Raw genomic sequence first — 57,551 nt, forward strand, 5'->3', positions numbered from 1 at the left:
TTGTGGGCGGCGCTTTGTTTGGTGCATATATGTACTATCGCGAGGGAATTGCGCTGGACAAAGAATCCGCCGCCAAGGCCGCTCAGGGATTGCATGCGCAGACACGATGACCAAGGCACCTTCCGGTGCCTTTTTTCATGGAATTCACAGTTTGCAAATGCCGGCCGGGCTGTTGTCAGGGCCACGCGAACCGCTGGCTGCGATCAAGCTGTGTTGTCGGCGCAACGCTGAATGTCGCTCAATCGCCCTGCGCCGACAAGGCATTGGCGCATGCTATCGCAGTCGCATGTCGTTAGACTCTGACCTCAATGCGCCGCCTCGTCCTCATTTTCATGATGTGCCTTCTGCCCCTCCAATGGAGTTGGGCGGCTGCGGCCAGCGTGTGCGAGCATGAGCAGGGGGCCGCCCATTTCGGCCACCACGAGCACCGCCACGGCGATGACGCGTCCGCTGACGATGCCGGCACACCGGTCAATGAGGCACTCCAGCCACATCCCGATTGCCACAGCTGCCACGGCATCGGTGTGGCGTATTTGCCCGCGTCGGATGCTCCGCACCCGCCCTGGGCCGAGGGCTATCTGCACGCGCACCGCAGCGTTGCGTTTCCCGAGCCGCCGCTCGCCAGCCTGCTGCGTCCCCCTTCCTCTTTCGTCGCCTGACGCCGGCGCGGCGCGGCCACGTCCCTGAACCAGGGCGGGCCGTCTGCGTCGACCTTTGGACCCGCGGGCACGCGCCCGCATTCACGACGAACAAAAAATGAAACGCAAACGCTGGGGCTCCCTCGGCATTCTGGCGGCCGCATTGCTGACGGCCGCCATATCGGGCCATGCCCAGACGGGCCGTGCCCAGACGGGCCGTGACCCATCCTCCTCCCCTGCGCCGCTGCGCCAGGGTTTTGAAACCGCCTGGGCCAGGCAGCCCGAGCAGCGCGCCGCCGGCCTGCGGCGCGACGCCGCGGCCGCCGGCCTGCGCGCGGCCGAACGCTGGACGCCCGAGACTGCGGCGCTCGATCTGTCGACGCGCAGCGATCGCTGGCACCGCAACGACGGCGCGCGCGAGTACGAAGCCGCGCTGTCCGTGCCGCTGTGGTCGCCCGGCGAGCGCGCGAAGTCGCAGGCGGCAGCGCAGTCCCAGGCGCAGGCGGTCGACGCGCTGCTGGGCGCGGCGCAGTGGCGCCTGGCCGATGAAGTGCGCGAAGCCTACTGGACGCGGCAGCGCGCGCGCATCGAGCACGAAATCGCGCAGCAGAAGCTCGCCAGCGCCCAGGGCATTGCGCGCGACGTGCAGCGCCGCGTGACGGCCGGCGATCTCGCGCGCGCCGATGCCCATCAGGCCGATTCAGCGGTAGCCGTGGCGCAAAGCGCGGTTGCCGAAGCCGCGGTCGCCGAAGCGCAAAGCGCCCAGGCCTGGGCCATGCTGACCGGCCAGGACCTGCGCGAGGGTCCGCAGGAACCGTTGCCCGCGCCCATGCCGCTCACCGCGCATCCCGCGCTGCGCGAACTCCAGGCCAGGGTCGATCTCGCACGGCGCCAGCAGGATCTGGCCGGCGTGCAGACGCGCGCCAACCCGGAGCTCTCGCTGGGCACGACGCGCGAGCGCGATGCGCGCGGCGAGCGCTCGGCGCAAAGCATCAACGTCGGTCTGCGCATTCCGCTGGGCCGCTTGAGCGCCAGCGATGCCAGGCTTGCGAATGCCAGCGCCGACCTGCTCGAAGCGCAAAGCCAGCTTGACCTGGAAACGCAGCGCATCGATGCCCGGATCGCGCTGGCGCGCACCCGCGTCGAACTGCTGGCGCAGGCCCGCGACTCTGCCCAGCGGCGCGCGGCGCTGGCCGGCGAATCGCGCGGCTTTTTCGACAAGGCCTTCCGCCTGGGCGAGAGCGATCTGCCCACGCGGCTGCGCATCGATCTCGAAGCTTTCGAGGCCGAACGCCAGGCCGCCCGCAGCCGGCTCGAAGTCGGCGCCGCCATTTCTCAACTTCGTCAGGCGCTGGGGCTGCTGCCCGAGTGACCGCAGGAAAAACCATGTTCAATGCATTCATTGCAGGCGCAAGCCTGCTCGCGGGCCTTTACAGCCCGCTGGCCCTGGCCGATGCCGGCCACAGCCACGACGCGCCGTCCAGCACCGCGTCGGCTCCCGCGATTCCGCGTTTTGCCGCGGTCTCCGAGCTGTTTGAAGTCGTGGGCACGGCCAACGGCACGCAGCTCGCGCTTTATCTCGATCGCTTTGCCGACAACGCACCGGTTGCGGGCGCGACGCTCGAAGTGAACGTTGGCGAAGCGACGGTCGCCATGAAGGAAATCGCCGCGGGCGAATTCGAAGGCACGCTGGCCCAGGCCCTGCCGTCCGGCGTGACATCGGTCACGGTGACCGTGGACGCCGCAGGCGAGACCGATCTGCTGGCCGGCGATTTCGATGTGCACGCCGAGGCCGCCGACGAGCACGCGCAGCGCGACTGGCGCGCATTGCTGCCTTGGGGCCTTGCGGCGGTGGGCCTGGCCGGTGGCGGCCTGTGGCTGGCGCGCCGTAGCGGCGCCCGCCGCAGCGCAGGAGGTGCAGCATGATGCGCCCGCTGTTGCTCACACTTTTGCTGGCCGCCGCCATGCCCTCCTGGGCCGATGCCGGCCATGACCATGGCGGCCCCGCGCCCGTGGGCAATGCCAACGGCCCGGGCCGCCAGCCCGACGGCAGCGTGTTCCTGCCCAAGCCCGCGCAGCGCCAGATGGCCTTGCGCACGCTGGTCGTGCAGCCCGCCGAACTGCCGCGCACCCTGGAGCTCGCGGGCCGCGTGGTGATGGACCCGAATGCCGGCGGCAAGGTCCAGCCCATGGCTGCGGGCCGCATAGAAGCCGGCCCCAAGGGCCTGCCCGTGATCGGCCAGCGCGTGCGCAAGGGCGAAGTGCTGGCCTATGTCACGGCCGCCACGGCTGCGATCGAACGCTCCAGCCAGGCCGCGCAGATCGCCGAGCTGCGCGCCGCGAAGGCGCTGGCCGACAAGCGCCTGGCGCGGCTCAAGGAGCTGAGCGACACCGTGCCGCGCAAGGAGATCGAGGCCGTCGAGTCGGAAACCGCAAGCCTGTCGGCGCGCATTGCCGCGCTGTCCACGGCCGTGGGCGCACGCGAGGCGCTGGTCGCGCCCGTGTCGGGCGTGATTGCCGCGGCCTACGCCGTTGCGGGTCAGGTGGTCGATGCGCGTGAACTGGTCTATGAAATCGTCGATCCCGCGCAGCTCAACATCGAGGCCCTGGCGTTCGATACCGCGCTGGCGTCCGATGTCGCCAGCGCGCGCATGGTGGCCGGCGGCGAGCGCGTGGAATTGCGCTTTGTCGGCGCCGCGCGTTCGCTGCGCGAGCAGGCGCTGCCCATGGTGTTCCGTGCCCAGGGCGAAGCGCTGGCAACGCTGGCGCTGGGCCAGCCGGTCAAGGTCTTTGTGCGTAGCCGCTCGACGGTCAAGGGCATTGCCGTGCCCGCGGCGGCGCTGCTGCGCAACCCCGCGAACCAGGACATCGTCTGGGTCAAGACCGGGCCCGAACGACTGGAGCCGCGCGTGGTCACGACGGCGCCGCTGGACGGCGCCCAGGTGGCCGTGACTTCCGGCCTGCAGGCCGGTGACCGGGTCGCCACGCAAGGCGCGACCCTGGTCAATCAGATCCGCTGACAGGAGCCACTCACATGTTCAAATGGCTTCTCGTCAACAGCCTGGCCAACCGGCTGCTGGTCATCATCGCCAGCGTGGTGCTGATGTTCTACGGCGCGTGGACGCTTTCGCGCACGCCCGTCGACGTCTTTCCCGATCTCAACAAGCCAACCGTCACCGTGATGACCGAGGCCGGCGGCATGGCCGCCGAGGAGGTCGAGCAACTGATCACCTTTCCGCTCGAGACCACGATGAACGGCCTGCCCGGCGTGGAGACCGTGCGCTCCGTGTCGTCCGCGGGCCTGTCCTTCGTCTACATCACCTTCGACTGGAGCACGGACATCTTCCGCGCGCGGCAGATGGTGTCGGAGCGGCTCGCTTCCATGGAGGAGGGCATAGCGCCCGGCGTCGTGCCGCGCATGGGGCCGATCAGCTCCATCATGGGCGAGATCATGCAGATCGCGATTCCCGTCGACACCGGCAAGATCTCGCAGATGGCGGTGCGCGAGTACGCCGACTGGGTGCTGCGCCCACGGCTGATGGCCGTGCCGGGCGTGGCCCAGGTGATTCCCATCGGCGGCGAAGTGCGCCAGTTCCAGGTGCAGCCCGACACGCGGCGCATGGCGGACCTGGGCATTTCGCATGAGCAGCTCGAAGCCGCGCTCAAGGGCTACTCGTCCAATACCTCGGGCGGTTTTCTCGAACTCAACGGCCGCGAATACCTGATCCGCCACCTGGGCAGAACCTCGCGCCTCGAAGACCTGAGCAATCTCGCGCTCACCGCGAGGAACGGCCAGCCCATACTGCTGCGGCAGATCGCCGAAGTCACGTTTGCTGCGGCGCTCAAGCGCGGCGACGCGGGCTTCGAAGGCAAGCCCGCGGTGATCCTGGGCATACAGAAGCAGCCCACGGCCGACACCATCGCGCTGACGCGTTCCATCGAGCAGGCGCTGGCGGGAATGAACGCCTCGCTGCCCGCGGGCATGGACGCGCCGCGCGTGACCTTCCGCCAGGCCAGCTTCATCGAGGCGTCGATAGACAACCTCAAGTGGAAGCTGATTGGCGCGTCGGTGTTCGTTGCCGCCATCCTGTTCTTCTTCCTGGGAACGCTGCGTCCGACCATCATCGCGCTCACGGCGATTCCGGTGTCGATCTTTCTCACGGCCCTGGTCTTCAAGTATTTCGGCCTGTCGATCAACACCATGACGCTGGGCGGGCTGGCGATCGCCATCGGCGGCCTGGTCGACGACGCCGTGGTCGACGTGGAGAACATCCTGCGGCGCCTCAAGGAAGACCGCGCGCGCCATCCGGGCCAGCGCAGCAACGTGCTGGCGCTGGTCGCGCGCGCGTCGATGGAAGTGCGCTCGGCGATTCTCTACGCCACGGTGATCATCGTGCTGGTGTTCGTGCCGCTGTTCGCGCTGCCGGGCATAGAGGGCCGGCTGTTCATTCCGCTGGGCATAGCCTTCATCGTCTCGACGCTGGCCAGCCTGATGGTGTCGGTCACGGTCACGCCCGTGCTGTCGTACTACCTGCTGCCGACGATGAAATCGCTGGACCATGGCGACACGCGGCTGCTGGCCTGGCTCAAGCGCCAGTACGCGGTGGGACTCACGAGCGTGCTGAACCGCCCCAAGGCCACGCTCGCGGCCGCGGGCGTGGCGGTGCTGCTGGCCATCGCCTCGGTGCCTTTCTTTCCAACTACCTTCTTGCCGCCGTTCAACGAAGGCACGCTGATGATTGGCATCCGGCTCAACCCGGGCGTGACGCTGTCGGAGACTTCGGCGCTGGCGCGCCAGGCCGAAGTGCTGGTCATGCAGGTGCCCGAAGTGACCCATGTCGGGCGGCGCAGCGGCCGCGCCGAACTCGACGAGCATGCCGAAGGCGTGCACGTGAGCGAGCTGGACGTAGGCCTCAAGCCTGCGGGCGAACTCACGCGCTCGATGGCGGAGATCTCGGCCGACATCCGCGCGCGGCTGGCGAACCTGCCGGCGGCGATTTCAATCGGCCAGCCGATCTCGCACCGCATAGACCACATGCTGTCGGGCGTGCGCTCGCAGATCGCGATCAAGATCTTCGGCGAGGACCTCGACACGCTGCGCGGCCAGGCCGATGCGCTGCGCGCGCGGCTCGCGGCCGTACCCGGCCTGGCCGATCTCGAAGTCGAAAAGCAGGTGCTGGCGCCGCAGATCAAGGTGCGCATCGACTACGCCGCCGCCGCGCAGTACGGCGTGCCCGTGCCGCAGGTGCTGGCGACGCTGCAAAGCCTGGTCGAAGGCGAACGCGTGACGCAGATCGTCGAGGGCGGGCGGCGCTTCGCTCTGGTCGTGAAGCTGCCCGAGGAGACGCGTTCGGCCAACGGCCTCAAGGACATCCTGATCGAGACGCCCACGGGGCGCGTGCCGCTGTCCAAGATCGCGAGCATCGAGGAAGGCGACGGCCCCAACCAGATCAGCCGCGACGATGGCAAGCGCCGCATCGTGCTCTCGGCGAACTCGCAGGGCCGGCCGCTGTCCGACATCGTCGCCGACATGCGCCAGGTGATTGCCGACACGCCGCTGCCCGAAGGCTATTTCGTCACGCTGGGCGGACAGTTCCAGGCCCAGGAAGAGGCGTCCAAGCTCGTGGGCCTGCTGTCGCTGGTGTCGCTGACGCTGATGTTCATCGTGCTCTACAGCCGCTACCAGTCGACGCGGCTGTCGCTGCTGATCATGGCCAACATCCCGCTGGCCCTGGTCGGCGCGGTGCTGGGCCTGTGGCTTTCGGGCCAGCCGCTGTCTATCGCCGCGCTCGTGGGCTTCATCACGCTGGCCGGCATCTCGGTGCGCAACGGCATTCTGAAAGTCAGCCACTACGTGAACCTGATGCGCCTCGAAGGCGAGGACTTCGATCACAAGATGATCGTGCGCGGCTCGCTGGAGCGGCTCGCGCCCGTGCTGATGACCGCGCTGGTGACGGCGTTCGCGCTGGCACCGCTGCTGTTCGAAGCCGAGCAGCCGGGCACCGAAGTGCTGCACCCGGTGGCGGTCGTGATCTTCTCGGGCCTCATCAGCGCCACCTTGCTCGACACCTTCCTGACCCCCGCCATGTTCTGGCTCTTCGGCCGTGCGGACGCCGAGCGTCTCATGCAATCCAAAGACGTAGAAGCCCTGTGATTCAACCAACCGAAAGGACTCCCATGAAAACCGCAATTGCCACGCTTTCTCTCGCCATCCTGGCGGCCGGCGCTCCGGTCTTTGCCGCGGGCAACCATGCCCATGACCCCGCGCACGGCGGCGTCGTCGCCGCGGCCAAGGAGGCGGACTATGAACTCGTGGCCAAGGCCGATGTGCTGCAGCTTTATGTCTCCGACCACGGCAAGGCGCGCGACCTGTCCAGGGCCAGCGCCAAGCTGACGCTGCTCGCGGGCAAGGACAAGCAGGAGGCCCAGCTGCTGCCCGCGGGCGACAGGCTGGAAGCCAGGGGCGCGTTCAAGGTGGCGCCAGGCACCAAGGTGGTGGCCGTGGTCACCGATGGCGGCAAGGCGCTGGGCACGGCGCGCTTCACGCTGAAGTAGGTGCGCAGCGGCGGCGCACGCCGCGGAAATGGCACAGCAGCCCGTGGGCAAAACCTTGGCACGGCAGAATGCGCGCACGGACCAGGCACCGGCGGTGCCGGTCACCCGCGCCGCCGCGCCTGCCATTCCCCGGGTTTCCTGTGTTCCACGTCTACTGCGCCATTGCCTATCTGTTTGTCGTCGCGCGCGTCATCGCGCCCCTGCCCATCCGGGGGCGCTGGCGGCTGCTGGCGGCGGCCGCGCTGCTGCCGGGCGCGCTCTACCAGTTCTGGACGCGCCTGTTCTTCGGCACCATGTTCTCGGCCGAGGTGCCCTACGCCGTTGCCGCGCTGCTGGGCTGGACGTTCTGCAGCTTCGTGCTGCTGCTGGTGTTCACCATCGTCGGCGAAGTGCTGTCCATGCTGTATTGGCTGCTCACGCGCCGCTCTGCCGCTCGCCGCGCTAACCCGCCCAGCGGCACGGCGCGCCGGCTGATCACGCTGGCGCTGGCCTTCGGGCTGGGCGGTTTCGGCTTCATCCAGGCCACGCGCCTGCCCGAAGTGCACCGCGTGGACCTGGCCGTGAAGAACCTGCCCGCCGCGCTCGAAGGCTTCAAGCTGGTGCAGCTCAGCGACCTGCACATCAGCAAACTGTTCCAGCAGGACTGGGTGCGGGGCGTGGTCGAGCGCACCAATGCCATCGATGCCGATCTGATCGTCGTGACCGGCGACTTCATCGACGGCAGCGTGCAGGCGCGCCGCGACGATGTGGCGCCGCTGGCGCAGCTCCAGGCGCGCCACGGCGTGCTCGGCATTCCCGGCAACCACGAGTACTACTTCGACTACGCTGCCTGGAAAGCCCGTTTCGAGGAGCTGGGCGTGCGCATGCTGACCAATCAGCATGCGGTGGTGCAGCACGGCACGGCGCAGCTGACGGTGGCCGGCATCGCCGATGCCGTGGCCACGCTCTATGGCTATGAAGGCCCCGATCTGCCCAAGGCACTTGCCGGCGCGCCCGCGGATGCGCCTGTCGTGCTGCTGTCGCACCGGCCCGCGGGTGCGGCGCGCAACGCCCAGGCCGGCGTCGCGCTGCAGCTGTCGGGCCACACCCATGGCGGCATGGTGCTGGGCATGGAGCCGGTGTTCGGGCCGCCCAACGAAGGCTATCTGACGCGCGGCTACCGCGTGGGCGAAATGCAGCTTTATGTGAGCAACGGCACGGGGCTGTGGATGGGCTTTCCCATACGCCTGGGCATTCCTTCGGAGATCACCGAGTTCGTGCTGACGCGCGCGCAGTAGCGCGGGCCGTGGGGCGCACGGCATGAATGCGGGTGCGAGAATCCAGCCATTCCCGCGGCGACACAACAGGCTCTCGATGGACATGTTTTCCGATCTCGCTTTTTTCTCCCTGGTGATCAGGCATGGCTCGCTCGCGGCCGCGGCGCAGGAGATGGGCCTGACGCCGCCGTCGGCAAGCAAGCGGCTGTCCAACATCGAGGCGCGGCTGGGAGTGCGCCTGCTCAACCGCACCACGCGCCGCATCAGCCTCACGCCCGAAGGCGAAATCTACGTGAGCGAAGGCGCGCGCGTGCTCGCCGAGATGGAGGCACTCGAGCGCCGCGTAGCGGGCGCGAAGGCGCTGCCGCGCGGCCAGATCAAGCTCAGCGCGACGCTGGGCTTCGGGCGGCAGTTCATCGCGCCCGCGCTCTCGAAATTCGCGCGCCAGTTTCCCGACGTCGAAGTCCAGTTGCGCCTGACCGACAAGCCCGTCAATCTCGTCGAGCAGGGCCTGGACGCGGTGATTCGCCTGGGCGAGATGCCCGACGCACAACTGACTGCGCGGCTGCTCGCGCCCAACAGGCGCATCCTGTGCGCCGCGCCTTCCTATCTGCAGCGCGCCGGGGTGCCGCTGCAGCCCGCGGCCTTGCAGCGCCATGCCTGCCTGTTCATCCGCGAAAGCGACGACACCTTCGGCACCTGGCATCTGCGCGCGGGAACGCGCCAGGAAAGCGTCAAGGTGCGCGGACCGCTGAGCAGCAACGACGGCGACTGCGCGCTGACCTGGGCACTCGACGGCCATGGCATCCTGATGCGCTCGCTTTGGGACGCCGCGCCCTACCTGCGATCGGGCCGGCTGCAAGCGGTTCTGACGGAATGGACGCTGCCCGGCGCCGATATCTATCTGGTGTTTCCCAACAGTTCCAATCTGTCGGCGAAAACCCGGGTCTTCGTCGACTTCATGGTCAAGACCTTTGCCCCCCACAGGGCGGCAAAGGACGAGTTCCTGGGCTGGTGAAGCCCACCGGTTGACCTGGATCATTGTGTCGTCCAGCGACCCAAAGAAGTAACTTTCGCGATATTGTGGTGGCCGATTGCATCTATACGATGGCGGTCATGACTCCCAGAACGCTTTATCAAAAACTTGTCGACGCGCATACGGTCGCGCGATTGGACGAACAGAACGTGCTGCTGTTCTGCGATCTGCACCTGATGAACGAGTACACCAGCCCCCAGGCTTTCGCCGGACTGCACGAGAAAGGCCGCGGCGTGCCCATGCCCGGGCAGAACGTCGCGGTGGTGAGCCATGTGATTCCCACCGAGCCGGGCACCATACGCGTGATCCGCGATGCCGCGCCCGCGCTGCAGGCGAGCAATCTGAAGAAGAACTGCGAGCGCCACGCGATCCCGCTGTTCGACACCAACGACATGCTGCAGGGCATAGAGCATGTGGTCGCGCCCGAGCATGGAATGATCCGCCCCGGCATGGTGGTGATCTGCGGCGACTCGCACACCACCACCTACGGCGCGCTGGGCGCGCTGGGCTTTGGCATAGGCACGTCCGAAGTCGAGCATGTGCTCGCCACCCAGACCCTGGTCTACCGGCTGGCCCAGGACATGCGCATCCGCATCGACGGCACGCTGCCCGTGGGCACCACGGCCAAGGACCTGGTGCTGATGGTCATAGGCCAGATCGGTGCGCAGGGCGCGCGCGGCCATGTGATCGAGTTCTGCGGCACGGCGCTCGACGCCTTGTCGATAGAGGCGCGCTTCACGGTCTGCAACATGGCCGTCGAAGCCGGCGCACGCGGCGCATTGATCGCGCCCGACGCCAAGGCCAGGCAATACGTGCTGGAGCGCGCGCCGGACATCGAGGGCAGCGTGCGCGACGCGGCGCTTGCGCATTGGGACACGCTGTTCTCCGACGAAGGCGCGCCATTCCATATCGAGCACCGCTTCGACGCCAGCGACGTCGCGCCGCATGTGACCTGGGGCACCAGCCCCGACCAGGTGGTGCGCATCGACGGCCGCATTCCCGAGCCCGACGACCAGCCCGCGGGCCCGCTGCGCCGCAGCACCGAGCAGGCGCTGCGCTACACCGGCCTGGCCGCGGGCGCGGCGATAGAAGGCACGCCCATCCAGCATGTGTTCATAGGCTCGTGCACCAATGCGCGCATCGAAGACCTGCGCGCCGTGGCGCGCGTGGTCGAAGGCCGGCAGGTGGCCAGCGGCGTGCGCGCCATGGTCGTGCCGGGCTCGGGCGCGGTCAAGCATATGGCCGAGCAGGAAGGCATCGCCAAGATCCTCCAGGATGCGGGCTTTGAGTGGCGCGCGCCCGGCTGTTCCATGTGCCTGGCGATGAACGGCGACATCCTGGAGGCCGGCGTGCGCTGCGCCTCGACCACCAACCGCAATTTCGAAGGCCGCCAGGGACGCGGCGCGATCACCCATCTGATGAGCCCGGCAATGGCCGCGGCCGCCGCGCTCACGGGCGCGATCACCGACGTTCGCCGACTGGAGTCCGCCCATGCGTAAGCAGCATATTCTTTCCGGCAAGGCTGCCGCACTGCCCATCGAGAACCTCGACACCGACCAGATCATGCCCAAGCAGTTCCTGCACGGCATCGACAAGGCCGGGCTGGCCAAGGGCCTGCTGTATGACCTGCGCTTCGACGCGCAGGGCCGCGCGCGTGAAGACTTCGTTCTCAACCGGCCCGAGCGCGCGGGCACCGAGATCCTGGTCGCGGGCGCAAACTTCGGCTGCGGCTCCAGCCGCGAGCACGCGGTCTGGGGCCTGCAGCAGTTCGGCATCCAGGCCGTGATCGCGCCGAGCTTCGGCGAGATCTTCTACTCGAACGCGATGAACAACCAGCTGCTGCTGGTGATGCTGCCCGAAGCCTACATCGCGGCGATGATGGCCGATGCCCAACGGCTGGAGACCGCGGAGATGGCGATCGATATAGAGAACCTGCGCGTGCGCAGCGCGAGCGTCGACGCGGGCTTTGCGCTGTCGGCGCGCCATCAGCGCATGCAGCTCGAAGGCCTGGACGTGATCGGCCTGTCGCTGACCTATGAGCAGCAAATCCAGGCCTTTGCCGCGCGGCATTGGCAGGCCCAGCCCTGGGTCAAGGATGTGGCGGCGCATACCCGGGCGCGGCTGGGCTGAGCCTTGGTGCGCTGTTCGATGGCCTGCACCCGCATCCGGGCGGCATGTTGGCAGGCTTATGGGGCGCCATATGGCGGCGCCACCGATCTTTTCGAACTTGTCGCCCTGGCGTAAGGCAGGGCGACAAGATATGGGTACGATGCAGCGCATGCCGCCGGGCGCAACATGGCCCGGTGCCACCGAAGCAATTCGTGGCAATCAATGATGTATCTGCGGGCGGGGCAACTGCCTGGCAAGCAACCCACCAAATATGGACACCCGTTCCTCCGTGCGCGGCCTGGCCGCGCTGACCTTCGCGCTGACGCTGAGCCAGTTCTTCCGCAGCTGCCTGGCCGTCATGGCGCCCGAAGTGCAGAGCGATCTGCAGCTGTCGCCCGCGGGCTTCGGCCTGCTGTCGTCGTGCTTCTTCCTGTCCTTCGGCATCGCCCAGATTCCCGTGGGCATGGCGTTCGACCGCTACGGCGTCGGCGCGCCCACGCGCTGGCTGCTGTCGCTGGGCGTTGTCTCCGCGGGCCTGTTCGCGCTCGCGCCCAACGGGCCCACGGCAATGCTCGCCCAGGTGGGGCTGGGACTGGCCTGTGCGCCGGTCTTCATGGGGCTGATGCACTTCGCGGCCCAGGTCCTGCCGGCCCATCAGTTCGCGACCTCGGTCAGCCGGGCCAACGCGGCGGGCATGCTCGGCGCGCTGTGCGCGACCGCGCCGCTGGGCTGGGCCATACACGCTTTCGGCTGGCGCGCGCCCATTTTGGCGGCCGGCGTGCTGATGGCCGTGGCCTGCTGGCTGGTTGCCGCCCAGGTCAGGGACAGCGGCAATGTCCACGCGCAGGAAGAGGGTCTGGGCGCGATGCTGGGCGCCAGCGGCCGGCTGCTGTTCATTCCCGCGCTCTGGACGCTGATTCCCATGTGCATGGCCCTGGCCGTGGGCACGACCTTCCGCAATTCCTGGGGTGGCCCCTATCTGGCCGATGTGTTCGGCCTGAGCGCGGGCGCGCGCGGACTGGCGCTGGCCGTGCTGAGCCTGGCGGCCATCTGCGCCGCGGCCGCGCTGCCCTGGTTCGTGCACCGCTTCGCGGTACGGCAAACCGTGCTGGCCTGGGCGCTGGCCGCGTTGACCGCGGGCGGCGCGCTGGTGCTGCTGCCCGGCGCGGGCGTGCTGCTGGACATCCCGCTGCTGGCGATGCTGGCCAGCATAGGCGTGCTCCATCCACTGGTCATGGCCCATGGCCGGCTGCTGCTCGCGCCCGAAGTGCATGGGCGCGGCCTGGGTCTGCTCAATACCTTCGTGTTTCTCGGCTCGGCGGCCGCGGCCTGGATCTTCGGGCTGATCGCCGATGCGAACCTTGCCAGCGGCGCGGCGCCGGTTGCCGCCTATACGCGGATCTTCGGCTTTGCCTGTGCCATGGTGCTGGTCGGGGTGGCGGCCTATATGCTCAGTCCGTCGATGGCGCGCGTTGCGGCGGGCGGCGCCAAGCCCGCGGCCTGAGTTTCTTGAATCGAAGTTATCTAGGAGGACGGACAAGATGAATGGTGCAAAGAGCCTGGTGAAGACATTGCTGGCCGCGGGGGTGGACACCTGCTTTGCCAATCCCGGAACAAGCGAGATGCACTTTGTCGCGGCGCTCGATCAGGTGCCCGGCATGAAATGCGTGCTGGGGCTGCAGGAAAACGTGGTCACGGGCATGGCCGACGGCTACTACCGCATCGCGCGCAAGCCCGCCTGCACGCTGCTGCACTGCGGCCCGGGCCTGGCCAACGGCATGGCCAACCTGCACAACGCGCGCCGCGCGCGCAGCGGCATTGTCAATATCGTGGGCGACCAGGCGATCTATCACCGGCCGTTCGACGCCGCGCTGACCGCGGACACCACGGGCATGGCGCAGACCGTTTCCGCCTGGGTGCGCACCAGCACCCGCAGCGCCGATCTGGGCCGCGACGCGGCCGAGGCGGTGCGCGCCGCCCAGGTCTATCCGGGCCAGGTCGCGACGTTGATCCTGCCGGCCGATGTGTCGTGGGAAGAGGGCGGCGTCGTCGCTGCGCCGTTCGATGTGCCGGCGGCGCCCGCAATCGACGCCGCTGCCATAGAGCAGGCCGCGCGCACGTTGCGCGACCAGCGCGATGTACTCATTCTCCTGGCCGGTCCCGGCGTGCTCGCCGAAGCCCAGGCCCTTGCCTGGCGCGTCGCCAGCGCGACCGGCGCGGCCGTGATGGCCAGCTATTCGTCGTCGCACCTGGCGCGCGGCCGCGGCCGCATGCAGCTCGAGCGCGTGCCTTATGTCATGGACCTGGCCATCAAGGCGCTGGACCGCTTCAAGCACATCATCCTGGTGAACGCCACCGAACCCGTGGGCTTCTTCGGCTATCCCGGCATGCCCTCGACCCAGGCCAATCCCCAGGCGCAGTTTCACGTGCTGTCGCGCCCAGACCAGGACGCGGTCGAAGCGCTGCGCGGCCTGGTCCAGGCGCTGGGTGCGCCCGAGGTCGCCATTCCCCATCCCGGCCCGCGCCCCGAGGCCGCGCGCGGCGCGCCCACGCCCGAAGGCCTGGCGCAGACGCTGGCCGCGCTGATGCCCGACAACGCCATCATTTCGGATGAAAGCGTGTCGTACGGCCGCGGCTTCTACAAGTTCACGCACGCCGCGCCCGCGCACGACTGGCTGCACCTGGCGGGCGGCGCGATCGGCGACGGCATGCCCGTGGCCACGGGCGCGGCGCTCGGGGCGGGCAAGCAGCGCCGCGTCATCAACCTGCAGGCCGACGGCTCGGCCATGTACTCGCTGCAGTCGCTGTGGACCCAGGCGCGCGAGCAGCTGCCCGTGACCACCATCATTCTCAACAACAGCAAGTACAACATCCTCATCGGCGAATACGCCAACGTGGGCGCGACGCCGGGCGCGACCGCGATGAGCATGCTGGACCTGGGCAATCCGTCGATCGAATGGACCAAGCTCGCCAACGGCATGGGCGTGGAAGCCGCGCGCGCGACCACGCTCGACGAACTGGCGGCGCTGATGCAGTCCAGCTTCGCGAAAAGCGGGCCGTTCCTCATCGAGCTGATGATCTGACCGGTTTCAGTCGGTCAGCGTGTCATATGGCGCGCGAAAATCGCACCAGAGCGCCCGGGACGCGAGGTGGGCATGCTTTTGCTTGGGCGGCGTGAAGCGCGAATCCAGCGTGCCCAGCGCAAAGCAGATCCAGTCGCTCCAGTCGCCCCGGGTTCTGGACCAGAAAAGCGATGAACCGCAGTGGCCGCAAAACTGCCGCTGCACGAACTCGGACGAGGCGTAGGACTTGATCTCCAGCGCGCCGCTGACGATGTGCAGGTCGCTGCGCGCGACCGCGCCATAGGTGGCGAACGCCGCGCCATGGCCCTTTTGGCATTGGCTGCAATGGCAATGGGTGACGGCCCGGGGCTGGGCGTGCACTTCGTAGCGCACTCTGGCGCACAGGCAGCTTCCCAGATACGCCTCAGCCATGGTGGGCCGCCGCCGCGAGAAAGGCCTGGGCCTGGGCCGGTCGGGTGAGTTCGGTCCACTGCAGGTGCGCGAATTCGGGCTGCGCGCGCAGCGCTGCGAACTTGCGCTGGTTGTTCGCATAGGTGGTCCAGGACCAGCGCAGTATCGAGTCCTTCGACAGGAATGCCATGCGCAGCGACTCGCGGTTGTCCTGGAACAGCCGGGTGCGCAGCAGGCCGCGGCTCAGCGTGCGCCACAGCACGCGCGAAAACACCGTGAACCGTCCGTAGTTGAGCCAGACCACATGCGTGGCGTGCGGCCAGAGCTCGTCGCGCACGGCGCTGTAGTTGCCGTCGGCGACCCAGCGCTGGCCCCGGGTCGCGGCCACCACCGAGCGTTTGAATTGTTCAGCAGGCACGGCCCGCCAGTCCGGCCCCCAGTAGTGGGCGTCGAGCTCGATATAAGTGGCGTCCGTGGCGATTGCCAGCGCCTGCGCAAACGTCGATTTGCCCGCGCCGCTTGTGCCTATCACCAGATAGCGCATTCCCGTGCTGCGCGCTGGAATCAGACTGCCATGGGCGCCGTGATGTGCGCGTGGTGCTGGTAGCCTTCGAGCGTGAAGTCCGAAGGCTCGACTTTTTCCAGCCATTCGGGCTCGTATTTGCCCGTGACCGCGTAGTCGGGAATGCGGTCGGACAGCACCAGCCGGGGCGCTTCGAACGGTTCGCGCGTCAGCTGCTCCTTGAGCATGTCCACATGGTTCTCGTAGATGTGGGCGTCGCCGATGAAGTAGGTAAACCAGCGCGGCTTGTAGCCGGTGAGGCGCCCGACCAGGTGCAGCAGCGCCGCGCCTTCGGTCAGATTGAAGGGCGTGCCCAGGCCCACGTCATTGCTGCGGATGTAGAGGCACAGCGAAATCTCGCCCTTGGACTTGTCGACCAGGAACTGGTAGAGCAGATGGCAGGGGGGCAGGGCCATTTCCTCGAGCTGGGCCCAGTTCCAGCCGTGGAACAGGATGCGGCGGTTGCCCGGGTCCTTGACGATGGTGTCCAGGCACTGGCGCAACTGGTCAATGGCCTTGTACATCAGCACGCCCGACTGCCCGCCGGGCGCGGCTTCGAGCATGCCGATCTGCTGGTAGCCCTTGGACAGCGCATCGGCGACCTGGGCCTGGCCCTGGGGCTCGGAGGGGTCGATCAGCTTGTACGCCGGCCACTGGCGCCACTGCACGCCGTAGACCGAGCCGAGATCGTCTTCCTGCAGCCGGTAGGGGTTGGCCAGCCACTGCGCGTTCTCGTTGGCGTTCTGGTCCCAGACCTTGCAGCCCAGCGCGCGGAAATCGGCGGCGCTGCGGTAGGCGCGCATGAAACCCACGAGTTCGCCCACGGCCGACTTGAACGCCAGCTTCTTGGTCGTGACCGCGGGAAAGCCTTGCTGCAGGTCGAAGCGCAGCATCGCTCCGGGCAGGCTCAGCGTGCGCACGCCCGTGCGGTTGTCCTGCCAGCTGCCGTTGTCGAAGATGTTCTGGACGAGGTCGAGATACTGTTTCATAGGGCGGAATCGTAGCGCAAGCGGCAGCGCCGCACTGCGGGCGGCCGCAATGCCCTGCCGGCCCTCAATGCCGCGCCAGCCGGCGCGAAAGCCACGACAGCGGCAGGCAGATCAGCAGATAGAACAGTCCTACGAAGCAATAGACCTCGACGAAATAGGGGCGCCAGGCGGTGTCGGCGACCACGGTCTTGGCCGCGGCCAGCACGTCGAACACGCCGATGATGGCGACCAGCGAGGTGTCCTTGACCGCGCCGACAAAAACGCCCAGCGCCGCCGGCGCGGCGAGCACGCGCGCCTGGGGCAGCACCACGCTGGCCAGCACCGCGGCCGGGCGCATTCCCAGCGCCTGCGCCGCCATGGCCTGGCTTTGCGGCACGGCCTGCAGCGCGCCGCGCAGCACTTCGGCCAGCATGCAGCCAGTGTGCAGCACGATGGCAAACAAGGCCAGCTGGAACTTGGCGCTTGACCAGTCGCCGCCGACAAAGATGGGAATCCAGAACGAGGCCACGAGCAGCTGCACCACCAGCGGAATGCTGCGCACCGCGTCGACCAGCGCGCCCGCGGGCCAGCGCAGCCAGCGCCGCGGGCTGCGGCGCAGCAGCGCCAGCGCCACGGCCAGCGGCAGGGCCAGCAGGATGGCGCTCAGCGCCATGGCCAGCGTCGCCAGCAGCCCGCCCCAGGCGACCACGGGCAGCGCGGGCCATAGCCCGAGGCCGCCCGTCAGCGCCAGCACCACGGCGAAGGCCCCGGTCATAACCAGCGACGCGCGCATACGCAGCGCCAGGCGCGGCAGCAGCAGCACGGCGATCACGCCTGCGAGCAGCGCACAGGCCAGCGCGGCCTGGGGGCGCTGTTCGGGCGCGATGGTGCCAAAGGTCAGCAGCGGCGCGTTGTAAGTGACCACGGCCCAGCAGGCGCCCGCGGCCTGGGCGCAGGCATCGGCCGTGCCGGTCCAGACCGCATCGAGAAGGGCCCACTGCAGGCCGCGCCACAGCAGCCACAGCGTAGCCGCGGACAGCAGCAGCGTCAGCCCGGAGCGCGCGCGCCCGCGCCACAGCCCTGCGGCGTCGAACGCCGGCAGGCGCAGCACCTGGCCCAGGCGCAGCGTTCCCGCGCCGTCGACGCTGTAGCGGTTGACATGCGCGTTGTATTGCGCGATCGCCCAGGCAAGCAGCGTGCCCAGCAGCACATAGAAGGCCATGGCCAGCGTCATGCCTTCGATCGCGCGGCCGGTCTGGGTGATGGTGGTGTTGATGATGGCCATCAGCTCCTGGTAGCCGATCGCGATCGCCAGCGTGCTGTTCTTGATCAGCATCAGGCATTGATTCGCATAGGGCGGCACGGCCACGCGCACCGCATAGGGGTAGATCACATGCCGCGCCAGAGTGGCGGCGTTCATTCCCAGGGCCTGTCCCGCGTTGACCTGGCCCACGGGCACGGCCAGCACGCCGCCGCGCACCACGTCCGAAATGAATACCGCATGGAAGATCGTCAGGCCCAGCAGCAGGGTCGTGAGTTCGGGGCTCAGGCTCCAGCCGCCGCGCAGGCCCAGGCCCGCGAGCCGCGGCAGGTCCCAATGCAGCGCCGACCAATCCTGCGCGGCCATCGCCCACAGCAGCGCCAGTCCGGCGAACACCGCGGCCTGGGGCCGGCTGCGGCGCCACAGCGTGGCGCAAGGCAGCAGCAGCCACAGCGGCCACCAGACCGCACCCTGCAGCATGGGCAGGGCCAGGCCGCGATTGGACAGATAGACGCCTGGCAGCGGCTGCCAGGCTTCGCGCACCACGGGCAATTGCAGCAGCAGCGCGTACCACATGAACATCTGCAGCAGCACGGGCGTGTTGCGAATCGGCTCGACCACGCAGGCCAGCACGCGCGCCAGCAGCGGGTGGCGCGACAGGCGCAAGACGCCCAGCAGCAGGCCCAGCGCCGTGGCCAGGGGAATGGCGATCGCGGCGACGGTCAGGGTGTTGACCAGGCCTGCAAGCAGCAATTGCCAGTAAGGGTGTTCGGCCGTGACGGCCCACAGGCTTTCGGCGATCTGAAAGCCGGCGCGCTGGCCGAGGAAGCTGAAGTCCAGCATGAAAAATAGTGCGGCCCGGGCGCCTTGTCAGCGCCCGGGCCGCAGCCTGTACTGGATTACTGGAAAGGCGGAGCGTAGAGCAGGCCGCCCTTGTTCCACAGCGCGTTCTGGCCGCGCTCGAGCTTGAGCGGCGTCTTCAGGCCCACGTTGCGGTCCCAGATCTCGCCGTAGTTGCCCACGGCCTTGATCACGTTGTAGGCCCACTTGTCGCTCAGGCCGAAGCTCTTGCCTATGCCCGCATCCAGGCCCAGCAGGCGGCGCACCTGCGGGTCCTTGCTGGCGCTGAAGCTGTCGACGTTCTTCGAGGTGATGCCCAGCTCCTCGGCCGTGACCACCGCATGCACCGTCCACTTGACGATGTCCACCCATTGCGTGTCGCTGTCGCGCACCCAGGGGCTCAGCGGCGACTTGTTGACGCGCTCGGGCAGGATCACGAAATCATCGGCATTGCCCGCGCGCGACGAGCGGCTCGCGGCCAGCGTCGAGGCATCGGACAGATAGACATCGCAGCGGCCCGCGTAGAACGCCTTCTCGAGTTCCACCAGATTTTCGATCACCACCGCGCGGTACTGGATCTTGTGCGTCGCGAACCAGTCGACGAGGTTTTGCTCGTTGTTGGTTCCGGGCTGCACGCAGACCTGGGCGCCGTCGAGGTCCTTGGCGCTCTTGACGCCCAGCTTCCTGGGCACCATGAAGCCTTGGCCGTCATAGAAGACGATGGCCGGCGCCGTGACGTTCATGCCCGCGTCGCGGCCCGAAGTCACCGTGGTGTTGCGGTTGAGCACATCGATCTCGCCCGATTGCAGCGCGGGAAAGCGCTGCTGCGAGCTCAGCGGAACGTAGCGCACCTTGTCGGGTGCGTTGAGCACGGCCGCGGCCAGCGCCTTGCAGAAGTCCACATCGAGGCCGCTCCAGCGGCCCTGGTTGTCGGCCAGCGACAGCCCGGCCGAACCCTGGCTCACGCCGCAGACCAGCTGGCCGCGCTTCTTGATCGTGTCCACCGTGGAGTTCTGGCTTTGGGCGCTTGCGGGAAACAGTGTCAGGGCCGCGGCTGCGCCCGCGGCAGCCAGAGTGAAGCGACGCAGTAAGGATTTACGCATTTGGAGAGCAGGTGATAATGATTGATTCTGGGTTCGGCAGGCTGCGCAAGACCGAAGAAAATCATTTTGATAATGATTGGCGGTTTATTGTTTTCGCGGGAAAGTCGGTGCTTCGAGCTCTTGCTGCGATTGTAGGGAGTCAATGCCATAAACAGTGGATTTCACATAGACGGATTTTCACTATGCATATGACTTAAAAAGTGATGTGCGAACTTCGTAAAAGATGCAGCGTGGTCCTAGAATTTCAGCCATGACCACGAGTACCGACGCGCCGGCCTGGCAACAGGCTTTTCGCAACCATTTCCCGATCACGGCGCAGAAGATCTATGTCTGTCAGGCCTATGCCAGCCCGATGGCGCCGCGCGTGAGCGATGCCATGGGGCATTTCTTTTCCAGTCTCAGCATGGCGCGCGCCGACAAGCCCGAGTGGCTGGCCGCGGCCGAGGGCGTGCGCACCCAGGTCGCGCAGCTGATAGGCGGCAAGGCCCGCCATGTCGCGTTCACCAAGAACACCACCGAAGGCCTCAACATCGTTGCCCAGGGATATCCCTGGCGGCCCGGCGACAACCTCGTGATCGACGACCAGGAGCACCCGGTCAACACCGTGCCCTGGCTGCACCTGCGCCAGCGCGGCGTCGAGGTGCGCGTGGCGCGCACCGAAGACCGGCGCGTGACCGTCGATTCGATCTGGTCGCAAGTCGATGCCAACACCCGCCTGATCGCGGTTTCCTATGTGCAGTACAGCACGGGCGTGCGCGCCGATATCCAGGCGCTGGCCGAGCGCTGCCGCGCCCAGGGCATACACCTCGTGGTCGACGGCATCCAGGGCGTGGGCCTGCTGCCCATCGAGGTCGAGAACTGGGGCATCAGCGCGCTGTCCTGCGGCGCCTACAAGGCGCTGCACGGGCCGCTGGGCCTGGGCTTTCTGTACGTCGCGCCCGCGCTGCTGGCACTGCTGCAGCCCGCGCACTTCGGCCCGTCGTTCGCCAACCGCATCGACAAGAGCGTCGAAGGCTGGGGCCTCAAATCCGGCGTCGGCGATGCGCGCGTGCTCGAAGGCGGCAACATCAACTATCCCGGCGTCTACGGCCTGGCCCAGGCGCTCTTGATGATCGAGGAAGCCAAGGTCGAGAACCTCGCGCCCTGGACGCTGGCGCTGGCCGCGCGGCTGGACGCCGGACTGCGCGCCCAGGGTTTCCAGATTCTCTCGTCGACCCATCCGGGCGAGAACAGCACCATCGTCTGCATACGCCATCCCCAGGCGTTCGCGTTGCGCAAATACCTCTATGCCCAGGGCGTGGTCTGCAACCTGCTCGATACCGGCTCTATCCGCTTTTCCATGGGTGCTTACAACACGCCCGATGAGATGGACGCCATCCTGAAGATCTGCGGCCGCTTCATGGCCGACCCCCAGTTGCGTTCGCAGCTGATGCTGCCGACCGCGAGCACGGCCTATGCGCGCTGAACCGCAGCGCGCCGCGGCGCGCATCGCCGTCATCGGCCATGGCGCGATGGGCCGTTATCTGCTGCCGCGGCTGGCGCAGCTGCTGCCCAGGGCCGAGCTGGCGCTGGTGCTGCGCGATACGCCGGACAAGGTGCCTGCCGGCACCACCGTGCTCACGGGCGCTGCGCCACTGCTTGCCTGGCAGCCCGGCCTGCTGATCGAATGCGCAGGCCATGGCGCGGTGCGCGAGCATGTGCCGGGCGCGCTGCGTGCGGGCGTCGATGCGATCATCACTTCGGTCGGCGCGCTGGCCGATGCGGGCTTGCGCGCCGAGCTGGATGCCAGCGCGCTGGCGGGCGCCAGCCGGCTGATCACCGTCGCGGGGGCGATCGGCGGACTGGATGCGCTTGACGCGGCGCGCAGCGCGGGCCTGGACAGCGTGCGCTATATCGGCCGCAAGCCGCCGCTTTCATGGAGCGGCACGCCCGCGGCCGACGCGTTCGATCTGGCGGCGCTCACCCAGCCCACGGTCATTTTCGAAGGCTCGGCCGGCGCGTCCGCGCGCGCCTATCCGAAGAACGCCAATGTGACGGCCGCCGTGGCGCTGGCCGGCATAGGCTTCGAGCGCACCGAGGTGACGCTGGTCGCCGACCCGCGCGTCACGCAGAACTGCCATGAACTCGAGGTGCGCGGCGCGTTCGGCGAATTCCAGATCCGCCTGGCCAACGCGCCGCTGCCCGACAACCCGAAAACCTCCTGGCTGGCCGCGCTGAGCCTCGAGGCGCAGATTCGCGCCTACTTCGGCTTGGCGTCCTCGGCCGAGGGGGCCCGGGCATGAGAATATCGCGGATGCATGCTTGGAGGATAATCGCATCGCATTGCGCAGGCCGTGAATGGATCGCGGCCTGCACATAATGTCCCAAGAATGCTGCTTATATATATAAGCAGTTTATATATATTGATTCACCAAAGCGCCGAATATAAAAATCCCGTTCGGCATTCCAACCTGCACTTTCGAAAAGGCAAGAAAATGCGCATTGAAACCCTGGCAGTCCACGCCGGCTATAGCCCCGATCCCACCACCAAGGCCGTGGCCGTTCCCATCTACCAGACCGTGGCCTACGCGTTCGACAGCGCCCAGCACGGCGCCGACCTGTTCGACCTGAAGGTGCCGGGCAACATCTACACGCGCATCATGAATCCGACCACCGACGTGCTGGAAAAGCGCGTCGCAGCGCTCGAAGGCGGCATTGCGGCGCTGGCCCTGGCGTCGGGCATGGCGGCGATCACGGCCGCGATCCAGACCATTGCCGAAGCCGGCGACAACATCATCTCGGCCTCGACGCTCTATGGCGGCACCTACAACCTGTTTGCCCACACCTTCCCGCAGCAGGGCATAGAAGTGCGCTTCGCCGACGCGCGCGATCCCGCCAGCTTCGGCAAGCTGGTCGACGCCAGGACCAAGGCGATCTTCATTGAGTCGATAGGCAACCCGCTGGGCAATGTGACCGACATCCGCGCGCTCGCCGATGTCGCCCATGCGCACGGCGTGCCGCTGATCGTCGACAACACGGTGCCTTCGCCCTACCTGCTGCGCCCCATCGAGTTCGGCGCCGACATCGTCGTGCATTCGCTGACCAAGTACCTGGGCGGCCACGGCACCAGCGTGGGCGGCGCCATCGTCGACAGCGGCACCTTCCCCTGGGCCGAGCACCGCGAGCGCTTCCCGCGCCTGAACGAGCCCGATGTCAGCTACCACGGCGTGATCTACACCGAAGCCCTGGGCCCCGCGGCCTACATCGGCCGCGCGCGCGTCGTGCCGCTGCGCAACATGGGCGCGGCGATCTCGCCGCAGAACGCCTTCCAGATCCTGCAAGGCATAGAGACACTGGCGCTGCGCATGGACCGCATCTGCGAGAACACGCAGAAGATCGCCGAGACGCTGCAAAAGCACGCCAAGGTCGAATGGGTGCGCTATGCGGGCCTGCCCGACCACCCCGACCACGCCATCGTGCAAAAGCAGTCGGGGGGCCGCGCTTCGGGCATCGTGTCGTTCAGCCTCAAGACCAGCGCGGGCGATGCGCGCGCGGCCGGCGCGCGCTTCCTCGATGCGCTGCAGCTGTTCACGCGCCTGGTGAACATCGGCGACGCCAAGTCGCTGGCCACCCATCCCGCGTCGACCACCCACCGCCAGCTTGACGCCGCGGAGCTGGCCAAGGCCGGCGTGACCGAAGGCATGGTGCGCCTGTCGGTGGGCATCGAACATATCGACGACCTGCTGGCCGACCTGGACCAGGCGCTGGCCCAGGTCTGATCAGTCCAGCGCTCGCCGAAAAACCCGACGGCCTGGCCGTCGGGTTTTTTCATGGGCGGGCCGCAATGCAGGCGGCGCGTTGACCGACAGCCACTGCCCCGCGGCGCGGGTCAAAATGGTGCGCAGTACGGTCAGGGCGCGCATGTGTGCCAAGGCCGTGATAAAAAATTGACATGCGGCAGCGGCCGTGGGCGCTGTCGTCAACCTTTCGCTCAAAGGTGTGCACCATGCGTTTCGTGTTTTTTTCCGTTCAGACGGCCGTCGCCCTGGCTGCGGCGGGCTTGCTTTGCGCGTGCGAACCCAAGCCGCCCGCGCCCAAGGCCGCGCATGCGGCAACCGTGCCGGCCGCCCCCGTGCCGTTGACGACCCAGGATGTTTCGGCCACGGCTGCCGTGATCCTCAAGGACAAGCCCGTGCCCGCGCAGGCCGAAGCGGCCCAGGTGCCGGCGACGGCGGGCGCGCCGCTCGAGCCCTTGCTGAGCCTGGCCGATTCCGTGGGCAAGTATCCGTATGACGGCGACAACTATCTGGAGCAGGGGGTGCTCGCGGCGCGCCTGCGTGCCTTGCTTGGCGAGCGTTATCCCGTGCTGCTGGCCAATATGCGCACGGTCTCGCCGCTGACCTCGGCGGGCGGCCTGTGGTTCATCACGGGCAACCGGCCGCATGAAGGCGGTGTCGAGGCCGGCGCCGTGGTGATCGATCCGCGCGCCAACGCGCTGCGCGTATGGCTGCTCAACGCGGGCCAGTCGGAGGAGTTCATCGATCCTCCGGCGGCCGTGGTGCCCTGGCCCAAGGACGTGCAGACCATGATAGGCAACCAGCGCCGCAACGCGCAGTAACCGCGCGTCTTACTCCCGGGGCAGCACGCAGCCCGGGTTCATGATGCCCTTGGGGTCCAGCGCCTGCTTGATCGCGCGCATCATGCCCAGCGCCACGGGCGACTGGTACTTCTGCAGCTTGTCGACCTTGAGCGCGCCCACGCCATGCTCGGCGGAGAACGAGCCGCCGAACTTCGCCACGGCCTCGTAGACCAGATGGTTGACGCGGTCTTCCTGGTCGCGCAGGAAGGCCTTGGGGTCGCCTTCTGCGGGCGCCTGCACGTTGTAGTGCAGGTTGCCGTCGCCCAGATGGCCGAAGTTGACCAGGCGCACGCCCGCAATCTCGGCCTGCAGCAGCGCGTCGGCGTATTCCACGAACGCCGGAATGCGCGAAGCCGCGATCGAGATGTCGTGCTTGATGTTGAGGCCTTCCTCGGCCTGGGCCAGCGGAATGCTTTCGCGCACATGCCACAGGCCCTTGGCCTGGGCAATGCTTTCGGCCACCACGGCGTCGAGCACGCAGCCGTCCTCGAACGCCATTTCCAGCAAGGCCTCGAAGCGGCCGCGCGCATGGGCTTCGGATTCGCTGTCGGAGTTCTCGAGCAGCACGCAGTAGGGCGCGTCGGCCAGATCGGCGAACGGCACGCGCAGCTGCGGCATATGGCGCACCACCAGGCTCAACGCAAACTTGCCCATGACTTCAAAGCCCGTGAGGCCCGCGCCCAGCTGCTGGTGCGCCAGGCCCAGCAGGCGCACCGCGGCTTCCATCGACGGCACGGCGGCCCAGGCCGTGAGGCGCGCGGCCGGCTGGGGAAACAGCTTGAGCGTGGCGGCGGTGATCACGCCCAGCGTGCCTTCGCTGCCGATCAGCAGATCGCGCAGGTCGTAGCCGGTGTTGTCCTTGCGCAGGCCCTTGAGCCCGTCCCAGATCTCGCCCTGGGGCGTGACCACTTCCAGTCCCAGGCACAGATCGCGCGTATTGCCGTAGCGCACCACCTGCGTGCCGCCGGCGTTGGTGCCCAGGTTGCCGCCAATCGTGCAGCTGCCTTCGGCGGCCAGCGACAGCGGAAACAGCAGGCCGGCGGCGTCGGCCGCCTGCTGCACGTTCTGCAGAATGCAGCCGGCTTCCACCGTGAGCGTCAGGTTGTCCTTGTCGAGCTGGCGCACGGCCTGCATGCGCTGCAGGCTCAGCACGATCTGCGTGCCGCTGGTGTCGGGCGTGGAGCCCACCGACAGGCCGGTGTTGCCGCCCTGGGGAATCAGGCTGGTGCCGCTGTCGTGGCAGGCGCGCACCACGGCCGCGACTTCGGCAGTGTTGGCCGGGCGCACCACGGCCAGCGACTTGCCGCGGCTGCGGCGGCGCCAGTCCTGCTCCCAGGCGCTCAGGTCGCCTTCGGTCAGTACATGGGGAGCGCCGACGATCTGGCGCAGGGTATCGAGCAGAGTGGACATGGTGACGGTTCTCGCAAAAAAATCATTCAGCCCGCGGCGCCCAGGGCCGAAGCCTTGACGGCGCGCTGGCGCCAGCGCACATGCAGCGTGCAGGCGACGAACAGCGACAGGCACAGCGCGACTTCGGCCAGCGCGAGCCAGCGGCTGGGCGCGGGGTCGCTCCAGGCACGCACCACGCCTTCGGTGAAGTACAGCCAGACCACCAGGCTGACCCAGCGGTAGGTGTACATGCGGCGCTTGAGCAGGCCGGCCAGCGGCAGGCACAGCGGCAGCGCCTTGAGCGCCAGCCACGAGCCGCCGGGGCGCAGCGGCGCAAGCCACAGCTCCCAGGCAAGGCACAGCAGCATCAGGGCCAGCAGGCTGCCTACGGCCCACCAGCGGGTGGCAGCGACGTCGCTGCCGGGTTCGGTATTGGAAGGATTCATGGAGGTGGCATCATATCGGCCATGGCCTTGTCCTTTCACCGAGCGCGCATGCGCGGGCGCCAATTGGCCCACACCCTGACCGTCTTTCCCTGGCGCAACACCGCGCACACGCTGGCTGCGCGCTTTCGCGAAGACCGGCTGGGGCTCACTGCCAGCAGTCTCACCTTCACCTCGCTGCTGGCGCTGGTGCCGTTCGTCACGGTCGCGCTCGCGGTGTTCACCGCGTTTCCCACGTTCGGACGGCTGCAGCTGATGCTGCAGCGCTGGCTGATCGACAGCCTGATTCCCGACTCCATTGCGCTGCAGGTGATGGACTATCTGATGCAGTTCGCGGCCAAGGCCAGCCAGCTCGGCGGCGTGGGCTTCGGCTTTCTGCTGGTCACGGTGATCAGCCTGGTCATGACCATGGACCGCACGCTCAACAACATCTGGCGCGTGCAGCGCATGCGGCCGCTGGGCCAGCGCCTGCTGATCTACTGGGCGGTGATCACGCTGGGACCGCTGCTCATGGGCGGCAGCATCGCCACCACCTCGTATGTGTTGTCGGCCTCGCGCGGCATCGTCGCGGCGCTTCCCGAGGCGGTGCAGGTGGGTTTCAATTCACTTGAATTCCTGCTGCTTTCGGGCGCGATGGCCGCGCTCTACCACTACGTGCCGAACACGCCGGTCAAATGGCGCCATGCCTTTGTGGGCGGCCTGTTTGTCGCCATCGGCATGGCGCTGGCCAAGAACATTCTGGCGCTGTACCTGGCGTCGGTGCCCACTTATTCGGTGATCTACGGCACCTTTGCCACCTTGCCCATCCTGCTGATCTGGGTCTACGTCGCCTGGGTGATCTTCCTGCTGGGCGCCGTGGTCACGGCCTATCTGCCCAGCCTGCTCACGGGCATGGAGCGCAGCTCCTCGCACCGCGGCTGGAGCTTCGAGCTGGCGCTGGAAGTCGTTGCCGTGCTCGACGAGCAGCGCGGCCAGCCGCTGCGCGGCATGCAGCCGCTGGCGCTGGCCAGGCGGCTGAAGGTCGATGCGCTGCAGCTCGAGCCTGCGCTCGCGGCGCTGACCACGGTGCGCTGGCTGGGCGTGCTGCCCGATGAAGGCCAGACGCGCACCATAGACGACGTCGAGCCGCGCTACGTGCTGCTGTGCGACCCGGACGAGACGCTGCTCGCGCCGCTGCTGCAGCATCTGCTGCTCGACAAGACGCCGGGCACGCAGAAATTGTGGGAGCAGGGCCATTGGGACGAACTCACGCTGGGCCAGGCCTTGCCGCTGCCCGAGGTGATTGCCCAGCCGCCGGCCCTGGTGCCGTTCGTGCTGCCCCGTTGAGAATTTTTGTCACCAGGAGAGAGTGCGATGGAAACCATGGAAATTCACCGCGGCCGGCTGATCGACCACCTGCAGCTGGTGGTGCGCGATCTGCCCAGGGCGCAGACCTTCTACACCGCCGTGCTCGCGGCGCTGCAGGTGCCCATGGGCGGCACGGCCGAGGACTATTTCTGGGCCGACGAGCTGTTCGTGTCCACGGCCGGCAGCCAAGCCGCGCAAGGCCATCTGACGGGCCGCCACCATTTGGCGTTCCAGGCCAAGGACCGCGCCATGGTCGAGGCGTTCTACCAGGCCGCGCTGGCCCATGGCGGCTCCGACAACGGCGCGCCCGGCGAGCGGCCCTACCATCCGGGCTACTACGCGGCCTTCGTGCTCGACCCCGACGGCAACAATATCGAAGCCGTGTTCCACGGCGAGGCGCAGCGCAGCGCGGAGTCGGTGCGCGTGACCTTCTGAAGTGGAAAAGCCCCGCCTGTCTTTCGACAGTGCAGGGCTCAGGGCGGAGCTGCGCGGCTCAAGCCGCCAGAAAATCCCGCAGCGCAAACAGCGTCTCGTCGGGCGACTCCGTCATTTGGTTGTGCCCCATGGGCAGCAGCACGCGCTGCGGCTTCTTGCCCGCGGCCTGGGCCGCCTGGATCAGGCCTTGGGCGGCCTTGGGCGGCGTCATCTGGTCCTGGGCGCCGAGCGCGAACAGCACGGGGCAGGTGATGGCCGCGATCGCGGCCTCGCCGCCCGTGTAGCGGTCGCAGGCCAGAAATCCGGCGTGCAGCAGGTTCTGCTGCGCATTGCTGGCCAGCACGCGCCGGCCCAGCGCCATGCCCGCGCCAAACACCCAGCTGCCCGCGCCGCCGGGCGGTGCGAGCGTCGCGCGCGAGAAGGTATTGACCAGCTGTATCGCCTGTTCGGGCGTGTTGAGCGCCGATTCGAGCAGCGCCGGCGAGACCTTCATCGGGTGGGCCGTGCCCACCAGCGCCAGGTGGCTCACGCGCTCGCCCAGGTCGGCCGCGGCCTGCAGCGCAATCAGGCTGCCCCAGCTATGGCCCACCAGCGCGGCTTTTTCCAGCCCCGCAGCATCCATCAGATCGGCGACAAAGCGCGCCGCCTGCTCGACGCTTTCCGGCGCCGGACCCGCGCTGCGGCAATGGCCGGGCAGGTCTATGGCCAGCACGTTCCAGCCGTGGTTGGCCAGATAGCGGCTTTGCAGCGCCCAGACGCTGTGGTCGCACAGCACGCCGTGGATCAGGATGACCGTGGGCAGTTCGGGGCGCGGCGCCTTGCCGCCGGTATAGGCGTAAATGGAGTGGCCGTTGACTTCGATGTTCATGGTGATTTCTCCTCCTCCTAGGCGGCTTTTTCCGCGGCCTTGAGCGCGCGCTTGAGGTCGTCGATCAGGTCGTCGGCGTCTTCGAGGCCAATCGACAGGCGTATCGTGCCCTGGCTGATGCCCGCGCCGGCAAGCGCCGCGTCGTCCATGCGGAAGTGGGTGGTGCTCGCGGGGTGTATCACCAGCGAGCGGCAGTCACCGACGTTGGCCAGGTGGCTGAAGACCTTGAGCGTCTCGATGAACTTCTTGCCCTGGTTGCGGTTGCCCGCGATGTCGAAGCTGAACACCGAACCCGCGCCGCGCGGCAGCAGTTTCTTGGCCAGCGCATGGCTGGGGTGGCTTTCCAGCATGGGGTGGCCGACGCGGCTGACCATGGGGTGGCTGGCGAGGAACTCGACCACCTTGACGGTGTTGCGCATGTGGCGCTCCATGCGCAGCGGCAGGGTTTCAATGCCCTGCAGTATCAGCCAGGCGGTATGCGGGCTCATGCAGGCACCGAAGTCGCGCAGGCCTTCGCGGCGCGCGCGCAGCAGGAAGGCGCCGACGCTGCTTTCCTCGGTGAACACCATGTTGTGGAAGCCGTCATAGGGCGCGCTGAGTTCGGGGAATTTGCCCGAACGCTCCCAGTCGAAGCTGCCGCCGTCGACGATCACGCCGCCTATCACCGTGCCGTGGCCCGAGAGGAACTTGGTTGCCGAGTGGTAGACGATGTCCGCGCCCAGCGACAGGGGCTTCATCAGCCAGGGCGACGTCAAGGTCGAGTCGACCAGCAGCGGCACGCCGGCCTCGTGCGCGATCTGCGACACGGTGGGAATGTCGAGTACGTCCAGGCCCGGATTGCCCACGGTCTCGCCGAAGAACAGCTTGGTGTTGGGGCGCACCGCGGCTTTCCAGCCGTCGATGTCGCCGGGCTTGACGAAGGTGGTCTCTATGCCGAAGCGCGCCAGCGTGTAGTGCAGCAGGTTCTGGCTGCCGCCGTACAGCGCCGTGCTGGCCACGATATGGCTGCCCGCGCCCATCAATGTGGCCACCGACAGGTGCAGCGCCGCCTGGCCGCTGGCCACGGCAATCGCGCCCACGCCGCCTTCGAGCGCCGACACGCGCTGCTCGAGCACGGCATTTGTCGGATTGCTGATGCGGCTGTAGACATGGCCGGGCCGCTCAAGGTTGAACAGCGAGGCCGCATGGTCGCTGGACTCGAACACGAACGAGGTCGTGAGATGGATGGGCACGGCGCGCGCGCCCGTCACGGGGTCGGGCTGGGTGCCTGCATGCAGGCTCAGCGTATCGAAGCCGGGGTCAGAGTAACCGGGCATCTTGTCTCCAGAATATGGTCAGTCGCAACGGTGGCCCCGGAGGGAGCCTGGGCCAACGATTATGCATGGGCAGGTCAGCGCGAACGCGCACCCAGGCGACCTGGTGGCCGACGGGTGAAAAGCCGTATCACCGGCCTGGGGCGCGGGTTTGTCGGCTAATATCGATCACCAGTTGGAGAGTCCTCCATTCCCAGCGGCAGCAGCCGGAGACAAAAAATGAAAGTTCGCGACATTCTTCGCGTCAAGGGCAACACCTTGTACGCCATTTCCCCCGATGAGCCCCTGAGCCGCGCCGTGGAGACTATGGCCGAGAAGGACATAGGCTCGCTGGTCGTCATGGAGCATTCGGACGTGGTGGGCATGCTCACGTTCCGCGAAGTGATACAGGCGCTGGTCAAGAACGCCGCCGGCACGACGCTGGTGCGTTCGGCGATGGACGACGCGCCGCTGACCTGCACGCTGGAGACCGAAATGGACGAAGTGCGCCGCATGATGCTTGACCGTCACGCGCGCTACATGCCCGTGATGGACAAGCGCATGCTGATGGGCGTGATCAGCTTCTACGACGTCGCCAAGGCCGTCGTCGACAGCCAGAACTTCGAGAACCGCATGCTCAAGGCCTATATCCGCGACTGGCCCGAAGGCGAGCGCCAGGGCGCGGAGTAAATAGCCCCCACGTTCGCCCACTGCGTGTGGCTCTCTGCCCCCCAAGGGGGCCCTTGCCGCCTTGGGGCGGCCCGGCGGCGGCGCGATAGCCCCCACGCTTTCTCGCTTCGCGTAGCTGCGCGATGGGGGGCAAAGCCCCCCATGGTGTTCATTGGAGCGTTCGGCCCTCGCCGCCTTGGGGCGGCCCGGCGGCGGCTCGATAGCCCCCACGCTTGCTCGCTTCGCGTAGCTGCGCGATGGGGGGCAAAGCCCCCCATGGTCTTCATCAGTCCGGTGCCTGGCGCTGTCCCACTCCCCGTTCGCACTGAGCCCGTCGAAGTGCGTTCTGGTTTGGGGCGTTGCCCCATTCCCCGTTCGCACTGAGCCAGTCGAAGTGCGCTCCGGCTACAACGCCGTAATCCACTCCTCGAGCTGCGCCGCCGCCACCGGGCGGCAAAACAGATAGCCCTGCATCACCGCGCAGTCATGTTCCTGCAGCCATTCACATTGCTCACGCGTTTCCACCCCTTCGGCGACGACCTTCATGTCGAGGCTGCGCGCGATGCTCAGCACCGAGCGCGTGAGCGCGGTCGCTGAGTCGCTGTTCTGCAGGTCTTGAACAAAGCTCTGGTCGAGCTTGAGTTCGCTGAACGGCAGCCGGTGCAGGTGGCTCAGGCTCGAGTAGCCGGTGCCGAAATCGTCCAGCGACAGCTGCATGCCGCGCGCATGCAGCGCATGCAGGTTGGCCGTGGTCGCGGCGCTCGCATCCATCATCACGCTTTCGGTGATTTCCAGCATCAGGTCGCGCGGCTGCAGTGCGTGGCGCGCAAGCGCGGCGCCGACCTGATCGGCGAGACTGGGGTCGTGGAAATTGTGCGCCGACAGGTTGATCGCGAGCTGCGGCACGGCCAGCCCCGCGGCGCGCCAGCGCGCCATCTGTGCGCAGGCGGCGTCGAGCAGCCAGTGCGTGAGCGCCTGGATCAGCCCCGCGTCCTCGGCCACGGCGATGAAGCGCGCGGGCGAGACTGCGCCCCATTCGGGGTGGTTCCAGCGCGCCAGCGCTTCGACGCCATGCAGCCGGTGCGTGTGCCGGCCCAGCACCTGCGGCTGGAAATTCAGATGCAACTGCCGGCGTGCAATCGCTTCGCGCAGGTCGCGCTCCATCGCCATGCGTTCCTGGGCCTGCACGCCGAGCTCGGGGCTGAAACGGCACCAGCGCGAACTCGGCTGCTTTTTCGCCGCGTACATCGCCTGGTCGGCATGGCTCAACAAGCTGGGAATGTCGGTGCCGTCCTCGGGGTAGAGCGCGACGCCTATGCTGGCCTGGGGCAGATGCTGCAGGCCCTGGTGCACGAAAGGCACGGCGATGCTGTCGAGCAGTCGCTGCGCCATGGCAACCGCCTGATCGCTGCCGGCGCCTGGCAGCAGCAGCACGAACTCGTCGCTGGCCAGCCGGCCGGCAATATCGCCCGGCCCCAGATGCGCGCGCAGGCGGTTCGCGGTCTCGCACAATAGGGCATCGCCCGCGGCATGGCCCTGGCTGTCGTTGACCTGTTTGAAGCGGTCGAGATCGACGAACAGCAGCGCGGCCTGGGGCATGCGCGTCTCGCGCAGCGACGCCAGTGCGCGGCGTGCGAAGTCGGCGAACAGCGTGCGATTGGGCAGTTGCGTGAGCGTGTCGTAATACGCGAGCTGGTGGATGCGGTTCTGCTCGGTGTCGCGCGCCATGGCGAGCGTGCACAGGTGCAGGCAGACTTCGACCAGGCGCAAATGCAGGTTGCTCGGACCGCGCGCTTCGCGGAAGTAGAACGCGAATGTGCCGACCACCTGACCCGCGAGGTTCTTGATCGGACTGGACCAGCAGGCGCGGATTCCGGCGGGAATGAACAGCGGGTGGTAGTCCTGCCAGAGCGGGTCGGTGGCGATGTTGGTCACGGTCACGGGATCGCCCAGGAAAGCGCTGGTGCCGCAGGAGCCAGCCTGTGGGCCTATGAGGAGCCCCTCGATCGCCGCGCTCAGCGCGGGCGGCAGGGACGGGGCGGCGAGCACCCGCAGGCGCCCGTCGCCGTCCACGCGCAGCACGCTGGCAATCACATCGGGCGCGATACACTCGACTTCGGCGCAGACCAGGGCCATCAGCTGGGGCAGCGGTACTTCACTCACCATGGCTTCGAGCACCCGGCTTTGCAAGGCCTCGTGGTGCTTGGTGGGCGTGAGGTCGGTGAGCGTGACCACGGCGCAGCCTGCGTCGCCTTGGGGCCGGCCGGGCTGCGGCGGCGGGTGGATGTTGCAGACCAGCGAGACCCATATCGGATCCCCGTTGCGGTGGTAGCACAGCGCTTCGCCCGTGTAACGGCCGGTGCGCGCCAACTGTTCGTCGATATGCGCGAGCGCGTCCGGGGAAAAGGACTTGCCCAGCAGCAGGTCGCGCGGCCGCCGGCCGCGCGCTTCGTGCAGCGGATAGCCGAACAGCCGCTCGAAACCGGCGTTGGTGTAGACGATGCGGCGCTGTTCGTCGCTGATCAGGATGGCGCAGTCGCTGACGTCCAGCGCCTGCGTCAGGGAGGGCAGTGATGCGGGCAGCGTCAGGCCATGGGCGGCGGGCCCTGGCGCGGGCGGCGATTGGCTGGCGGCTTGCATGGGATGGTGGCACTCCTCATGGTGAACGGGCCGGTCGAGACGGCGGCGCGCGTCAATACAAATCGTATCAATGTGTTGCTCAGGTGCCAAGCACTTCATACAGGCATAATCGCGCGCCATGAGCGGCAATACTTTCGGAACCATTTTCAGCGTCACCAATTTCGGTGAATCCCACGGCCCGGCCATTGGCTGCGTGATCGATGGCTGCCCGCCGGGCATGCCGTTGACCGAAGCCATCATCCAGCATGACCTGGACCGTCGGCGCCCCGGCACCAGCCGCCATGTGACCCAGCGCCAGGAAGCCGACGCGGTCGAAATCCTGTCGGGCGTCTATGAAGGCAAGACCACGGGCACGCCGATCGCGCTGCTGATCCGCAATACCGACCAGCGCAGCAAGGACTACGCGAACATCTCCGAGAGCTTCCGCCCCGGCCATGCCGATTACACCTACTGGCACAAGTACGGCATCCGCGACCCGCGCGGCGGCGGCCGTTCGTCGGCGCGTCTGACGGCGCCCACGGTGGCCGCGGGCGCCGTGGCCAAGCAGTGGCTCAAGGCCCAGTTCGGCACCGAGTTCCGCGCCTGCATGACGCAGCTGGGCGAACTCGAGATTCCGTTCGAGGACTGGTCGCATGTACCCGGCAACCCGTTCTTCGCCCCGGTCGCCGATGTCTCGGCCTATGAAAGCTATATGGACGCGCTGCGCAAGGCCGGCGACTCCTGCGGCGCGCGCATCCGCGTGCAGGCCACGGGCATGCCCGTGGGCCTGGGCCAGCCGCTCTATGACAAGCTCGATGCCGACATCGCCTACGCGATGATGGGCCTCAACGCGGTCAAGGGCGTGGAAATCGGCGCCGGCTTCGCGAGCGTCGCCCAGCGCGGCACGGTGCATGGCGACTCACTCACCCCGGCCGGCTTCGCGAGCAACCATTCGGGCGGCGTGCTCGGCGGCATCAGCACCGGCCAGGACCTCGAAGTCTCGATCGCGATCAAGCCCACGAGCTCCATCCTGAGCCCGCGCGACTCCATCGACGTGCACGGCCAGCCCACGGAAGTCATCACCAAGGGCCGCCACGACCCCTGCGTGGGCATTCGCGCCGCGCCGATTGCCGAAGCCCTGCTGGCGCTGGTGGTCATGGACCACGCGCTGCGGCACCGCGCCCAGTGCGGCGATGTGCGCCACGGCGTCGCGCCGATAGCGTCCTCGCTGCTCTGAAGGCGCTTGGCACGCAAAAAAGCCATCCCTCGGGATGGCTTTTTCATGGGGTGCTTGAGTTTCTGCCGCCCGGCCGGTGGGGGCTCTATCCTCTACGCACCTCGTCCATCACGCTCTTGAAGTCCTCGATGTCTTCAAAGCTGCGATAGACGCTAGCAAAGCGGATGTAGGCGACCTTGTCGAGCTGCTTGAGCTCGTGCATGACCAACTCGCCGATGCGGCTGGACGCCACTTCGCGCAGGCCCAGGTTGCGCAGCTTTTCCTCGATGCGCTCGATCGCGGTATCGACCTGTTCGGTGCTCACCGGACGCTTGCGCAGCGCCAGCGAGAACGAGCCGCTGAGCTTGGCGCGCTCGTACTCTATGCGCCGGCCGTCCTTCTTGACGATGGCCGGGAAGCTGACTTCCGGCCGCTCGTACGTCGTGAAGCGCTTGTCGCAACCGCCGCACTGGCGGCGGCGGCGGATGAAGCCGCCGTCTTCCGCCTCGCGGGTCTCGACCACCTGGGTGTCAGGATGGCTGCAGAAAGGGCACTTCATGGCTCAGGGCGGACCGAATAGCGAGAGGCTTAGTCGCGGTAGACGGGGAAACGCGCGGTCAGCGCCGCGACCTTGGCGCGCACCGCGGCCAGGTTGGCTTCGTCCGTCGGGTTCTCCAGCACGTCGGCAACCAGATTGGCCGTCAGGCGGGCTTCTTCTTCCTTGAAACCACGCGTGGTCATCGCGGGCGTGCCCACGCGGATACCGCTGGTCACCATCGGCTTTTCAGGATCGTTGGGGATGCTGTTCTTGTTGATGGTGATGTGGGCCGCGCCCAGAGCGGCTTCAGCGGCCTTGCCGGTGATGCCCTTGGCGCGCAGGTCGACCAGCATCACGTGGCTTTCGGTGCGGCCGGAGACGATGCGCAGACCGCGTTCGATCAGCGTTTCGGCGAACACTTGTGCATTCTTCACGACCTGGGCCTGGTAGGCCTTGAACTCGGGCGTCAGCGCTTCCTTGAAGGCCACGGCCTTGCCAGCGATGACGTGCATCAGCGGGCCGCCCTGCAGGCCGGGGAAGATCGCCGAATTGATGGCCTTCTCGTGCTCGGCCTTCATCAGAATCACGCCGCCGCGCGGGCCGCGCAGGCTCTTGTGGGTGGTGGTCGTGACCACGTCGGCGTGGGGCACGGGGTTGGGGTACACACCCGCGGCGATCAGGCCGGCGTAGTGGGCCATGTCCACCCACAGGATGGCGCCGATTTCCTTGGCAATCTTGGCGAAGCGTTCGAAATCGATGCGCAGCGCGTAGGCCGAGGCACCGGCAATGATCAGCTTGGGCTTGTGTTCACGCGCCTTGGCTTCCAGGGCGTCGTAGTCGATCTCTTCCTTGGCATCCAAGCCGTAGGAAACGACGTTGAACCACTTGCCCGACATGTTCAGCGGCATGCCGTGGGTCAGGTGACCGCCTTCTGCCAGGCTCATGCCCAGGATGGTGTCGCCGGGCTTGAGGAAAGCCAGCAGCACGGCCTGATTGGCCTGGGAACCGGAATTGGGTTGCACGTTGGCGGCATCGGCGCCGAACAGCTGCTTGACGCGGTCGATGGCGAGTTGCTCGACCACATCGACGTTTTCGCAGCCGCCGTAGTAGCGCTTGCCTGGATAGCCTTCGGCGTACTTGTTCGTGAGCTGGGAGCCCTGGGCTTCCATCACGGCAGGCGAGCAGTAGTTCTCGCTGGCGATCAGCTCGATGTGATCTTCCTGACGCTGGTTTTCGGCCTGGATGGCGGCAAACAGTTCGGGGTCGGCTTTTTCAACAGTGATATTGCGGTGGTACATGGCAGTCCTATGAACTTGTAGTCCCTTGAGGCCAAGGGCTGCCCAGGCGAACGGCGGAACGCTTCAGGCGGGATCCGTTATGCCTGGGCGGTACGCTCCCCGGTGGTTCACGGATGACATCCGCTGGTTTCCACGTCAGCGGCAGTCCGGTCTTTCGACCTACTGGACTGCGCCTATCGCCAGTTGCGTACCCCGGTAGTGTAGCTGAGCCCAGATGCCCGTGCGGCAAAGGGCCTGCTGCGAATGCGCGCAGCGCGGGGTACTTCGATCAGAGGTTGGTGTTCAAAGCGACCTGTTCGCCGGCGCTGGCGACAGGTTCGGCCGCGGGGGCGGCCAGGGGAGCGGTCTGCTTGACGGTGAGCAGCGGCTGGGCGGGGACGACGGCAGGGACAGGGCGCAGGCCCGCGGCCTGGCGCAGGCGGTTGTGCTCGGCGAGCACCTTGGCCGCATAGCCGCCGTCGTTGGGCAGGTTGGCGGCGCCGACATAGTGGCGCAGGCCGCCCTCGACCGAGCCCGCGCGCGCAATCGCGTCCTTGAGCACCTTGACGCCCACGCGCAGGTTGGTCACGGGGTCGAAAGCTGCGAGGCGGCCGCCGAAGTTTTCATACTTGTCCGTATGCACGCTGGTCATGACCTGCATCAGGCCCTGGGCACCGACGGAACTTTGCGCAAAGGGATTGAAGCTCGATTCGATGGCCATGATGGCCAGGATCAGCGTCGGATCGATCTTGTTGCTCTGGCCCAGCGAGTAGGCTTCGGAGACCAGCGCGGCCAGCGGCTCGGGCGCGACGCGGTACTTCTTGCTGAGCCAGAAGGCGACAGCGGCCTGCTCGCGCGGCAGGTCCTTGGGATTGCTCGCCGTGGCGCGATCGATGGCATCGGGCTCGGTGGGCATGTCGATCACGGCCACCTGGCGCGCCTGCAGCCAGTCGCGCAGATGGGCTTCGCCTTCGAGGCGCAGGTCGGGGCGGGCGAACAAGGTGATGGCCACGAAGGCCACGGCCAGGCCCAGCAGGGCAAAGCCGTTGTGGGTGATATCGAGAAAACCGTCGGTCACATCGGACGCAAAGGTTCGCACTCCAGCGAAAGCTTTCGCTAATGCAGGCATATTGATTCCTTTCAAGAGGCGTCACCCCGCTTTGCTGACCCGTGAGGGGGCATGGGGCGAACGCCTAGATTGGCGCGCTGCAATCCTTGGGTACGGTGCCGGAAAGGCATCGAAGGAAGTGGTCTGAGCACTTGCGTGCAGCGAAGAGAGGGTCTCTTTTTCGAGAATGGCGGATTCTAGAAGTTCACCTAATGCTAAGTCAATACTATAAAAAATAGTTGTTAGATTTAAAATGCATATAAAAAGCTGTATGGAAACGCATATTTCCGGCGTTTTGTCCCCTGGAATTTTCGGATTGACAGCTGTTTGTGACAGTCCTATTAAGTTTTTTGGATCATTGCAAAAACTCATTGGATTGCTGCATTGCAGCTCGCTTATTCTGTACCTGACTGCCATGGCAGTTGACTGCTGGAAGAGCGTTTAAAGGCGGAACGGCACTTAATCTGTCAGTTCCTGTCCTTTGACTGTCTCCTAAGGCCTCCAGGGAGCAATCGATGCTTCCACGCAACCAGGACCATCCTCTCCCGGTTGCAATCCCCACGGCACAGGACTTGGAGCCTGCCGTAAAGCCCGGTCATCGGCCCCGCCGCTGACCGGGCTTTCTATTTGTGCAGTTCGCAATGCAGCTGGACCGGCAGCCCGGCCCTGGGATCGAGATGCTGCCGTTGGGATGCCTGCATCTGGGGGGCGCCGCTCTTACTTTTGCTCACTCTGGTTTTCTGGTGCAATGGCGCCTGCGCAGCGCCTCGGGCCGCGCGCAGTGAACACTTTGAGCACCCCATGAAACCTTTGAATAGAAAACGGGCCTTGCGCCACGCCGCGCTGGCGCTGTCGGCCCTTCTCGCGCTGTGGCTGCTGCTGTGGCTGGCCGTGCCCGCCGTGCTCAAAAGCCAGATCCAGCGGCTGGGCGCCGAGAAGCTCGGCCGCGCGGTGACGCTCGAGTCCGTGCAATTCAAGCCCTGGACGCTCGAGCTGGCGCTCAACGGCCTGCGCATCGACGGTCTACCGGGGGCCGCCCAGCCGCTGCTGTCCGTGCAACGTATATATATGGATGCGGAAATGCAGTCGCTGCTGCGCCTGGCGCCGGTGCTCGATGCGATCGAAGTCGACGCACCGGTGCTGCATCTGGCGCAGACCGGCGCGGGTCGCTATGACATCGACGATATCCTGCAGCGCCTGGCCGATTCCGCCGCGCCCGATGACAAGAGCGGGCCGCAGCGCTTTGCGCTCTACAACATCAAGGTGCAGGGCGGTTCGGTGGATTTTCAAGACGCGCTCGTCGAGCGCACGCACCAGGTGCGTGACCTGCAACTGAACCTGCCGTTTCTGAGCACCCTGGCATCGGCGCGCGAAGTGCGCGTCGCGCCGCGGCTGGCGTTCGCGCTCAATGGCAGCGAGTTCGATTCCTCGGCTTTGAGCACGCCTTTTCTCACCACCCGGGCCACGCAGCTGCGCCTGGCGTTCAAGGACCTGGACCTGGCCGACTTCGTCGGCTATTTGCCCAAGGCGCTGCCGGTACATGTCGTCGCGGGCCGGCTCGATGCGGATCTCGAAATCGGTTTCGAGCAGGTCGAGCAGACGCAGGTGCAGGTGCGCGGCCAGCTCGCGCTGCACCAGACGCAATTGCGCGATGCCCGGGGCCGGGAGCTGCTGCAGTTCGAGCGCCTGGATGTGGCGCTGCGCGACCTGCAGCCGCTGCGCCAGCAGATCCTGGTCGATTCCGTGGTGCTGACGCAGCCGCGCGTGCAGGCCGGGCGCGATGCGCGTGGAGTGATCAACTGGCTGGCGCTGGGCGGCCAGGACCAGGCCACGCCGGCGGGCGCGGCCAGGCCCTTGCCCTGGCAGGTCGAGGTCGCACAGATCAGCGTGGAGCAGGGCCGGGCCGAGTGGCGCGACCAGTCGGCCCAGGCCGGCGCCCAGGGCGCGCATCTTCTGCTTACCGATATAGCACTGCAGGCGCGCGCGCTGGTGCTGCCGCTCACGCAGCCGCTGCAGTTCGATGGCCGCATGGCGCTGGCTTCGGCCGCGGTCAAGAGCGATGCCGTGCCGGGCATGCTGTCCTTCAAGGGCCAGGCCACGGCAACGCAAGGGCAGGTCGGGGTGGTGCTCGAATCGCTGCCGCTGAATCTGGGCGCTTCCTATTTGTCGACCCAGCTCAAGCCCCAGTTGCAAGGGCGGACCTCGGCGCAGCTGGGCCTGGCCTGGAACGGCGCTGTGACCGTGGTCAAGGTCGCGCGGCTGGCGCTCGACGACCTGGCGTTGCAGGATCAGGCCGCGCCCACGCGCATACGCCAACTGCTGCTGGAAGACGCCGATCTGCGCCTGCCCGCGCAGCAGCTGCGCATAGGGCGGCTGACGCTGAACCAGCCCGTGGTGGGCGTGCAGCGCGACGCCCAGGGCCGCTGGATGTTCGAGCCCTGGCTCGCGGCTTCGGCCCCTGCGCCGGCATCGCCTCCGGGTCCGCAGCGTCCCTGGAGCCTGCTGCTGCAAAGCCTGGTGATCGATGGCGGGCAGGTGGACTACCGCGATGCGCGGCCCGTGCGTCCCGTGCAATGGCAGGCCAGCGGCGTGGTGCTCAAGGTCAAGGACTTCGCGCCGCTGTCCAGGACCGAGAAAGCGTCGCCGCTGCAGCTGTCGCTGCGCCTGGCCGGCGGTCGCCGCGCCCAGGCGGGCAGCCTGGCCTACGACGGCAGCCTGCGCGTCGCACCGCTGCTGGTGCAGGGCACGGTGCGCGCCAGCGACCTGCCGCTGCACGCGTTCGAACCATATATAGCGGATCTGCTCAATGTGCGCGTGCTGCGCGCCGACGGCGGTTTCTCGGGAAGCCTGCGTTATGAGGATGCGCAGGGCGGGCCACGGCTGTCGCTGCTCGGCGATGCGCAGCTCAACGATCTGCGCGTGCGCGCCGCGCAGCAGGGCGCCACCGTCAACCCAGTGGGCGTGAACCTCGCCGGCAGTGAAGACCTGCTGCGCTGGAAAGTGCTCGCGCTGCGCGGCCTGGACCTGGCGCTGGCGCCCGGCGTCGCGACCCAGGTGCGGCTGCGTGAGACCGCGCTCAGCGATTTCCATGCGCGCGTGATCGTGCAGCCCGGTGGCCGCATCAACCTGCAGGACATCGTCAAATCACGCGCGCAGCAGGCCGCCGAGCAGGCCGAGCCTGCGGCCCACGGCGTGCAGACAGTCGGCGTGCCGGCGGTGGTGCCCGCGGGGCCCGCACCCGTGGTGCATGTCGGGCCCGTGGTGCTCAGCGGCGGAACGGTCGCGTTCTCCGACTATTTCATCCAGCCCAACTATTCGGCCGACCTGAGCGCGCTTGCCGGGCGCCTGGGCGCGTTCTCGTCCGAGACCTTGCCCGACCAGCCGCCGCAGATGGCCGAGCTCGAGCTGCGCGGCCGCGCCCAGGGCACGGCCAATCTGGAAATCACCGGCCAGCTCAATCCGCTGGCCAAGCCGCTGGCGCTGGACGTCACGGCGCGCATGAGCGACCTCGAGCTGTCGCCGCTGTCGCCCTATGCGATCAAATATGCAGGCCATGGCATAGAGCGCGGCAAGCTGTCGATGGACGTGAATTACAAGGTCCAACCCGATGGCCAGCTCACGGCGAGCAACCGTTTGGTGCTCAACCAGCTGACGTTCGGCGAAGCCGTCGAAGGCGCGCCCGCGAGCCTGCCCGTGCGGCTGGCGACGGCGCTGCTCGCGGACCGCAATGGCGTGATCGACCTCGATCTGCCGATCAGCGGCTCGCTCAACGACCCGCAGTTCCGCCTTGCTCCCGTGATCTTCAAGATCATAGGCAACCTCATCATGAAAGCCGTGACTTCGCCTTTCGCCTTGTTGTCGGGCGCGTTCGGCGGCGACGCGGCCAGCTCGGGGGCGGTGGTGTTTGCGCCGGGCAGCGCGGCGCTCGATGCGGCGGCCAGGCAGTCGCTCGACAAGATCGCCCAGGCCTTGCACGAGCGCCCCGCGCTGCAGATGACTGTGGTCGGCGAAGCCGCGCTCGACGCCGAGCGCGCTGGCTGGCAGCAGGCGCAGGTGCAGCAGATGCTGCTCGCGGAAAAACGCCGCAGGGCGTTGCGCGCGGGCCAGGCGGCCGACAGCATCACGGCGGTTGCTCCGGCCGAGGAAGCAGGCTTGCTCAAAGCGGTGTACGCTCGCGCCGATATCAAGAAGCCGCGCAATGTGCTTGGAATGGCCAAGGATTTGCCCGACAATGAAATACGAACGCTGTTGCAGGCCCATGTCCCTGTGCCTGACAATGCAATGCGTGAGCTGGCTTTGGCGCGTGCCGTGGTGGTGCGCGACTATCTGGCAGCGCAGGAATTGTCCCTCAAGCGCCTGTTTCTCGGGGCGCCCGTACAGCCCGCGGCGGGCCCGGATTGGCAGCCGCAGGCCCGGTTGGAACTGGCTCTGCGGTGATTCAGTTTGGGCTCTGCGCAAATAACAGCGAAAATAACTCTTTACTCACTGCGCCGTCCGCGGCGCAGAACAGGTTCTTCCGGCCCATGTTTTGGGGCCGTGAGAGCCTATTCCATTGAAAAATGTCTTCTCTTTCTCCACGTAGCAACATGTCCGACGCCCCTGAAGTGAACCCGGCCCTGGCCAAGACCTCTGAAACGCATCCTCTTGATGCGCTGACCGGCGGCGCGTTTTCCGCAGAAACCTCGGGCGAACGTGCTTCGCGCGTGCGCGACTGGCTCGCCACGCAACCTGCGCATGACCAATTGCAGGAAGTGTTCAAGGAACTCAGCGTGCGCGACAAGAGCGCCGCGCGCGCCGTGCGCGAGCGCCTGGACGAATTGCGCCGCCTCGAGACACAGGAAAAGATCGGCGTCGAATGGGCGCAAAAAGCCCAGCAGCTGCTGTCCGCCGACACGCTGAACATCGCCGACGCCACGGCCTGGCAGCGCGAAGCCGCCAAGGCCGGCGCACCGCTGTCGCGCGAGCCGCTGTCGTCGTTCAAGAACCAGCTGGCCGAGCGCGTCAAGGTCATCGAAGACCTGCAGCACCGCGTGCAGGTCCAGCGCGAAGCCGCCGTGTTGCTGGCGCAGCGCATCGAAGTGCTGTCGACCAAGCCCTGGCGCGATGCGCTGACCGCACTCGACGCGCTGAGCGTCGATGTCGCGCACTGGCAATCCCAGGCAGGCGAGCTCACGGGCGATGCCAACTGGGTCAGCGTCGACGCCAAGTTCCCGCCCCAACTCGAAAACTCGCGCAAGCAGCTGCTGGTGGTCTGGGATGCGTTCCAGTCTGCCCTGGCGCTGACGCAGGCCGCGGCACAGGACGAACAGGCCGAGCTGCCTCCCGTGCCGATCTGGGCCGATGAACTGCGCGTCGCGCGTGGCCTGCCCACGGAAGCCGCCGCCGTCGCCGCCAAGACCGCGGCCGCGCCCGCCAAGCCGCCTGCCGCGCCGCGCGCCAAAGCCGCTCCCAAGGTCGCTCCCGAAGTCGTCGAAGCCGCAGCCCAGTCCGTGCGCCAGGCGCTGGCCGACTTGCTCGCGCTGACCAAGGCCGCGCCCGCCGCCGCTGCCGAAGCTCCCGCAGCGCAGTCCGCTCCGGTGGAAGCTGCCCCGGCCGAAACCGCGCCGGTGGAAGCCGCCGCTGCCGAGACGGCTCCTGTCGAAGCCGAAGCTGCGCCAGCCGAAGCTGCGGCAGCCGAATCCGAAGCTGCGGCAGTCGAAGCCGCACCCGCCGCCGAAGCCGCACCTGCTGCCGCACCCGCGGCCGGCGGCGCCGGCAAGCTGGGCAAGGCGATTGCGCAACTGCGCGCCGTGCTCAAGCAGCAAGGCCGCCATATTGACGCGGCACTGGGTGCCGATGTGAATGCAGCGCTGCTGGCCGCGGGCGATGCCCAGGGCTGGCAAGGCTGGAAGGCCGACTCGGTGCGCGAAGAACTCGTGGCCCAGGCCGAAGCCCTGCTCAACCGTCCCGACGGCCAGGCCCTCGGTGGCCGCAAGATGCAGGAATCGCTGCGCAACCTGCGCGAGCAGTGGAAGCAGGCCGACCAGGGCGCTGCGGCCAACCACGCGCTGTGGAAGCGTTTCGACGAAGCCTGCAACGCCGCGCACAAGGTGGTCGAAGGCTGGCTGGATCGCGTGCGCAGCGAAGCCGCGAACAACAAGGCCCAGCGCCTGCAGCTGATCGAGGAAGTCAAGGCCTGGGCGGCCGAGCACGCCGCTTCGACCGACTGGAAAGCCATGTCCCGCAGCCTGCGCCAGTTCGGCGAACGCTGGCGCGATGGCGGCCATGTCGGCGAGAAGATGTTTGCCGAACTCCAGCCGCTGTGGAAGCAGGCCATCACGGCCGCCGAAGCGCCTTTGCACACGGCCCAGAAGGCCAGCCTCGCGCGTCGCCACGCAATGATCGACGAAGCCGTGGCATTGGGCGAAGCCGCTACGCTGCGCATCGATGCCGTCAAGTCGCTGCAGCAGCGCTGGCAGGCCGAGGCCCAGGCCGTGCCGCTGGACCGCAAGCACGAGCAAAAGCTCTGGGACGCGTTCCGCAAGCCTTTGGACGACGCATTCAACCGCAAGGGTGCCGATCGCAACAGCCGTGCCCAGGTCGAGCTCAGCGAGCGCGATCGCCAGGTGCTCGACGCATCCAAGGCCCTCGAAGCCGCGAATGCCAGCGGCGATGCCCAGCAGATCCGCGCTGCCATGGCCGGCCTCGAAGCCGCGCTGCACAGCCAGGCACAGGCCCAGGAATCGGCCAAGGCCGATGCCGCAGCACCGGCAGGGGCTGCCGAGGACGCGCCCAAGCCGGCCGCGGTGTCCAAGCCCGTGGTGGCGGTGCGCGGCGATGACCGCCCCGGCATGAAGAAGGAAGCGCCTGCGGCCGCGGGCCGCCCTGGCCGTCCCGGCGAGCGCCGCGACAGCCGTGACGCGCGTCCTGGTGACCGCGGCGGCCGCTTCGGCGAACGCGCCGACCGTCCCATGCGCGAAGACCGTGGCCCGCGTCTGGCGGACCCGGCTTTCCGCGCCCAGCGCGACGCGCTCGAACATGCCCAGATGGCGCTGCGCAAGCTCGCCGTGCAAGCCCATGGCGAAGCCCTGACCCAGCTGCTCAATGCCTGGGAAAAGCGCGATGCCGAGCAGCTGCCCAGCGTGCAGGACTTCGGTGGCCGGGTGTCGCCGCAAGTGCGTGGCGCCTGGGCGAAGTCGGTGGCCGCGCCTGTGTCCGGCGACGCGGGCGAAGCCCTGCTGCGCCTCGAAATGGCAGCCGATGTTCCCACGCCAGCCGAGCTGATCACCGCGCGCCGCATGCTGCAGCTGCAGTTGCTCACGCGCCGCAACGATCCCGCGCCTGCCGAGACCTGGGGCCAGGATGCGGCCCGCGTGCTCGCCAGCGCGCGCGACGAGGCCAGCGCCCGCCGCCTGCAGAACGCGCTGAAGGCCTTGCTGCGCAAGTAAGCGCGCCGTGCCGCGTTTGCGGCAGCTGCGAAAAAGCCACTCCGCGGAGTGGCTTTTTTTATGCGCCATGGGCATGGATGTGGCTGACACATGCCGCGGTTACAAATGCCGCGCAGCGGTGGTGTTGACACGCTAATTACAAAAAGTTATGGTGTGGGGTGTTCGCGGATCTTTAAGTCATGATGACTCGAAGGTCTGCCGGCACTGCTTGCGGAGCCTCTCCCAATGCAGTCGTTTTTCTTGCCGGCACAGTCCGGCAGGCCGGATCTCTCCGGCCCCCTTGCCACGTCACGCTTTTCCAGGCAGCGCCCCTAGACCAGGCCCGCTGCGCCGCGTTTGAAGCATTCGGCAGGCACGTCATCACATCGTTCAGTGTCTGCCGGCAGCCCTTGAAGTTCGCCGGGCCGGCGCATGCATTTTCGCCACGCGCTTTTCCAGGCGGCTTCATCGGCTGTTGGCACCGCGGTTGCCGCTTTTCGGGGCGCAGCCATGTTCCATCCTAAAAAGAAGCCACGCATATGACCACAGAAGTCGATCCATGGGCAACGCCAGTACAAGGCGGCGCCGCCGTTTCCTCGCCTTGGGATGCCGCGCCCGATCCGGCGGCGGCCGCTGCCGACCCCTGGGCCGCTCCCGCCAGCCAAGCCATGGCCGCGGACGACCCCTGGGCCGCTCCCGCCGCCGACCCCTGGGCCGCGGCTGCTCCCGCCAGCGATGCAGCGGACGGCGGCGATTGGCTGGCGGTCATGCCGGGCGACGCGCAGGCGGGCGGCGCGGTTGTGGATCCAGGCTTTGCGCTGCAGCAGCTCTGGGATGGTTCGCTGCCGCTCGAAAGCTGGATCAACCAGGGCCTGGGCTGGGTCGTCGAACACTTTCGTCCTCTTTCCCAGGCCGTGCGTGTGCCCATCGACGCGACACTGAGCTGGGTCGAGGGGCTGCTGACCGGCATGCCTATGCTGGCCATGATCTGCCTGCTGGGTCTGCTGGCCTGGCAGTTCGCGGGCCGCCGCATCGCCTGCGGTGCTGTCGTCGCGCTGCTGCTGGTCGGCATGCTGGGCATCTGGAACGAAGCCATGGTGACCTTGTCGCTGGTGCTGACCTCGCTGTTCTTCTGCATCGCCATCGGCCTGCCCATGGGGATTGCATTGGCGTCCAGCGACCGAGCACAGCGCTGGAGCCGACCGTTCCTCGATGCCATGCAGACCACGCCGGCTTTCGTCTATCTCGTGCCGGTCGTGATGCTGTTCGGCATTGGCAACGTGCCCGGCGTGATCGTGACCATCATCTTCGCGCTCGCGCCGCTGGTGCGGCTCACCAATCTCGGAATTCGCCAGGTGCGGCCCGACCTGGTCGAGGCCGCACTGGCCTATGGCGCATCGCCGTGGCAGCTGCTCACGCGGGTGCAGCTGCCGCTGGCCATGCCCTCGATCATGGCCGGCATCAACCAGGCGCTGATGCTGTCTCTGTCGATGGTGGTGATCGCCTCGATGATCGCCGTCGGCGGCCTGGGCCAGATGGTGCTGCGCGGCATAGGCCGGCTCGACATGGGTCTGGCCACTGTCGGCGGCCTGGGCATCGTGCTGCTGGCGATCACGCTGGATCGTTTCACCCAGGCGCTGGGTGCGCCGCGCCGCGGCACGCACCGCTGGTGGCAGACCGGCCCCGTGGGGCTAGCGCTGCGCATCGGCGGGCGCCTGCGGGCGCGCCGCCATGTGCCGACCGAGCCCGTGTATCGCACTCAGGCGCCATCGGCATGAAGCCTTTGCCTTTTCCATTCCTCAACCATCGCCTTCGCGCGAAGAAAGTCTCCCACTGATGCACATTTGCAAAATCGTCCGTCCGCTTCTGGCTGCAAGCCTTCTCGCCGTGGGCCTCGGCGCGCACGCCGCCACTGATCTGCCCGGCAAGGGTGTCAAGGTCCTGCCGCTGCAAAGCGCGCTTGTCGAAGAGTCTTTTCAGACATTGCTCGTGACGCGCGCGCTGCAAAAATTGGGCTACGACGTGCAGCCTATCAAGGAAGTCGAGTACCCGATGGCGCATATTGCCGTGGCCAACGGCGACGCGACCTTCATTGCCAATCACTGGAATCCGCACCACGCCGAGTTCTACAAAAGTGCGGGCGGCGACGCCAAGATGACGCGCAAGGGCGTCTACGCGGCGGGAGCGACCCAGGGCTACCTGATCGACAAGAAGACCGCCGATCAATACAAGATCACCCACCTGAGCCAGCTGGCCGACCCCAAGTTGGCGAAGCTGTTCGACGCCAACGGCGACGGCAAGGCGGATCTGGTGGGCGCGAGCGCAGGGTGGGGCGGGGAGGCGGTGATCGAGCACCAGCTGACCACGTTCAAGCTGCGCGATACGGTGTCCTATACCCAGGGCAACTATCCCGCGCTGATCGCCGACACGGTCGCGCGCTTCAAGCAGGGCAAGCCCGTGCTCTATTACGCCTGGACGCCTTACTGGCTCAGCAATGTGCTGCGCCCCGGCCAGGATGTGGTCTGGCTCGAAGTGCCGTTCTCGGCGATGCCGGGCGTGCAGGCCGGCACCGACACCAAGCTGCCCAACGGCAAGAACTACGGCTTTCCGCTGAACAATGAATACATAGTGGCCAACAAGGCCTTTGTGGAAAAGAACCCTGCTGCGGGCAAGCTATTCGAAGTGATGTCGCTGCCGCTGGCGGACATCAGCACGCAGAACCGCCTGATGCACGACGGCCAGAACCGCCAGCAGGACATCGAGCGCCACACCGACAGCTGGATCAAGGCCCACCAGAAGACCTTCGATGGCTGGATCGCCCAGGCCATGGCCGCCGCGAAGAAATAACACTTCGGCATAGCCTGCGAGCCGCCGTCCGCTGGAGGGCGGCTTTTTTGTTCCGGGGAGCAGGGGCACAAGCCAAAGCGGATGCACAAAAGAAAAAGGCCGTTGCAGTTGCAACGGCCTTTTAAAATGGTGCCCAGAAGAGGACTCGAACCTCCACGATGTTACTCGCTAGTACCTGAAACTAGTGCGTCTACCAATTCCGCCATCTGGGCTCTCAGGAATAAATGAATTATAGGGGGCGTTTTTGGGTCCAAAAGGAAAAAAGCGAAATTTTTCTTTATCTGATGATTTCGGGGCGAGGGAGGGCTTGTTGGGCGGCGTTGCCGGGCGCGAATCGAAGGCCGCTCTTGGACAGGCTCGGGGTGAGCGGCTTGCGGTTCGGACAGACGCAAAGGGCGGGGCGCGCGACGCCGTCAGGCTGCAGCGCTGCTGTCCGTTGACGGCGATCTTGTCGAATTTCGTTCATCCCGAGCTTGCGAGATGCCGTTCGCGCCGAACTTGTCGATTCCCGTTCGTGCTGAGCTTGTCAATTCCCGTTCGTGCTGAGCTTGTCGAAGCATGAACGCCGCAGCCGGAATTGCCCACCCCTGCTGTATCTGACGCTGGCCTGCATGCAGTTGCGTTTTTCCGGCACAAAAAGAAAAAGGCCGTTGCGTTTGCAACGGCCTTTTAAATTTGGTGCCCAGGAGAGGACTCGAACCTCCACGATGTTACTCGCTAGTACCTGAAACTAGTGCGTCTACCAATTCCGCCACCTGGGCATTTCAGGAAAGATTTGAATTATGCAGCATAAAAAGCTGAGTTTTTCAAAACTTCCGAAAATATTTATTTCCAGAAACTTGTTGCGTGGGCCCTGCCACATCGCACAATCACATTACAAGACCACTGAGGTAGCAGTAGCCCTGAATTTTTCAAAAACCTTCACAGGTTCTCGTTAAACTTGGTGCCCAGGAGAGGACTCGAACCTCCACGATGTTACTCGCTAGTACCTGAAACTAGTGCGTCTACCAATTCCGCCACCTGGGCATCTCAGGAAAGATCAACATTGTATAGCAAAAAAATGAACCTCAGCACAAACTCTGCCAGCGCAACCGAAGAAATTGAAGGCAGCGTGCAGGGGCATCGTGACGGCCACGGTTACGTGTTGCGCGATGACGGTGAAAAAGACATCTACATCCCGGCCAACGAAATGCGTGCGGTACTGCACAAGGACCGGGTCAAGGTCATCATCGTGCGCCATGACCGGCGCGGCCGCCCCGAAGGGCGCGTGACCGAAATCATCGAACGCCCGACCAAGACCATCATCGGCCGGCTGCTGCAGGAAAGCGGCGTCTGGCTGGTCGCACCCGAAGACAAGCGCTACGGCCAGGATGTGCTGATTCCCGCCAACGCCACGGGCACGGCCAAGACCGGCCAGGTCGTGGTCGCAGAGCTGACCGAATCGCCCGCGCTGTTCGGCCAGCCCGTGGGGCGCATCACCGAAGTGCTGGGCGAAGTCGACGACGCGGGCATGGAGATCGAGATCGCGGTGCGCAAGTACGATGTGCCACACGAGTTCTCGCCCGAGTGCCTGGAGCAGGCCAAGGGCCTGCCCGACAAGGTGCGGGCGATCGACCGCAAGCAGCGCATAGACCTGACCGACGTCCCGCTGGTGACCATCGACGGCGAAGATGCGCGCGACTTCGATGACGCGGTGTATTGCGAGCCCGCCAAGGTGGGCCGCGCCAAGGGCTGGCGCCTGCTGGTGGCGATCGCCGACGTGAGCCACTATGTGCGCACCGGCAGCGCGATCGACACCGATGCCTACGACCGCGCGACCAGCGTCTACTTTCCGCGCCGCGTGATTCCCATGCTGCCCGAGAAGCTCAGCAACGGCCTGTGCTCGCTCAACCCCGACGTCGACCGCCTGTGCATGGTCTGCGACATGCTGGTCACGGCCAAGGGCGATATCCACGCCTACCAGTTCTATCCTGCCGTGATGCACAGCCATGCGCGCTTCACCTATACCGAAGTCGCCGCCATCCTGTCGAACACGCGCGGCCCCGAGGCCCAGCGCCGCAGCGCGCGCGTGCCCGACCTGCTGAATCTGCACGGCGTCTACCAGTCGCTGCTCAAGGCGCGCCAGGCGCGCGGTGCGGTTGATTTCGAGACCACCGAGACGCAGATCGTCTGCGACGACAACGGTCGCATCGAGAAGATCATTCCGCGCACGCGCAACGAGGCGCACAAGCTGATCGAGGAAGCGATGCTCGCGGCCAACGTCTGCAGCGCCGATTTCATCGCGCAAAGCGGCCAGAACGGCCTGTTTCGCGTGCATGACAGCCCTTCGGTAGAGAAGCAAGAAGTGCTGCGCAATTACCTCAAGGCCATGGCCGTGGGCATGTCGATCAGCGACAACCCCAAGCCCGCCGAGTTCCAGGCGATTGCCCAGGCGACCAAGGACCGCCCCGACGCGCCGCAGATCCACACCATGCTGCTGCGCTCGATGATGCAGGCGATCTACACGCCCGTGAACGAAGGCCACTTCGGCCTGGCGTTCGACGCCTACACCCACTTCACGAGCCCGATCCGGCGCTACCCCGATCTGCTGGTGCACCGCGTGATCAAGTCCGCGCTCGAAGGCAAGCGCTACCGCCTGCCCGTGCTGCCCACGCCGGGCGAGGCCCATGCCAAGCTGGCCAAGCGCCTCGCGAACCGCGTGAGTGCGCCCGGCCAGACGCCGCGCAAGAAGCCCGCGGGCGGCGCCGAGCTCATGGCCTGGGAGGCCGCAGGCCTGCATTGCAGCGCCAACGAACGCCGCGCCGACGAAGCCAGCCGCGATGTCGAGTCCTGGCTCAAGTGCAAGTACATGCGCGAGCATCTGGGCGAGGAGTTCTCGGGCATGGTCACGGCCGTGACCACATTCGGCATCTTCGTGACGCTCGACGCGATGTATGTCGAAGGTCTCGTGCACATCACCGAGCTGGGCGGCGATTACTTCAAGTTCGATGAAATGCGCCAGGAACTGCGCGGCGAACGCTCGGGCATACGCTACGCGATCGGCTCGCGCCTGCGCGTGCAGGTCAGCCGCGTCGATCTCGACGGCAGGCGCATCGATTTCCGCCTGGTGCAGGAGGGCGGCGAAGCCCTGCCGGCACGCGGCAACAGCGGCGGCAAGCGCGACGCCAAGCCCCAGCGCGGCACGCGTGAAGAGCGCAGCCCGCGCGACGAACGCGGCCGGCGCGAGGAGCCAGGCCATCGCGGCGAGCGCCCCGAGCGCAAGCCCCACGATGCAGGTGCGCGCCAGGGTGGCGACGCCAAGCCGCAGGTAGAAGACGTGCAGGATGGGGACATGGATGCGCCTGCTGGCCGCGACCATCGCGGCAGCCGCTCCAAACCGTCGCTGCTGATGCCATCGCTGCCCCCACCGTCACCCATCGAAGGCCTCAAGGCTTCGGTGCGCAGGGCCGCGACGGGCCCCAAGCCGCCCAGCGGCAAGCCCAAGCGCAAGCCGCGCCGCTGAGCCGCTGCTGCACCACAAAGCCCTCGCCGGTCACGCCTGCGAGGGCTTTTTCATTGCAGCGTGGTCGCCAGCGCGCTGGCCGTGAGCGCCAGATCGGTCACGCCTGCGAGGGCTTTTTCATTGCAGTGCGGTCGCCAGCGCGCTGGCCGTGAGCGCCAGATGTGTGGGCCAGCGGTCGGCCGCCGCGCCATGGGTGTACACGGCGTCGCTGGCCGCATGGTGGGGCGCAAGCCCCTGCGCCAGGCGCGCGCCTATCAGTCCGGCGAGCACATCGCCCGTGCCTGCCGTGGCCAGTCGCGCATTGCCGGTTGGATTGATGATAGTCCGCCTGCCCGGCGTGGCGGTGACCGAGCCCGAGCCTTTGAGCACCACGGTGCAGAGATGGCGATCCGCGAGCGCCTGCGCGGCGGCGAGCCGGTCGGCCTGCACCTGGGTCGTGGTTGTCTGCAGCAGGCGCGCGGCCTCGAGCGGGTGGGGCGTGAGCACGGTGGCCTGGCCCGCGCTGGCGCGGGCGCGCAGCGCCGCCGCCAACGCGCTGTCGCCGGCGATGGCATTGAGGCCGTCGGCGTCGAGCACCAGGCGCGCGGCCTGGGCGAGCACGCCGGGCAGTACGGCGCGCACGGCTTCGCCGCCGCCGCAGCCGCAGACCACGGTCAGATCGGGCAGGCGCAAGGCATCGATGCGGCGCAGCATCAGTTCGGGCCAGGGCGGGGCCAGCGTCAGGCCTTCGTCGAGCAGCGCCACCATGACCCGGCCCGCGCCGCCGAACACCGCCGCGCCGGCGGCGAGAAAGGCCGCGCCGGTCATTCCCATGCCGCGCGCGGCCAGGCCTTCTCCGCCTATCACCGCGACATCGCCGAAGCTGCCTTTGTGGCTGGCGTGCCGCGCAGCGCCACGCGTGCCTGCGTGCGGTTTGCGGCCATCGATTCCCAACTGTGCCGTGGGCGCAGGCGCCTGCGCGCCGCAGCCCAGGTCGTCGAACCAGACGCTGCCGCAGGCGTCGCGCCCCTGGGCGGTGAACAGCCCGGGCTTGAGCGTGAGCAGGCTCAGCGTGTGGCAAGGTCCAGGACGCGGCGAGTCGGGTGCGAATCCCGGGGCGTATTGGCCGGTATCGGCGTCCAGCCCGGAAGGAATGTCGACCGCGAGAAGCGCTGCCGCGCTGGTGTGCAGTTGATCGAGCAGCGCACGCAATGCCGGCCCTGGCGGGCGCGCGCACGCCGCGCTGAGCCCTATGCCCAGCAGGGCGTCGATGCACAGGTCGCGCGGGCCGAGGTCGGCAGGCGGTCCGGGTGCGAACACCACGCCCGCGGCGACCGCGCGCTGCCAGGCCGCGCGCGCGTCGGCAGGCGCGCTGCCCGGCTGGCCCAGCCAGGTGACGCTGACGTTGCGGCCGGACTGGTGCAAGAGGGCTGCGGCCTCGAGGCCGTCGCCGCCGTTGTTGCCGCTGCCGCAGGCGATCCAGATGTGGCGCGCATGCGGCGCGAGCGCCATCGCCAGGCGCGCGCTGGCCGCGCCCGCACGCTGCATCAGGCAATGTGTGGGCAGGCCGCTGGCGGCCGCGGTTTCCAGCGTGCGCGTCGCGGCCACGCCGTGCAGCGCGTGCGCTGTGTCGGAGGAAATGTGTTCCATGGCCCCAGCATAGCCGGGGCGGGATTCAACGCAACAGCAGTCCGCTGGTATCGATTGCGGGCGCGCGTCCCGAGATCAGGTCGGCGAGCAGCTGGCCCGATCCATGGGCCATGGCCGCGCCGTGGTTGCCGTGGCCCAGGTTGAGCCAGACGCCGGGCAGGCCGCTCGCGCCCAGCAGCGGTGCGCCGTCGGGCGTCATGGCGCGCGTGCCGCGCCAGGTCTGCACGCCTTGCGACGGCTGCATGCCGCCGGGAAACCAGTGGTTGAGCGCGTCATAGAGGCGCTGCAGGCTGGGCGCGTGGTGCGCGGCCGAGGTGCCGATCTCGGCGCCGCCGCTCGCGCGCACGCGTTGGCCCAGCCGCACCAGCATGATCTGGCTGTCCCAGTCGACGACAGCGCAGCGCGGCGCATGCACGGGTTCGCGCATGGGGGCGCTGACCGTGTAGCCGCTCAGGCCGACCACGGGCAGCTTCAGGCCCAGCGGGCGCAGCAGCGCGGCGCTGTCGGCGCCGGCGCAGACCACGAGCGCGTCGTGCACGCGCGGCGCGGCCTCGCCCGCGAGCTGCACGCCCGCAGGCGCATGGCGCAGCCGGGTGATGCGCGCGTCAAACACGAACTGCACGCCCATCTGCTGGGCTTCGATGCGCTGCAACTGCACCCAGAGACGGGAATTCGCCGTGGTGGCGCCGGGCAGGTTCAGTGCGCCGATCAGCGTGAAGTCATGCGCCAGGCCCGGCTCGAGTTGGCGTGCCTGGGCCGCGTCCAGCCGCTGCACTGCCACGCCCGCGTCGGCGAGTACCGCGAGCGCGGGCTGCAGCCGGGCCAACGTGGCTTCGGTGCGCAGCACGACCATGGCGCCGGTCTGCGATTGCAGCTCCTGGTCGAACGCCGTGCCTTCGCTGTCGCGCAGCGCGCGGCTGTATTGGGCCAGGCGTTCGATGGCGGCGAGTGCCGGGTGCACGCTTTCGGGCGCGCTGCGCACGCGCTGCCCGGCCTGGCGCCAGCGCCACAGCCATGTCAGATCGGCGCGGCCCAGCCCGCTGCCTATGCGCAGCAGCGCGGGGTGCTGGCGCAGGCCGGGCGAGGGCGCAAGGCCCGGAGCGCTCCAGGGCTGGAGCAGGGCGGGCGCGAGCCAGCCCGCGGGCGCGAAGCTCGCGCCTTCGGCGGCACTGCCGTTCTGGTCGTAGACCGTGACGGCGTGGCCGTCGCGTGCAAGCGCGTGCGCAGTGGCGATGCCGGCGGCGCCGGCACCCACGATGGCGATATTCATGAGAGGGGTGTGATCAGGGAATTGCGGCCCGCAGCGCGGCAAGCGCTACGAGGCCGCGAGTATGCCTTCGATCTGCAGACCGATGTCGAGAACCGCATCATCGTGCAGTGCGCCGTGCCAGACCATCAACCCTACGGGGAGCTCGCCTTGCATGTGGCAAGGCAGCGACAGCGCGCAGCCGTCGAGCATGTTGACCACGCTGGTGTTGCGCAGCAGCAGGGTATTGGCGCGCTGGAAAGCCGCGTCGCGCTGGGCGTCGAGCGCCGCGTCCAGGCCGTCGGCGGGAGCGACGCTGTCGATTGTCGGCGCGAGAATCGGCACCGTGGGCGACAGCAGTGCGTCATAGCCGGCCAATGCCCGCTCCATGCGCGCTATCCACTGGTTGCGCGCGCTGTGCAGGTCTATGTAGTGCGCGGCGCTCATGCCCGCGCCGCGCTCGATGCGGCTGCGCACGCGCGGGTCATAGGGCAGGCCCAGCGCGTCGGCGCGCGTCAGCAGCGGGCGGTGCCAGGCATAGCTTTCGGCGCCCGAGAAGCTGCCGTGGTCGTTGATGTGGTTCAGTGTGTCGGTTTCGGGCAGCTCGATCTCGTCGATGCGCGCGCCCGCGGCGCGCAGTTGCGCGAGGCTGCGTTCGAAAGCCAGTGCCACGGCAGGCTCGAGGTCGTCGAGAAACAGCTGGCGCGGCACGGCCAGGCGCCAGTCTGCCATGCCCGCGGCAGCGCGCGTGACGGTGCGCGCCGCAAGGATCTCATGCACAAGAATGGCATCGCGCACGCTGCGCGTGATGGCGCAGGCGGTGTCCAGCGTGGGTGACAGCGGGATGGTGCCGCTGGTGGGGGTCAGGCGCGCGGTGTTCTTGAAGCCGACCAGCCCATTGAGCGCCGCGGGAATGCGGATCGAGCCGCCGGTGTCCGAGCCCAGTCCCACATAGGCCGCGCCGCTGGCGACCGAAACCGCCGCGCCCGAAGACGAGCCGCCGCTCACGCGCGCCGGGCCGGGCAGCGCGCCGAAGCGGGCGTCCAGCGCCGCGGGCGTGCCGTAGTGCGGGTTGACGCCCACGCCCGAGTAGGCGAACTCGACCATATGGGTACGGCCTATGATTGCCGCGCCGGCCGCACGCAACCGCGCCACGGCCAGGCAGTCTGCGGCCGCAGCGGGCGCATCGGCCAGCACGCGCGAACTTGCCGCGCTGCGTGTGCCCTGGATGTCGAAAAGGTCTTTGACCGAGATCGGCAGGCCGGCCAGCGGCAGCTGCGGCGCGGCGCGCGCGGCGCTGCGCATCGCGCTCTCGAACAGCGTCTGCGCAAACACATGGTCGCAGACCGGCGAGCGCGCCGTGGCGATCGCGGCCTGGAGCAGATCGGTGGCGCGGCATTCGCCGCTGCGCACGTTGGCGAGTGCCGAGCAAAGATCAGAGTGCATGCTTGTGGTAGAATTTTTCGGCTTTGCTGAGTGCTGCCTTGCGGCATGCAGCGCTGGGCGCGTTTTTCGCGTCCGCCGCCGCGTCTGACGCACAGTGTGCCCCAGCGGCAAGCAGCAAAGCAAATAGCAAACCAGTCCCCTCAAGGTGTTGCCCTCACGGGCAAATGTCGGGCTGGATTTTAGACCCAACCTTTGGAGTATTCATATGTCCGTCACTATGCGCGAAATGCTGGAAGCCGGTGTCCACTTCGGTCACCAAACCCGCTTCTGGAACCCCAAGATGGCTCCGTTCATCTTCGGTCACCGCAACAAGATTCACATCATCAACCTGGAAAAGTCGCTGCCGATGCTCCAGGCTGCGCAGAAGTTCGCCAAGCAGCTGTCCGCCAACCGCGGTACCGTGCTGATGGTCGGCACGAAGCGCCAGGCCCGTGAGCTGGTGGCTGCTGAAGCCCAGCGCGCTGGCGTGCCTTACGTCGACCAGCGCTGGCTCGGCGGCATGCTGACCAACTTCAAGACCGTCAAGACGTCGATCAAGCGTCTGAAGGACATGAAGATCCAGCAGGAAGCCGGCCTGGAAGCGATGAGCAAGAAGGAACAGCTGATGTTCGCTCGCGAACTCGAAAAGCTGGAAAAGGACATTGGCGGCATCCAGGACATGAACGGTCTGCCTGACGCCATCTTCGTGATCGACGTGGGCTTCCACAAGATCGCCGTGGCCGAAGCCAAGAAGCTGGGCATCCCCCTGATCGGTGTGGTGGATTCGAACCACAACCCCGAAGGCATCGACTACGTGATCCCTGGCAACGATGACTCGGCCAAGGCCGTGGAACTGTACGCCAAGGCCATCGCTGACGCGATCATCGAAGGCCGTGCCGACGCCGTCAACGACGTCGTCAAGGCCGTGGCTGCTGAAGGCTCGGACGAATTTGTGGAAGTGCAAGAGTCGGCTGCCTAAAGTCCGGCAACGCGACCTGTCGCGAAAAGGAAGCGGGGCTCTGGTAGCCCCCTTTTTTTAGCCTCAATACTTGTAACGAATCGAACTGAAACCGGAGAATTAAGATGGCTGTTATTACCGCAAAACTGGTGGCTGAACTGCGTGCTAAGACCGACGCACCGATGATGGAATGCAAGAAGGCACTGACCGAAGCCGACGGCGATCTGGTCAAGGCTGAAGAGCTGCTGCGCGTCAAGCTCGGCACCAAGGCTGGCAAGGCCGCTTCGCGCATCACCGCCGAAGGCGTGGTTGCTACCTACATCAACGGCAACGTCGGTGCGATGGTCGAAGTCAACAGCGAAACCGACTTCGTCTCGAAGAACGACAGCTTCCTGGCCCTGGCCGATGCCGCTGCCAAGCTGATCGCCGAGCACAACCCCGCCGACCTCGAAGCGCTGGCTGCACTGCCCTACGAGCAGGATACTTTCGGCCCCACGCTGGAAGACGTGCGCAAGGGCCTGATCGGCAAGATCGGCGAAAACATGTCGTTCCGCCGCTTCAAGTACTTCAGCGGCAGCAACCTGGCTTCCTACCTGCACGGCTCGCGCATCGGCGTGGTCGTCGAATTCGAAGGCGATGCAACGGCTGCCAAGGATGTGGCCATGCACGTGGCGGCAATGAAGCCCGTGGCCCTGAGCAGCGCTGAAGTGCCTGCCGACCTGATTGAAAAAGAGCGCACCGTGGCCACCGCCAAGGCCGCTGAATCGGGCAAGCCCGCCGACATCGTCGCCAAGATGGTCGAAGGTTCGGTGCAGAAGTACCTCAAGGAAGTTTCGCTGAACAACCAGGTCTTCGTGAAGGCCGCTGACGGCAAGCAAACCGTCGAGCAGATGCTCAAGGCCGCAAACACCACCGTCA

The 57,551-nt window shown here is 67.1% G+C and carries 44 protein-coding genes, 3 tRNA genes and 1 riboswitch (2 of these 48 cut by a window edge); of the genes, 28 read left to right on the top strand and 19 right to left on the bottom strand.

All coding sequences use genetic code 11. From position 1 onward, the window contains the following. The 13 genes from ACSVDO_RS06620 to ACSVDO_RS06680 form a co-directional block, all read left to right on the top strand. Positions 1-110, top strand: the final stretch of a protein-coding gene (locus tag ACSVDO_RS06620) for a hypothetical protein (RefSeq protein WP_489595488.1). It extends 727 nt beyond the left edge of the window; only the last 110 of its 837 coding nucleotides appear in the window; its start codon lies beyond the left edge, outside the window; its stop codon occupies positions 108-110. A gap of 198 nt (positions 111-308) precedes the next feature. Then, positions 309-659, top strand: coding sequence for a cobalt-zinc-cadmium resistance protein (locus tag ACSVDO_RS06625; RefSeq protein ID WP_332535334.1), 351 nt, complete (start codon positions 309-311; stop codon positions 657-659). 97 nt (positions 660-756) lie between these two features. Beyond that, complete coding sequence (locus ACSVDO_RS06630; RefSeq protein WP_489595490.1) at positions 757-2,010, top strand: TolC family protein; 1,254 nt, start codon at positions 757-759, stop codon at positions 2,008-2,010. A gap of 14 nt (positions 2,011-2,024) precedes the next feature. Then, a complete protein-coding gene (locus tag ACSVDO_RS06635) occupies positions 2,025-2,564 on the top strand; it encodes a hypothetical protein (RefSeq protein ID WP_489595492.1) in 540 nt (179 codons plus the stop codon). Continuing rightward, a complete protein-coding gene (locus ACSVDO_RS06640; RefSeq protein WP_489595494.1) occupies positions 2,561-3,658 on the top strand; it encodes an efflux RND transporter periplasmic adaptor subunit in 1,098 nt (365 codons plus the stop codon). Before ACSVDO_RS06635 ends, ACSVDO_RS06640 begins: the two co-directional genes overlap by 4 nt. Before the next feature lie 14 nt (positions 3,659-3,672). Beyond that, positions 3,673-6,792, top strand: a complete 3,120-nt coding sequence (locus ACSVDO_RS06645; RefSeq protein WP_332535340.1) for an efflux RND transporter permease subunit — start codon at positions 3,673-3,675, stop codon at positions 6,790-6,792. A 23-nt stretch (positions 6,793-6,815) separates the two neighbouring features. After that, on the top strand, positions 6,816-7,193 hold the full coding sequence (locus ACSVDO_RS06650; RefSeq protein WP_332535342.1) for a hypothetical protein: 378 nt from the start codon (positions 6,816-6,818) through the stop codon (positions 7,191-7,193). 140 nt (positions 7,194-7,333) lie between these two features. Continuing rightward, complete coding sequence (locus ACSVDO_RS06655; RefSeq protein ID WP_489595496.1) at positions 7,334-8,470, top strand: metallophosphoesterase; 1,137 nt, start codon at positions 7,334-7,336, stop codon at positions 8,468-8,470. Between the two features lie 76 nt (positions 8,471-8,546). After that, positions 8,547-9,467, top strand: a complete 921-nt coding sequence (locus ACSVDO_RS06660; RefSeq protein ID WP_332535346.1) for a LysR family transcriptional regulator — start codon at positions 8,547-8,549, stop codon at positions 9,465-9,467. Between the two features lie 98 nt (positions 9,468-9,565). Beyond that, positions 9,566-10,984: a 3-isopropylmalate dehydratase large subunit gene (gene leuC, locus ACSVDO_RS06665; protein WP_489595498.1), complete on the top strand. Its 1,419-nt coding sequence runs from the start codon at positions 9,566-9,568 to the stop codon at positions 10,982-10,984. Continuing rightward, positions 10,977-11,615, top strand: a complete 639-nt coding sequence (gene leuD, locus ACSVDO_RS06670) for a 3-isopropylmalate dehydratase small subunit (RefSeq protein WP_489595500.1) — start codon at positions 10,977-10,979, stop codon at positions 11,613-11,615. Before leuC ends, leuD begins: the two co-directional genes overlap by 8 nt. 250 nt (positions 11,616-11,865) lie before the next feature. After that, positions 11,866-13,098 (top strand): MFS transporter, encoded by a 1,233-nt coding sequence (locus ACSVDO_RS06675; RefSeq protein WP_489595502.1) that lies wholly within the window; start codon positions 11,866-11,868, stop codon positions 13,096-13,098. A gap of 37 nt (positions 13,099-13,135) precedes the next feature. Then, a complete protein-coding gene (locus ACSVDO_RS06680; protein ID WP_489595504.1) occupies positions 13,136-14,677 on the top strand; it encodes an acetolactate synthase large subunit in 1,542 nt (513 codons plus the stop codon). Positions 14,678-14,683: 6 nt separating this feature from the next. Here the strand turns inward: ACSVDO_RS06680 and ACSVDO_RS06685 are convergent, their stop codons facing one another. The 5 genes from ACSVDO_RS06685 to ACSVDO_RS06705 all read right to left on the bottom strand — a co-directional run bounded on the left by ACSVDO_RS06685 (position 14,684) and on the right by ACSVDO_RS06705 (position 19,801). Beyond that, complete coding sequence (locus tag ACSVDO_RS06685; RefSeq protein ID WP_489595506.1) at positions 14,684-15,088, bottom strand: GFA family protein; 405 nt, start codon at positions 15,086-15,088, stop codon at positions 14,684-14,686. Next, entirely contained in the window at positions 15,081-15,611 is a 531-nt protein-coding gene (locus tag ACSVDO_RS06690; RefSeq protein WP_489595508.1) for a P-loop NTPase family protein, read from the bottom strand. The genes ACSVDO_RS06685 and ACSVDO_RS06690 overlap by 8 nt, the downstream gene beginning before the upstream one ends. Before the next feature lie 20 nt (positions 15,612-15,631). Beyond that, positions 15,632-16,618, bottom strand: a complete 987-nt coding sequence (locus ACSVDO_RS06695; protein ID WP_489595510.1) for a thymidylate synthase — start codon at positions 16,616-16,618, stop codon at positions 15,632-15,634. A 64-nt stretch (positions 16,619-16,682) separates the two neighbouring features. Then, positions 16,683-18,701 (bottom strand): ABC transporter permease subunit, encoded by a 2,019-nt coding sequence (locus ACSVDO_RS06700; protein ID WP_489595512.1) that lies wholly within the window; start codon positions 18,699-18,701, stop codon positions 16,683-16,685. Positions 18,702-18,757: 56 nt separating this feature from the next. Beyond that, entirely contained in the window at positions 18,758-19,801 is a 1,044-nt protein-coding gene (locus tag ACSVDO_RS06705) for an amino acid ABC transporter substrate-binding protein (protein ID WP_489595514.1), read from the bottom strand. Positions 19,802-20,051: 250 nt separating this feature from the next. On the opposite strand from ACSVDO_RS06705, the gene ACSVDO_RS06710 reads away from it, so the two are divergent. The 4 genes from ACSVDO_RS06710 (at position 20,052) to ACSVDO_RS06725 (ending at position 24,398) form a co-directional block, all read left to right on the top strand. Continuing rightward, positions 20,052-21,266, top strand: a complete 1,215-nt coding sequence (locus ACSVDO_RS06710; RefSeq protein WP_489595516.1) for an aminotransferase class V-fold PLP-dependent enzyme — start codon at positions 20,052-20,054, stop codon at positions 21,264-21,266. After that, on the top strand, positions 21,256-22,083 hold the full coding sequence (locus tag ACSVDO_RS06715) for an aspartate dehydrogenase (RefSeq protein ID WP_332549544.1): 828 nt from the start codon (positions 21,256-21,258) through the stop codon (positions 22,081-22,083). Before ACSVDO_RS06710 ends, ACSVDO_RS06715 begins: the two co-directional genes overlap by 11 nt. A gap of 192 nt (positions 22,084-22,275) precedes the next feature. Beyond that, complete coding sequence (locus ACSVDO_RS06720) at positions 22,276-23,559, top strand: O-acetylhomoserine aminocarboxypropyltransferase/cysteine synthase family protein (RefSeq protein ID WP_332539760.1); 1,284 nt, start codon at positions 22,276-22,278, stop codon at positions 23,557-23,559. Positions 23,560-23,786: 227 nt separating this feature from the next. Next, positions 23,787-24,398, top strand: coding sequence for an Ivy family c-type lysozyme inhibitor (locus ACSVDO_RS06725; protein ID WP_332549543.1), 612 nt, complete (start codon positions 23,787-23,789; stop codon positions 24,396-24,398). Between the two features lie 9 nt (positions 24,399-24,407). Here ACSVDO_RS06725 and ACSVDO_RS06730 read toward each other — a convergent pair whose 3' ends face one another. Next, positions 24,408-25,829 carry an FAD-binding oxidoreductase gene (locus ACSVDO_RS06730; RefSeq protein ID WP_489595518.1) on the bottom strand — a complete coding sequence of 474 codons (1,422 nt, stop codon included), beginning with the start codon at positions 25,827-25,829 and terminating at the stop codon, positions 24,408-24,410. A gap of 26 nt (positions 25,830-25,855) precedes the next feature. Beyond that, a complete protein-coding gene (locus tag ACSVDO_RS06735; protein ID WP_489595520.1) occupies positions 25,856-26,254 on the bottom strand; it encodes a DUF2069 domain-containing protein in 399 nt (132 codons plus the stop codon). 48 nt (positions 26,255-26,302) lie between these two features. Here ACSVDO_RS06735 and ACSVDO_RS06740 point away from each other — a divergent pair, with 48 nt between their 5' ends. Both ACSVDO_RS06740 and ACSVDO_RS06745 read left to right on the top strand, forming a co-directional pair. Then, positions 26,303-27,577: a YihY family inner membrane protein gene (locus ACSVDO_RS06740; RefSeq protein WP_489595521.1), complete on the top strand. Its 1,275-nt coding sequence runs from the start codon at positions 26,303-26,305 to the stop codon at positions 27,575-27,577. A gap of 27 nt (positions 27,578-27,604) precedes the next feature. Beyond that, complete coding sequence (locus ACSVDO_RS06745) at positions 27,605-28,033, top strand: VOC family protein (RefSeq protein ID WP_489595523.1); 429 nt, start codon at positions 27,605-27,607, stop codon at positions 28,031-28,033. A gap of 58 nt (positions 28,034-28,091) precedes the next feature. On the opposite strand, the gene ACSVDO_RS06750 is transcribed toward ACSVDO_RS06745, so the two are convergent. Both ACSVDO_RS06750 and ACSVDO_RS06755 read right to left on the bottom strand, forming a co-directional pair. After that, positions 28,092-28,901 (bottom strand): alpha/beta fold hydrolase, encoded by an 810-nt coding sequence (locus ACSVDO_RS06750; RefSeq protein WP_489595524.1) that lies wholly within the window; start codon positions 28,899-28,901, stop codon positions 28,092-28,094. 17 nt (positions 28,902-28,918) lie between these two features. Continuing rightward, positions 28,919-30,217, bottom strand: coding sequence for an O-acetylhomoserine aminocarboxypropyltransferase (locus tag ACSVDO_RS06755; protein WP_213293218.1), 1,299 nt, complete (start codon positions 30,215-30,217; stop codon positions 28,919-28,921). A gap of 216 nt (positions 30,218-30,433) precedes the next feature. Between ACSVDO_RS06755 and ACSVDO_RS06760 the strand changes: the two genes are divergently transcribed. Beyond that, positions 30,434-30,883: a CBS domain-containing protein gene (locus ACSVDO_RS06760; RefSeq protein WP_213293217.1), complete on the top strand. Its 450-nt coding sequence runs from the start codon at positions 30,434-30,436 to the stop codon at positions 30,881-30,883. Between the two features lie 384 nt (positions 30,884-31,267). On the opposite strand, the gene ACSVDO_RS06765 is transcribed toward ACSVDO_RS06760, so the two are convergent. Further along, complete coding sequence (locus tag ACSVDO_RS06765) at positions 31,268-33,502, bottom strand: sensor domain-containing protein (protein ID WP_489595527.1); 2,235 nt, start codon at positions 33,500-33,502, stop codon at positions 31,268-31,270. A 118-nt stretch (positions 33,503-33,620) separates the two neighbouring features. Between ACSVDO_RS06765 and aroC the strand changes: the two genes are divergently transcribed. After that, positions 33,621-34,718 carry a chorismate synthase gene (gene aroC, locus ACSVDO_RS06770; RefSeq protein WP_332540190.1) on the top strand — a complete coding sequence of 366 codons (1,098 nt, stop codon included), beginning with the start codon at positions 33,621-33,623 and terminating at the stop codon, positions 34,716-34,718. Between the two features lie 85 nt (positions 34,719-34,803). On the opposite strand, the gene nrdR is transcribed toward aroC, so the two are convergent. The 3 genes from nrdR to ACSVDO_RS06785 all read right to left on the bottom strand — a co-directional run bounded on the left by nrdR (position 34,804) and on the right by ACSVDO_RS06785 (position 37,641). Further along, the gene (gene nrdR, locus ACSVDO_RS06775) at positions 34,804-35,256 is read right to left on the bottom strand and encodes a transcriptional regulator NrdR (RefSeq protein ID WP_332540191.1); all 453 of its coding nucleotides are present in this window, start codon (positions 35,254-35,256) and stop codon (positions 34,804-34,806) included. A gap of 29 nt (positions 35,257-35,285) precedes the next feature. Further along, on the bottom strand, positions 35,286-36,533 hold the full coding sequence (gene glyA / locus ACSVDO_RS06780; RefSeq protein WP_184277463.1) for a serine hydroxymethyltransferase: 1,248 nt from the start codon (positions 36,531-36,533) through the stop codon (positions 35,286-35,288). A gap of 33 nt (positions 36,534-36,566) precedes the next feature. After that, positions 36,567-36,730, bottom strand: a riboswitch (ZMP/ZTP riboswitch). A 71-nt stretch (positions 36,731-36,801) separates the two neighbouring features. Then, positions 36,802-37,641: a lytic transglycosylase domain-containing protein gene (locus ACSVDO_RS06785; RefSeq protein WP_332539786.1), complete on the bottom strand. Its 840-nt coding sequence runs from the start codon at positions 37,639-37,641 to the stop codon at positions 36,802-36,804. A 780-nt stretch (positions 37,642-38,421) separates the two neighbouring features. Here ACSVDO_RS06785 and ACSVDO_RS06790 point away from each other — a divergent pair. From ACSVDO_RS06790 to proX, 4 genes are all read left to right on the top strand, one after another. Further along, positions 38,422-42,057, top strand: a complete 3,636-nt coding sequence (locus ACSVDO_RS06790; protein ID WP_489595530.1) for a DUF748 domain-containing protein — start codon at positions 38,422-38,424, stop codon at positions 42,055-42,057. A 149-nt stretch (positions 42,058-42,206) separates the two neighbouring features. Next, the gene (locus ACSVDO_RS06795; protein WP_489595531.1) at positions 42,207-45,047 is read left to right on the top strand and encodes a DUF349 domain-containing protein; all 2,841 of its coding nucleotides are present in this window, start codon (positions 42,207-42,209) and stop codon (positions 45,045-45,047) included. A gap of 518 nt (positions 45,048-45,565) precedes the next feature. Then, positions 45,566-46,804 carry a glycine betaine/L-proline ABC transporter permease ProW gene (proW, locus tag ACSVDO_RS06800; protein WP_489595533.1) on the top strand — a complete coding sequence of 413 codons (1,239 nt, stop codon included), beginning with the start codon at positions 45,566-45,568 and terminating at the stop codon, positions 46,802-46,804. Positions 46,805-46,862: 58 nt separating this feature from the next. Further along, on the top strand, positions 46,863-47,873 hold the full coding sequence (gene proX / locus ACSVDO_RS06805) for a glycine betaine/L-proline ABC transporter substrate-binding protein ProX (RefSeq protein ID WP_332684050.1): 1,011 nt from the start codon (positions 46,863-46,865) through the stop codon (positions 47,871-47,873). Between the two features lie 127 nt (positions 47,874-48,000). On the opposite strand, the gene ACSVDO_RS06810 is transcribed toward proX, so the two are convergent. From ACSVDO_RS06810 to ACSVDO_RS06820, 3 genes are all read right to left on the bottom strand, one after another. Then, positions 48,001-48,085, bottom strand: a tRNA-Leu gene (locus tag ACSVDO_RS06810). Between the two features lie 464 nt (positions 48,086-48,549). Beyond that, positions 48,550-48,634: transfer RNA gene (locus ACSVDO_RS06815), tRNA-Leu, on the bottom strand. A gap of 180 nt (positions 48,635-48,814) precedes the next feature. Then, a tRNA-Leu gene (locus ACSVDO_RS06820) sits at positions 48,815-48,899 on the bottom strand. A gap of 34 nt (positions 48,900-48,933) precedes the next feature. Between ACSVDO_RS06820 and rnr the strand changes: the two genes are divergently transcribed. After that, complete coding sequence (rnr, locus tag ACSVDO_RS06825) at positions 48,934-51,375, top strand: ribonuclease R (protein ID WP_332549685.1); 2,442 nt, start codon at positions 48,934-48,936, stop codon at positions 51,373-51,375. A 117-nt stretch (positions 51,376-51,492) separates the two neighbouring features. On the opposite strand, the gene ACSVDO_RS06830 is transcribed toward rnr, so the two are convergent. The 3 genes from ACSVDO_RS06830 to ACSVDO_RS06840 are packed head-to-tail and all read right to left on the bottom strand — an operon-like array spanning position 51,493 to position 55,696. Then, positions 51,493-53,004 carry an NAD(P)H-hydrate dehydratase gene (locus ACSVDO_RS06830; RefSeq protein WP_489595536.1) on the bottom strand — a complete coding sequence of 504 codons (1,512 nt, stop codon included), beginning with the start codon at positions 53,002-53,004 and terminating at the stop codon, positions 51,493-51,495. 25 nt (positions 53,005-53,029) lie between these two features. Further along, entirely contained in the window at positions 53,030-54,274 is a 1,245-nt protein-coding gene (locus ACSVDO_RS06835) for an FAD-dependent oxidoreductase (RefSeq protein ID WP_489595538.1), read from the bottom strand. Positions 54,275-54,319: 45 nt separating this feature from the next. Then, positions 54,320-55,696, bottom strand: coding sequence for an amidase (locus ACSVDO_RS06840; protein ID WP_489595540.1), 1,377 nt, complete (start codon positions 55,694-55,696; stop codon positions 54,320-54,322). Positions 55,697-55,901: 205 nt separating this feature from the next. Here ACSVDO_RS06840 and rpsB point away from each other — a divergent pair, with 205 nt between their 5' ends. Beyond that, positions 55,902-56,654, top strand: a complete 753-nt coding sequence (gene rpsB, locus ACSVDO_RS06845) for a 30S ribosomal protein S2 (protein WP_332538841.1) — start codon at positions 55,902-55,904, stop codon at positions 56,652-56,654. Positions 56,655-56,758: 104 nt separating this feature from the next. Beyond that, positions 56,759-57,551 carry the 5' portion of a translation elongation factor Ts gene (gene tsf / locus ACSVDO_RS06850; RefSeq protein WP_332538842.1) on the top strand. It continues 104 nt past the right edge of the window, so 793 of the gene's 897 nt are visible here — the first part of the coding sequence; the start codon lies at positions 56,759-56,761; its stop codon lies off the right edge, out of view.

The organism is Comamonas sp. DB36, from assembly GCF_057914905.1.

Coding starts and splice junctions, on each gene's coding strand:
- ACSVDO_RS06790 (WP_489595530.1), top strand. CDS start 38,422: ATGAAACCTTTGAATAGAAAACGGGCCTTGCGCCACGCCGCGCTGGCG.
- ACSVDO_RS06830 (WP_489595536.1), bottom strand. CDS start 53,004: ATGGAACACATTTCCTCCGACACAGCGCACGCGCTGCACGGCGTGGCC.
- ACSVDO_RS06640 (WP_489595494.1), top strand. CDS start 2,561: ATGATGCGCCCGCTGTTGCTCACACTTTTGCTGGCCGCCGCCATGCCC.
- ACSVDO_RS06675 (WP_489595502.1), top strand. CDS start 11,866: ATGGACACCCGTTCCTCCGTGCGCGGCCTGGCCGCGCTGACCTTCGCG.
- ACSVDO_RS06685 (WP_489595506.1), bottom strand. CDS start 15,088: ATGGCTGAGGCGTATCTGGGAAGCTGCCTGTGCGCCAGAGTGCGCTAC.
- ACSVDO_RS06725 (WP_332549543.1), top strand. CDS start 23,787: ATGCGTTTCGTGTTTTTTTCCGTTCAGACGGCCGTCGCCCTGGCTGCG.
- ACSVDO_RS06715 (WP_332549544.1), top strand. CDS start 21,256: ATGCGCGCTGAACCGCAGCGCGCCGCGGCGCGCATCGCCGTCATCGGC.
- ACSVDO_RS06710 (WP_489595516.1), top strand. CDS start 20,052: ATGACCACGAGTACCGACGCGCCGGCCTGGCAACAGGCTTTTCGCAAC.
- ACSVDO_RS06720 (WP_332539760.1), top strand. CDS start 22,276: ATGCGCATTGAAACCCTGGCAGTCCACGCCGGCTATAGCCCCGATCCC.
- ACSVDO_RS06705 (WP_489595514.1), bottom strand. CDS start 19,801: ATGCGTAAATCCTTACTGCGTCGCTTCACTCTGGCTGCCGCGGGCGCA.
- ACSVDO_RS06645 (WP_332535340.1), top strand. CDS start 3,673: ATGTTCAAATGGCTTCTCGTCAACAGCCTGGCCAACCGGCTGCTGGTC.
- proX (WP_332684050.1), top strand. CDS start 46,863: ATGCACATTTGCAAAATCGTCCGTCCGCTTCTGGCTGCAAGCCTTCTC.
- leuC (WP_489595498.1), top strand. CDS start 9,566: ATGACTCCCAGAACGCTTTATCAAAAACTTGTCGACGCGCATACGGTC.
- ACSVDO_RS06700 (WP_489595512.1), bottom strand. CDS start 18,701: ATGCTGGACTTCAGCTTCCTCGGCCAGCGCGCCGGCTTTCAGATCGCC.
- ACSVDO_RS06840 (WP_489595540.1), bottom strand. CDS start 55,696: ATGCACTCTGATCTTTGCTCGGCACTCGCCAACGTGCGCAGCGGCGAA.
- ACSVDO_RS06740 (WP_489595521.1), top strand. CDS start 26,303: ATGCGCGGGCGCCAATTGGCCCACACCCTGACCGTCTTTCCCTGGCGC.
- proW (WP_489595533.1), top strand. CDS start 45,566: ATGACCACAGAAGTCGATCCATGGGCAACGCCAGTACAAGGCGGCGCC.
- ACSVDO_RS06650 (WP_332535342.1), top strand. CDS start 6,816: ATGAAAACCGCAATTGCCACGCTTTCTCTCGCCATCCTGGCGGCCGGC.
- ACSVDO_RS06735 (WP_489595520.1), bottom strand. CDS start 26,254: ATGAATCCTTCCAATACCGAACCCGGCAGCGACGTCGCTGCCACCCGC.
- ACSVDO_RS06785 (WP_332539786.1), bottom strand. CDS start 37,641: ATGCCTGCATTAGCGAAAGCTTTCGCTGGAGTGCGAACCTTTGCGTCC.
- ACSVDO_RS06835 (WP_489595538.1), bottom strand. CDS start 54,274: ATGAATATCGCCATCGTGGGTGCCGGCGCCGCCGGCATCGCCACTGCG.
- ACSVDO_RS06730 (WP_489595518.1), bottom strand. CDS start 25,829: ATGTCCACTCTGCTCGATACCCTGCGCCAGATCGTCGGCGCTCCCCAT.
- ACSVDO_RS06795 (WP_489595531.1), top strand. CDS start 42,207: ATGTCCGACGCCCCTGAAGTGAACCCGGCCCTGGCCAAGACCTCTGAA.
- ACSVDO_RS06695 (WP_489595510.1), bottom strand. CDS start 16,618: ATGAAACAGTATCTCGACCTCGTCCAGAACATCTTCGACAACGGCAGC.
- ACSVDO_RS06635 (WP_489595492.1), top strand. CDS start 2,025: ATGTTCAATGCATTCATTGCAGGCGCAAGCCTGCTCGCGGGCCTTTAC.
- leuD (WP_489595500.1), top strand. CDS start 10,977: ATGCGTAAGCAGCATATTCTTTCCGGCAAGGCTGCCGCACTGCCCATC.
- rpsB (WP_332538841.1), top strand. CDS start 55,902: ATGTCCGTCACTATGCGCGAAATGCTGGAAGCCGGTGTCCACTTCGGT.
- ACSVDO_RS06765 (WP_489595527.1), bottom strand. CDS start 33,502: ATGCAAGCCGCCAGCCAATCGCCGCCCGCGCCAGGGCCCGCCGCCCAT.
- ACSVDO_RS06750 (WP_489595524.1), bottom strand. CDS start 28,901: ATGAACATCGAAGTCAACGGCCACTCCATTTACGCCTATACCGGCGGC.
- ACSVDO_RS06760 (WP_213293217.1), top strand. CDS start 30,434: ATGAAAGTTCGCGACATTCTTCGCGTCAAGGGCAACACCTTGTACGCC.
- nrdR (WP_332540191.1), bottom strand. CDS start 35,256: ATGAAGTGCCCTTTCTGCAGCCATCCTGACACCCAGGTGGTCGAGACC.
- glyA (WP_184277463.1), bottom strand. CDS start 36,533: ATGTACCACCGCAATATCACTGTTGAAAAAGCCGACCCCGAACTGTTT.
- ACSVDO_RS06630 (WP_489595490.1), top strand. CDS start 757: ATGAAACGCAAACGCTGGGGCTCCCTCGGCATTCTGGCGGCCGCATTG.
- aroC (WP_332540190.1), top strand. CDS start 33,621: ATGAGCGGCAATACTTTCGGAACCATTTTCAGCGTCACCAATTTCGGT.
- ACSVDO_RS06745 (WP_489595523.1), top strand. CDS start 27,605: ATGGAAACCATGGAAATTCACCGCGGCCGGCTGATCGACCACCTGCAG.
- ACSVDO_RS06680 (WP_489595504.1), top strand. CDS start 13,136: ATGAATGGTGCAAAGAGCCTGGTGAAGACATTGCTGGCCGCGGGGGTG.
- rnr (WP_332549685.1), top strand. CDS start 48,934: ATGAACCTCAGCACAAACTCTGCCAGCGCAACCGAAGAAATTGAAGGC.
- ACSVDO_RS06625 (WP_332535334.1), top strand. CDS start 309: ATGCGCCGCCTCGTCCTCATTTTCATGATGTGCCTTCTGCCCCTCCAA.
- ACSVDO_RS06690 (WP_489595508.1), bottom strand. CDS start 15,611: ATGCGCTATCTGGTGATAGGCACAAGCGGCGCGGGCAAATCGACGTTT.
- ACSVDO_RS06660 (WP_332535346.1), top strand. CDS start 8,547: ATGGACATGTTTTCCGATCTCGCTTTTTTCTCCCTGGTGATCAGGCAT.
- ACSVDO_RS06755 (WP_213293218.1), bottom strand. CDS start 30,217: ATGCCCGGTTACTCTGACCCCGGCTTCGATACGCTGAGCCTGCATGCA.